At 70.1% G+C, this 55,946-nt stretch carries 51 protein-coding genes, 3 tRNA genes and 1 pseudogene (1 of these 55 only partly in view); 19 read left to right on the forward strand and 36 right to left on the reverse strand.

All coding sequences use genetic code 11. From position 1 onward, the window contains the following. Window positions 1–767, reverse strand: the 5' portion of a protein-coding gene (locus tag ACIBK5_RS24145; protein ID WP_399022463.1) for a PP2C family protein-serine/threonine phosphatase. The gene continues 748 nt to the left of window position 1, outside the view; 767 of the gene's 1,515 nt are visible here — the first part of the coding sequence; the start codon lies at window positions 765–767; its stop codon lies off the left edge, out of view. 503 nt (window positions 768–1,270) lie between these two features. Here ACIBK5_RS24145 and ACIBK5_RS24150 point away from each other — a divergent pair. Both ACIBK5_RS24150 and ACIBK5_RS24155 read left to right on the forward strand, forming a co-directional pair. After that, window positions 1,271–1,936 (forward strand): bifunctional DNA primase/polymerase, encoded by a 666-nt coding sequence (locus ACIBK5_RS24150; protein WP_399022295.1) that lies wholly within the window; start codon window positions 1,271–1,273, stop codon window positions 1,934–1,936. 55 nt (window positions 1,937–1,991) lie between these two features. Then, a complete protein-coding gene (locus tag ACIBK5_RS24155) occupies window positions 1,992–2,651 on the forward strand; it encodes a hypothetical protein (protein ID WP_399022297.1) in 660 nt (219 codons plus the stop codon). Between the two features lie 246 nt (window positions 2,652–2,897). Here ACIBK5_RS24155 and ACIBK5_RS24160 read toward each other — a convergent pair whose 3' ends face one another. The 3 genes from ACIBK5_RS24160 to ACIBK5_RS24170 all read right to left on the reverse strand — a co-directional run bounded on the left by ACIBK5_RS24160 (window position 2,898) and on the right by ACIBK5_RS24170 (window position 5,675). Next, a complete protein-coding gene (locus ACIBK5_RS24160; RefSeq protein ID WP_399022299.1) occupies window positions 2,898–3,863 on the reverse strand; it encodes a DUF5926 family protein in 966 nt (321 codons plus the stop codon). A 192-nt stretch (window positions 3,864–4,055) separates the two neighbouring features. Next, on the reverse strand, window positions 4,056–4,694 hold the full coding sequence (locus ACIBK5_RS24165; RefSeq protein ID WP_399022301.1) for an ATP-binding protein: 639 nt from the start codon (window positions 4,692–4,694) through the stop codon (window positions 4,056–4,058). 153 nt (window positions 4,695–4,847) lie between these two features. Further along, window positions 4,848–5,675, reverse strand: a complete 828-nt coding sequence (locus ACIBK5_RS24170) for a glycerophosphodiester phosphodiesterase (protein WP_399022303.1) — start codon at window positions 5,673–5,675, stop codon at window positions 4,848–4,850. Window positions 5,676–5,963: 288 nt separating this feature from the next. Here ACIBK5_RS24170 and ACIBK5_RS24175 point away from each other — a divergent pair, with 288 nt between their 5' ends. The 3 genes from ACIBK5_RS24175 to ACIBK5_RS24185 all read left to right on the forward strand — a co-directional run bounded on the left by ACIBK5_RS24175 (window position 5,964) and on the right by ACIBK5_RS24185 (window position 8,439). Next, on the forward strand, window positions 5,964–7,406 hold the full coding sequence (locus ACIBK5_RS24175) for a S1C family serine protease (protein WP_399022305.1): 1,443 nt from the start codon (window positions 5,964–5,966) through the stop codon (window positions 7,404–7,406). 64 nt (window positions 7,407–7,470) lie between these two features. Then, a tRNA-Ser gene (locus tag ACIBK5_RS24180) sits at window positions 7,471–7,557 on the forward strand. A 114-nt stretch (window positions 7,558–7,671) separates the two neighbouring features. Next, on the forward strand, window positions 7,672–8,439 hold the full coding sequence (locus ACIBK5_RS24185; RefSeq protein WP_399022307.1) for a glycosyltransferase family 2 protein: 768 nt from the start codon (window positions 7,672–7,674) through the stop codon (window positions 8,437–8,439). Here ACIBK5_RS24185 and ACIBK5_RS24190 read toward each other — a convergent pair. The 3 genes from ACIBK5_RS24190 to ACIBK5_RS24200 all read right to left on the reverse strand — a co-directional run bounded on the left by ACIBK5_RS24190 (window position 8,436) and on the right by ACIBK5_RS24200 (window position 9,993). Continuing rightward, window positions 8,436–9,191: a PIG-L deacetylase family protein gene (locus ACIBK5_RS24190; RefSeq protein WP_399022309.1), complete on the reverse strand. Its 756-nt coding sequence runs from the start codon at window positions 9,189–9,191 to the stop codon at window positions 8,436–8,438. The two genes, ACIBK5_RS24185 and ACIBK5_RS24190, sit on opposite strands and share 4 nt — an antisense overlap. An 81-nt stretch (window positions 9,192–9,272) precedes the next feature. After that, window positions 9,273–9,482 carry a ferredoxin gene (locus tag ACIBK5_RS24195; RefSeq protein ID WP_399022311.1) on the reverse strand — a complete coding sequence of 70 codons (210 nt, stop codon included), beginning with the start codon at window positions 9,480–9,482 and terminating at the stop codon, window positions 9,273–9,275. A gap of 43 nt (window positions 9,483–9,525) precedes the next feature. Next, the gene (locus ACIBK5_RS24200) at window positions 9,526–9,993 is read right to left on the reverse strand and encodes a hypothetical protein (protein WP_399022313.1); all 468 of its coding nucleotides are present in this window, start codon (window positions 9,991–9,993) and stop codon (window positions 9,526–9,528) included. A 392-nt stretch (window positions 9,994–10,385) separates the two neighbouring features. On the opposite strand from ACIBK5_RS24200, the gene ACIBK5_RS24205 reads away from it, so the two are divergent. Continuing rightward, window positions 10,386–14,564, forward strand: coding sequence for a hypothetical protein (locus ACIBK5_RS24205; protein WP_399022315.1), 4,179 nt, complete (start codon window positions 10,386–10,388; stop codon window positions 14,562–14,564). A 176-nt stretch (window positions 14,565–14,740) separates the two neighbouring features. Here the strand turns inward: ACIBK5_RS24205 and ACIBK5_RS24210 are convergent, their stop codons facing one another. The 4 genes from ACIBK5_RS24210 to ACIBK5_RS24225 all read right to left on the reverse strand — a co-directional run bounded on the left by ACIBK5_RS24210 (window position 14,741) and on the right by ACIBK5_RS24225 (window position 17,290). Further along, window positions 14,741–15,313 carry a GNAT family N-acetyltransferase gene (locus ACIBK5_RS24210; RefSeq protein WP_399022317.1) on the reverse strand — a complete coding sequence of 191 codons (573 nt, stop codon included), beginning with the start codon at window positions 15,311–15,313 and terminating at the stop codon, window positions 14,741–14,743. A 41-nt stretch (window positions 15,314–15,354) separates the two neighbouring features. After that, a complete protein-coding gene (locus ACIBK5_RS24215) occupies window positions 15,355–15,894 on the reverse strand; it encodes a DinB family protein (protein WP_399022319.1) in 540 nt (179 codons plus the stop codon). Between the two features lie 9 nt (window positions 15,895–15,903). Further along, entirely contained in the window at window positions 15,904–16,362 is a 459-nt protein-coding gene (locus tag ACIBK5_RS24220) for a hypothetical protein (RefSeq protein ID WP_399022321.1), read from the reverse strand. 61 nt (window positions 16,363–16,423) lie between these two features. After that, window positions 16,424–17,290, reverse strand: a complete 867-nt coding sequence (locus ACIBK5_RS24225) for a bifunctional DNA primase/polymerase (RefSeq protein ID WP_399022322.1) — start codon at window positions 17,288–17,290, stop codon at window positions 16,424–16,426. Between the two features lie 369 nt (window positions 17,291–17,659). On the opposite strand from ACIBK5_RS24225, the gene ACIBK5_RS24230 reads away from it, so the two are divergent. The 6 genes from ACIBK5_RS24230 (at window position 17,660) to ACIBK5_RS24255 (ending at window position 23,404) form a co-directional block, all read left to right on the forward strand. After that, window positions 17,660–17,986, forward strand: coding sequence for a hypothetical protein (locus ACIBK5_RS24230; RefSeq protein ID WP_399022324.1), 327 nt, complete (start codon window positions 17,660–17,662; stop codon window positions 17,984–17,986). Window positions 17,987–18,154: 168 nt separating this feature from the next. After that, window positions 18,155–19,111 carry a bifunctional MaoC family dehydratase N-terminal/OB-fold nucleic acid binding domain-containing protein gene (locus ACIBK5_RS24235; RefSeq protein WP_399022326.1) on the forward strand — a complete coding sequence of 319 codons (957 nt, stop codon included), beginning with the start codon at window positions 18,155–18,157 and terminating at the stop codon, window positions 19,109–19,111. After that, on the forward strand, window positions 19,108–19,527 hold the full coding sequence (locus ACIBK5_RS24240; protein ID WP_399022328.1) for a MaoC family dehydratase: 420 nt from the start codon (window positions 19,108–19,110) through the stop codon (window positions 19,525–19,527). The genes ACIBK5_RS24235 and ACIBK5_RS24240 overlap by 4 nt, the downstream gene beginning before the upstream one ends. A gap of 181 nt (window positions 19,528–19,708) precedes the next feature. Beyond that, window positions 19,709–20,917 carry a lipid-transfer protein gene (locus ACIBK5_RS24245; protein ID WP_399022330.1) on the forward strand — a complete coding sequence of 403 codons (1,209 nt, stop codon included), beginning with the start codon at window positions 19,709–19,711 and terminating at the stop codon, window positions 20,915–20,917. 97 nt (window positions 20,918–21,014) lie between these two features. Next, entirely contained in the window at window positions 21,015–21,575 is a 561-nt protein-coding gene (locus ACIBK5_RS24250) for a SigE family RNA polymerase sigma factor (RefSeq protein WP_399022332.1), read from the forward strand. Window positions 21,576–21,724: 149 nt separating this feature from the next. Beyond that, complete coding sequence (locus ACIBK5_RS24255) at window positions 21,725–23,404, forward strand: long-chain fatty acid--CoA ligase (RefSeq protein ID WP_399022334.1); 1,680 nt, start codon at window positions 21,725–21,727, stop codon at window positions 23,402–23,404. 41 nt (window positions 23,405–23,445) lie between these two features. On the opposite strand, the gene ACIBK5_RS24260 is transcribed toward ACIBK5_RS24255, so the two are convergent. Both ACIBK5_RS24260 and ACIBK5_RS24265 read right to left on the reverse strand, forming a co-directional pair. Continuing rightward, a complete protein-coding gene (locus ACIBK5_RS24260) occupies window positions 23,446–23,970 on the reverse strand; it encodes a GNAT family N-acetyltransferase (protein WP_399022336.1) in 525 nt (174 codons plus the stop codon). Window positions 23,971–24,066: 96 nt separating this feature from the next. Continuing rightward, window positions 24,067–25,272 carry an MFS transporter gene (locus ACIBK5_RS24265; protein WP_399022338.1) on the reverse strand — a complete coding sequence of 402 codons (1,206 nt, stop codon included), beginning with the start codon at window positions 25,270–25,272 and terminating at the stop codon, window positions 24,067–24,069. A 130-nt stretch (window positions 25,273–25,402) separates the two neighbouring features. On the opposite strand from ACIBK5_RS24265, the gene ACIBK5_RS24270 reads away from it, so the two are divergent. Next, window positions 25,403–25,981, forward strand: a complete 579-nt coding sequence (locus ACIBK5_RS24270) for a TetR family transcriptional regulator (RefSeq protein WP_399022340.1) — start codon at window positions 25,403–25,405, stop codon at window positions 25,979–25,981. A 102-nt stretch (window positions 25,982–26,083) separates the two neighbouring features. Here the strand turns inward: ACIBK5_RS24270 and ACIBK5_RS24275 are convergent, their stop codons facing one another. Together ACIBK5_RS24275 and ACIBK5_RS24280 are read right to left on the reverse strand one after the other, a co-directional pair. After that, window positions 26,084–30,772: a PAS domain-containing protein gene (locus ACIBK5_RS24275; RefSeq protein ID WP_399022342.1), complete on the reverse strand. Its 4,689-nt coding sequence runs from the start codon at window positions 30,770–30,772 to the stop codon at window positions 26,084–26,086. Window positions 30,773–31,153: 381 nt separating this feature from the next. Continuing rightward, window positions 31,154–31,669, reverse strand: coding sequence for an SSI family serine proteinase inhibitor (locus ACIBK5_RS24280; RefSeq protein WP_399022344.1), 516 nt, complete (start codon window positions 31,667–31,669; stop codon window positions 31,154–31,156). Between the two features lie 163 nt (window positions 31,670–31,832). On the opposite strand from ACIBK5_RS24280, the gene ACIBK5_RS24285 reads away from it, so the two are divergent. Next, window positions 31,833–31,923, forward strand: a tRNA-Ser gene (locus ACIBK5_RS24285). 184 nt (window positions 31,924–32,107) lie between these two features. Then, window positions 32,108–32,180 (forward strand) — tRNA-Arg (locus ACIBK5_RS24290). An 80-nt stretch (window positions 32,181–32,260) separates the two neighbouring features. On the opposite strand, the gene ACIBK5_RS24295 is transcribed toward ACIBK5_RS24290, so the two are convergent. The 12 genes from ACIBK5_RS24295 to ACIBK5_RS24350 form a co-directional block, all read right to left on the reverse strand. After that, window positions 32,261–33,541: a tyrosine-type recombinase/integrase gene (locus ACIBK5_RS24295; protein WP_399022346.1), complete on the reverse strand. Its 1,281-nt coding sequence runs from the start codon at window positions 33,539–33,541 to the stop codon at window positions 32,261–32,263. Further along, window positions 33,542–33,739, reverse strand: a complete 198-nt coding sequence (locus tag ACIBK5_RS24300; protein WP_329051791.1) for a helix-turn-helix domain-containing protein — start codon at window positions 33,737–33,739, stop codon at window positions 33,542–33,544. It abuts the gene before it with no gap. Window positions 33,740–34,180: 441 nt separating this feature from the next. Then, window positions 34,181–35,659, reverse strand: a complete 1,479-nt coding sequence (locus tag ACIBK5_RS24305; RefSeq protein ID WP_399022348.1) for an ATP-binding protein — start codon at window positions 35,657–35,659, stop codon at window positions 34,181–34,183. A gap of 2 nt (window positions 35,660–35,661) precedes the next feature. Further along, complete coding sequence (locus ACIBK5_RS24310) at window positions 35,662–36,519, reverse strand: bifunctional DNA primase/polymerase (protein ID WP_399022350.1); 858 nt, start codon at window positions 36,517–36,519, stop codon at window positions 35,662–35,664. 89 nt (window positions 36,520–36,608) lie between these two features. Then, window positions 36,609–36,866 carry a hypothetical protein gene (locus ACIBK5_RS24315; RefSeq protein WP_399022352.1) on the reverse strand — a complete coding sequence of 86 codons (258 nt, stop codon included), beginning with the start codon at window positions 36,864–36,866 and terminating at the stop codon, window positions 36,609–36,611. 17 nt (window positions 36,867–36,883) lie between these two features. Beyond that, window positions 36,884–37,345 carry a hypothetical protein gene (locus ACIBK5_RS24320; RefSeq protein WP_399022354.1) on the reverse strand — a complete coding sequence of 154 codons (462 nt, stop codon included), beginning with the start codon at window positions 37,343–37,345 and terminating at the stop codon, window positions 36,884–36,886. Window positions 37,346–37,549: 204 nt separating this feature from the next. Beyond that, window positions 37,550–39,667, reverse strand: a complete 2,118-nt coding sequence (locus tag ACIBK5_RS24325) for an FtsK/SpoIIIE domain-containing protein (protein ID WP_399022356.1) — start codon at window positions 39,665–39,667, stop codon at window positions 37,550–37,552. A gap of 111 nt (window positions 39,668–39,778) precedes the next feature. Then, window positions 39,779–40,336 (reverse strand): hypothetical protein, encoded by a 558-nt coding sequence (locus tag ACIBK5_RS24330; protein ID WP_399022358.1) that lies wholly within the window; start codon window positions 40,334–40,336, stop codon window positions 39,779–39,781. Window positions 40,337–40,367: 31 nt separating this feature from the next. Next, a complete protein-coding gene (locus ACIBK5_RS24335; RefSeq protein WP_399022360.1) occupies window positions 40,368–40,703 on the reverse strand; it encodes an RRQRL motif-containing zinc-binding protein in 336 nt (111 codons plus the stop codon). After that, on the reverse strand, window positions 40,703–41,527 hold the full coding sequence (locus tag ACIBK5_RS24340; protein WP_399022465.1) for a protein spdB: 825 nt from the start codon (window positions 41,525–41,527) through the stop codon (window positions 40,703–40,705). The genes ACIBK5_RS24335 and ACIBK5_RS24340 overlap by 1 nt, the downstream gene beginning before the upstream one ends. A gap of 56 nt (window positions 41,528–41,583) precedes the next feature. Continuing rightward, the gene (locus tag ACIBK5_RS24345) at window positions 41,584–42,030 is read right to left on the reverse strand and encodes a Pycsar system effector family protein (protein WP_399022362.1); all 447 of its coding nucleotides are present in this window, start codon (window positions 42,028–42,030) and stop codon (window positions 41,584–41,586) included. After that, window positions 42,027–42,296: a DUF6284 family protein gene (locus tag ACIBK5_RS24350; protein WP_399022363.1), complete on the reverse strand. Its 270-nt coding sequence runs from the start codon at window positions 42,294–42,296 to the stop codon at window positions 42,027–42,029. The genes ACIBK5_RS24345 and ACIBK5_RS24350 overlap by 4 nt, the downstream gene beginning before the upstream one ends. 426 nt (window positions 42,297–42,722) lie before the next feature. On the opposite strand from ACIBK5_RS24350, the gene ACIBK5_RS24355 reads away from it, so the two are divergent. Both ACIBK5_RS24355 and ACIBK5_RS24360 read left to right on the forward strand, forming a co-directional pair. Beyond that, window positions 42,723–43,481 (forward strand): GntR family transcriptional regulator, encoded by a 759-nt coding sequence (locus ACIBK5_RS24355; protein ID WP_399022364.1) that lies wholly within the window; start codon window positions 42,723–42,725, stop codon window positions 43,479–43,481. Between the two features lie 40 nt (window positions 43,482–43,521). Further along, a complete protein-coding gene (locus ACIBK5_RS24360; RefSeq protein WP_399022365.1) occupies window positions 43,522–44,115 on the forward strand; it encodes a GNAT family N-acetyltransferase in 594 nt (197 codons plus the stop codon). 237 nt (window positions 44,116–44,352) lie between these two features. Here the strand turns inward: ACIBK5_RS24360 and ACIBK5_RS24365 are convergent, their stop codons facing one another. Next, entirely contained in the window at window positions 44,353–44,565 is a 213-nt protein-coding gene (locus ACIBK5_RS24365) for a hypothetical protein (RefSeq protein WP_399022367.1), read from the reverse strand. A 386-nt stretch (window positions 44,566–44,951) separates the two neighbouring features. Here ACIBK5_RS24365 and ACIBK5_RS24370 point away from each other — a divergent pair, with 386 nt between their 5' ends. Beyond that, window positions 44,952–45,461 (forward strand): hypothetical protein, encoded by a 510-nt coding sequence (locus ACIBK5_RS24370; protein WP_399022369.1) that lies wholly within the window; start codon window positions 44,952–44,954, stop codon window positions 45,459–45,461. Window positions 45,462–46,122: 661 nt separating this feature from the next. Here ACIBK5_RS24370 and ACIBK5_RS24375 read toward each other — a convergent pair. The 7 genes from ACIBK5_RS24375 to ACIBK5_RS24405 all read right to left on the reverse strand — a co-directional run bounded on the left by ACIBK5_RS24375 (window position 46,123) and on the right by ACIBK5_RS24405 (window position 53,297). Beyond that, entirely contained in the window at window positions 46,123–47,493 is a 1,371-nt protein-coding gene (locus ACIBK5_RS24375; RefSeq protein ID WP_399022371.1) for a hypothetical protein, read from the reverse strand. Window positions 47,494–47,667: 174 nt separating this feature from the next. Beyond that, window positions 47,668–48,921 carry a tyrosine recombinase XerC gene (gene xerC / locus ACIBK5_RS24380; RefSeq protein WP_399022373.1) on the reverse strand — a complete coding sequence of 418 codons (1,254 nt, stop codon included), beginning with the start codon at window positions 48,919–48,921 and terminating at the stop codon, window positions 47,668–47,670. Then, window positions 48,921–49,103, reverse strand: a complete 183-nt coding sequence (locus ACIBK5_RS24385; protein ID WP_019324615.1) for a helix-turn-helix domain-containing protein — start codon at window positions 49,101–49,103, stop codon at window positions 48,921–48,923. Before ACIBK5_RS24385 ends, xerC begins: the two co-directional genes overlap by 1 nt. Continuing rightward, on the reverse strand, window positions 49,100–50,554 hold the full coding sequence (locus ACIBK5_RS24390) for a replication initiator (protein WP_399022375.1): 1,455 nt from the start codon (window positions 50,552–50,554) through the stop codon (window positions 49,100–49,102). The genes ACIBK5_RS24385 and ACIBK5_RS24390 overlap by 4 nt, the downstream gene beginning before the upstream one ends. A 146-nt stretch (window positions 50,555–50,700) precedes the next feature. After that, window positions 50,701–51,234, reverse strand: coding sequence for a hypothetical protein (locus ACIBK5_RS24395; protein ID WP_399022377.1), 534 nt, complete (start codon window positions 51,232–51,234; stop codon window positions 50,701–50,703). Continuing rightward, complete coding sequence (locus tag ACIBK5_RS24400; protein WP_399022379.1) at window positions 51,186–51,464, reverse strand: competence protein CoiA family protein; 279 nt, start codon at window positions 51,462–51,464, stop codon at window positions 51,186–51,188. The genes ACIBK5_RS24395 and ACIBK5_RS24400 overlap by 49 nt, the downstream gene beginning before the upstream one ends. 39 nt (window positions 51,465–51,503) lie before the next feature. After that, window positions 51,504–53,297 carry a hypothetical protein gene (locus tag ACIBK5_RS24405; protein ID WP_399022381.1) on the reverse strand — a complete coding sequence of 598 codons (1,794 nt, stop codon included), beginning with the start codon at window positions 53,295–53,297 and terminating at the stop codon, window positions 51,504–51,506. Window positions 53,298–53,420: 123 nt separating this feature from the next. On the opposite strand from ACIBK5_RS24405, the pseudogene ACIBK5_RS24410 reads away from it, so the two are divergent. Then, window positions 53,421–53,610, forward strand: a pseudogene (locus tag ACIBK5_RS24410) (helix-turn-helix domain-containing protein); the annotation flags it as partial. Window positions 53,611–54,356: 746 nt separating this feature from the next. Here the strand turns inward: ACIBK5_RS24410 and ACIBK5_RS24415 are convergent. After that, a complete protein-coding gene (locus ACIBK5_RS24415) occupies window positions 54,357–55,067 on the reverse strand; it encodes a hypothetical protein (protein WP_399022383.1) in 711 nt (236 codons plus the stop codon). Window positions 55,068–55,946: the final 879 nt, after the last annotated feature.

A 55,946-nucleotide genomic window follows, 5' to 3' on the forward strand; every position in this document is an offset into this window, starting at 1 on the left:
AGGTGTTCGGCGGCGTACCGGGCGTACAGGCCGATGAGGTGGCGCTGTCGCTCGCCCGGCTCGGCGGGTTCGTCGTAGAGCCAGACGGCGGCCCCGAGGCGGCCTGCGGTCCCGGTGGACAGGGGGAGGGCGTAGCTGGCGGCGTAGCCGAGCCGGGCCGCGACCTCGCGGTGGCGGGGATCGAGCCCCTCAGCGGCGAACAGGTCGGGCTCGGCGATCCCGTCCTCGCCGCCCGGCGGCCCGTCGAGGATCCGGCCGTAGGACAGGGCGCTGCGCGGCACGGTCTCGATGTGGCCGAGGTCGGCGCGGGCCAGGCCCAGGCCGATGGTGGTGTCCGGTCCGAGGCCGTCGCCGGGTTCCAGCACGACGAGGCCGCGCCGGGCGCCCACGAGGGCGGCACCGGCCCGCAGCACTTCCTGGAGCGCTTCGTCGAGCGCGGCCGTACGGGCCAGACGCTCGGTGAGCTCGTGGAGGGTGGTGAGGTCGGAGACCCAGCCGGCGAGACGGTCCTGCAGCACCGCGCCGGGCGGAGCCGGGGGGTTTGCGGGGACAGCCGGGGAGGTACCCGGCGCGCCGGGCGCGACAGTGTGGGCGGGTGCCGGAACCGTTGAATCGATTCCGGCCACTTTCGGAGGGTGCGGGGCGTTCATGGCGTCCGGCCTTCCGACCGGCGCGTACTGCTCAAAAGCATCGCAAACCCCCATGTCATTCTGCGCCGCCAGCAGTGTCTCCACATGTACACGCACTCGTGAGGAGATGTCCAGCATTGTCCTGCCGGGATTCCTGGTGTCCGTGAGGTCGGAGGGAGTCACTCTCCTTCCTCTTACAGAAATGTAAAGTTGGCCTAAAACTGCCGCAGGGGACGGCTTATTGCGGTCGACTGGGCTTGCTCGACGGAGCGTCACGACGGTCGTGATGGGTACGTACTCGGTGAAGGCCAGGGGTGGTTGGGAATCACCCGGAACCTGGCGACGGACCCGGGCGTCCTATCCACCGACGACCGTGCCCCATCCTCCCGTGGCGGAGGCGGAGAGAAATACGCGCGACGGCAAACGCCATACTTCGCCACCCCTACGCCAGGCCCGTGCTTTTGATACACGCAGTATGGGCGGGACGGCCGCGGAGGCAGTCAAAGCTCGACCCATAGGGGTTCCCCCTGCTCACGGCAGGGGTGTGATGCGCCAACAGGTACGCACAGTGAAGTGATCGACACATGTTGTGATGTGGACCACGGTGTTGCCAGGCGTGCAACGGAAAGGAACGAGCGCTCATGCGCGAGATCCTCGGAAGGCGACGCAGGCTCCTGTCCAAGCGCGGTGACGGGACGCCTGAGCTGATCGGCGCGGCCCTGACCTACGCGACGGAATGGCAGTGGCCCGTACTCCCGGGCGTGGCGGCGGACCCGCAGGGGCTGGGCCGCTGCGGCTGCCCCGACCCCGAATGCACGGTGCCCGGCGCGCACCCCTTCGACCCCGGCCTCCTCGCGGCCACCACCGACGGGCGCATGGTCCGCTGGTGGTGGGGCAACCGGCCCACGGCGCCGATCGTCATGGCCACCGGCGGCAAGGCGCCCTGCGCGGTGTCACTGCCCGCCCTGCCGGCGGCCCGTGCCCTCGAGGCGCTCGACCGCATGGGCATGCGGCTCGGCCCGGTCGTCGCCTCCCCCGCCCGCTGGGCGATCCTTGTGAAGCCGTACTCCATGGAGCAACTCGGCGAACTGCTCTACGCCAAGGACTTCGTGCCCGGCTCCCTCCGATTCCACAGCGAGGGCGGCTATCTGGCCCTGCCCCCGTCCGAGACGGGCCAGGGCGAGATCCGCTGGGAGCGGGCGCCACTGCCCGGCTCCGCCTCGCCGTGGGTGCCCGATGTCGAGGCCGTCGTGGACGCCGTGGTCGAAGCCCTCACTCGTACGGGTGTGAGCGCGCCCGAGTTCTAGGACCGTCGGGCGCGCCGGGCCCGGCGTCGGCCTCGGGGCGTTAAGTTCCGGGGTCATGCCGCGTCATGCCCGGGGCCGCTCCCGGGACCCCCGAAAGGCCAGACTGCTCGCCCTCGCGGGCGTCGTGGCGGTGTGCGCGGTCGCGCTGCCGCTGGCGGTGGCGTCCGCGGGATCCGTACATTCCGTTCGACAGCCCGGAGGTTCGGAGGGCGCCGCCGAACGCGGTGGCCCCGCTTCCGATTCCGTGCAGGACGAGGTACGTCCCTCCCCGGGCGGTTCCTCCCCAGGCGCCGACGGCAAGGCGCTCGGGGCGTCCAGGGGCGCGCCCTCCGCCGTTCCCGACCTGCCCACACTCGGCCAGGGCCTGGCGACCGCCGTGCGCTGCGGTCCCGAAGTCTCCTCCCCCGACGGCATCGAGGCGCAGACCTGTGTCGTGACGCAGGGTGCGCGTACCTGGGCGCGGACCTACTACCGCAACGCGACCGGCGAGGCGCTGGACGCCGTACTGACCCTGATGGAGCCCGGCGCCCGGACCGTGCGGATGACGTGTGCGGTGAGCGCCGAGGACGAGCCGCGGACGTGTGAGACGCCCCGGGAGCCGGTGCGCGGGAACCTGGCGGCGTACACGGCGGTCGCGGAGTTCGCCCGGCGGGCGGGACAGGGGCCGCTGCTGTTGCGCTCGGGAAGCAACTCACCCGCGTGGACGGGTAGTTGACGAGCGGCTGCGTTCCGTGAACGGTCGCGGAGACGAAAGGACCCGGTTGCTGGCGACGGGGGATGCACCAGCAACCGGGCTACAGGAACGGTAACAAGAGATCGGCTGTTCGCAAATTCGATCTCGCCCTTTCCAGTCACCGACTGGCTTGTCTCCAGCGGGAGTTGTGAGGGGAGAGCCGTCCGTCCCGAGGCGCGCGGGTCCGGCCGGCCGGGGCGGGCGCCCGGCCGGACCGGGTGGCACACGTCAGCTGAGCGTGACCTGCCGGTTGGTGAGGCCACCGCGGGCGCGGCGCTCGTCCGCGGTGAGCGGCGCGTCCGTGGCCAGAGCGGCGGCGAGGCGCTCGGCGAACTCCGCCGCCGGCTTCTCCACGTCCTCGGCCGTGACCCCGCTCGGCAGGTCCCACACCGGCACCGTGAGCCCGTGAGCGCGGAAGGAGCCCACCAGGCGGGTGCCCTCGCCGAGGCTGGAACGGCCCGCGGCGTGCAGCCGCGCGAGAGCGTCCAGAAGCTGCTCCTCGGCGTGCGGCATGACCCACCGCAGATGGTTCTTCTCCGGCGTCTCGCACCAGTAAGCGGCGTCGACGCTCTGGAGCTTGACGGTCGGGATGGCCGCGGCGTTGGCCCGCTCCAGGGAGGCGGTCACCTCCGGAGTGGCGTTCTCCGTGTCCGGGACCCAGAACTCGAAGCCGCTGTGCACTTCTGGCTCGAAGGTGCCCTCCGGGTCGAGCAGATCCTGCAGCCGCGGACCGTCGGCCGGGGCGCGGCGGCCCTGCACGGGCGTACCGGGCTGGGCCTCGAGGGCGCGCTGGAGGGTGTCGGCGAGGTCGCGGCTGATGTCGCCGGACGAGGTGTCGTTCTGCAGGCCGAGCAGGACCGAGCCGTCGTCGCGGCGCAGGGCGGGCCAGGCCATCGGCAGGACCGTCGCCAGAGTGACCGCGGGGACGCCCTCGGGCAGGCCGTCCTTGAGGGGCAGTTCGACCGTGGCCGCCGGGACCAGCTCGCGCAGGGCCACCCAGTCGCACTCGCCGGGCAGGCCCTCGAAGGGGCGGTGCACCAGCTCGGTGGCGGCGTGGGAGGCGGCCCGGCCGTGACAGGCCTTGTAGCGGCGGCCGCTGCCGCAGGGGCAGGGCTCGCGGGCGCCTACGACGGGGACCTCGCCATCCGTGATCTGCGGGCGCTTGGCCTTCGTCTGGGGTCGCTTCTTGGCCATCGATGGGTCTCCCGGTTACGGCTCGTCTCGTACGTTCGCGAGCCTAGCCGTTCGGGCCTCGGGCGACGGGACCCTGTGGACAACACTCGGTCCGGTGCGGCGTACGGGCGCCCGGTCCATGTCGTCGAGCACGAACGCTCAGTCCTTGCCGTCGAGCACGAACGCCCAGTCCATGCCGTCGAGCACGAACGCTCAGTCCATGTCGTCGAAGGCGTCCGCGAAGTCGAGCCCGGGTATCTGGGACACCGCGGGGGCCGCGACGCGCGTCACGAAGTCGTCGCGGCGGTGGCCCGCGTCCGGGTCGTACACGTCGTCGTGGACGATGACCCACACCGTGACCTCGCCGCGGATGTCGTCGCGGACGCCCCAGTCGTCTGCCAGCGCGGTGATGATGTTCAGCCCGCGGCCGCCGTGCGCCGTGACCGACGGGGTCGCCGGGGCGGGGCGGGTCGGGCCGCCGCCGTCCGTGACCTCGACGATGAGCCGGCCGGCCGGGTCCACACGCCACGCGGCACGGACGTCTCCGTCACCGGACAGGGCGTCGCCGAGCGGCCTGCCGTGTTTGCACGCGTTGCTCAAGAGTTCGGAAAGGATCAGTACGGCGTCGTCGATGACCGAATCCGCTACGCCACCGCTGCGCAGCTGCGCACGCATACGGTGCCTTGCATTCCCCACGCCCGCAGGGCCATGGGGTACGGCCATGCTCGACGACGTGGGCACCTCCTGTGCCACCACCAACGCCACCCCCGAGACCTCCTTTGCCCCACGCCACGGTGTGGATGCCCCATTGGCCTGTACCGGAAACCGGCCAATCAACGTCCTGTGACGCATTCACCACGATCGAATACGGACCGAACGCGCCGGAGCACTCCCCGTAATCGATTGGCTTGATTTCTTCGGTGTGGCCGAGACGGGAGGATCCCGCCCGTCAAGGTGTGGGGTCAAGAGGTGTGCGTGGGTCCGGTGGGATTTGTGGGGTCGGACTCAGCGGCCGAGGCGGTCCAGCACGGCGCGCGGACGGTTGGTGATGATGGCGTCGATGCCGAGGTCGATGCAGAGATCCACGTCCTCCGGCTCGTTCACGGTCCATACGTGCACCTGGTGGCCGGCGCGCTTCAGGCGCTCCACATAGACGGGGTGGTTGCGCACGATCCGGATCGAGGGTCCCGCGATCCCCACGCCCAGGGGCAGCCGCCCGTCGCGCAGCCGGGGCGAGACGAACTGCGTCAGATAGACCGTCGGCAGGGTCGGGGAGGCCGCCCGCACCCGGTGCAGCGAGCGGGCGGAGAAGCTCATCACCCGCACCTGGGACTCCTCGGCGGCGGCCGGGGCGTCGAGACCGAAGCGCTTCAGCAGGGCCAGCAGCCGTTCCTCGACCTGTCCCGCCCAACGCGTGGGGTGCTTGGTCTCGATGGCCAGTTCCACCCGGCGCCCGGCGTCGGCGACGAGTCCGAGCAGCCGTTCAAGGGTGAGTACGGAGGTCGCCTCGCGGTCCTCCGGGGGGTGCTCCCAGTCGGGCTCCTCGTCGCGCCCCTTCCAGGCCTCGCGCGTCTTCCAGGAGCCGAAGTCCAGGGCGGCGAGGTCGGCGAGCTCCAGGGCGGAGACCGCGCCCCGGCCGTTGGACGTACGGTTGATCCGGCGGTCGTGCACGCACACGAGGTGGCCGTCGGCGGTGAGGCGCACATCGCACTCGAGAGCGTCCGCACCGTCCTCGATCGCCTTGGTGTAGGCGGCCAGGGTGTGCTCCGGGGCGTCCTCGGAGGCTCCGCGGTGGGCGACGACTTGAATCACATGCCGGCGTGCGTGGGTCACCGCGTCATGGTGCCACCGAGTCCGGGTACGCGTCCGGTCGTACGGACCCGACGGATGCGCAGGCCCGTACGGAGGTGCTGGAATTGCATACTTTTCACCAGTAATGACCTATATAAAGAATGGCCGCGGACCCACAGCCACCGCTTATGGTGCTCTGACGTCCCGTGGGAAAAGCTGACGGCATACAAAGGGACAAGCACAGCTGTATCGCGCCGGACCGTCGCCAGCGTGAAAAGGCGTGACCGAGTGCGTCCCAGGAAAAGCAGCCGTGGATCGAGGAGAGAAGCTGTGAGCACCGAGAACGAGGGCACCGCGGTACCCCCCGCCCCGTCCGCACCCCCCGTGCCGGTGGATGCTCCCGCTGCTCCGGCGCCCCAGGGGCCGTACGGGCAGGACGCCCAGGGGCAGGCCGCCCGTGGAGAGGGCGCTTCCGGCGGTGCCGGTCATCCCGGCGGTTCCTCCTCCGCCCCCGACCCCTCCTGGCCGCCGCCCCCGCCCCCGGCCACCCCGTCGTACGGCGACGGCGGTGCCGGTTCGTCGTACGGCGACGGCGGTGCCGGCTACGGAGCGGGTGGCTGGGGTTCCTCCTACCAGCAGCCGGCGCCGAAGCCCGGCCGCGGCCGCAGCGGCCTGGTCGTCGCGATCCTGGCGGCCGCGCTGGTCGCGGGCGGTCTGGGCGGCGGCCTCGGCTACACCCTGGCGAAGAACAACGACGAGAACTCCGGCTCCACGACGGTCTCCGCCTCCACCAGCGGCGGCGACCTCAAGCGCGACCCGGGCACGGTCGCGGGCGTGGCCGCCAAGGCGCTGCCGAGCACCGTCACGATCGAGGCCGAGAGCAACAGCGGCGAGGGCGGCACCGGCACGGGCTTCGTCTTCGACAAGCAGGGCCACATCGTCACCAACAACCACGTGGTGGCGGGCGCGGTGGACGGCGGCAAGCTCACCGCGACCTTCCCGAGCGGCAAGAAGTACGACGCCGAGGTGGTCGGCCACGCGCAGGGCTACGACGTGGCGGTCGTGAAGCTCAAGAACGCCCCCTCCGACCTGAAGCCCCTCACCCTCGGCGACTCGGAGAAGGTGGCCGTCGGCGACGCGACCATCGCGATCGGCGCCCCCTTCGGACTGTCCGACACGGTGACGACGGGCATCATCAGCGCCAAGAACCGCCCGGTGGCCTCCAGCGACGGCAGCGGCAGCCAGGCGTCGTACATGAGCGCCCTGCAGACCGACGCCTCGATCAACCCGGGCAACTCCGGCGGCCCGCTGCTGGACGCGCAGGGCAATGTCATCGGCATCAACTCCGCGATCCAGTCCACCGGCAACGGCGGCTTCGGCACCGGCCAGTCCGGCTCGATCGGCCTGGGCTTCGCCATCCCGATCAACCAGGCCGAGTACGTCGCCCAGGAGCTGATCAAGACCGGCAAGCCGGTGTACGCGAAGATCGGCGCCTCCGTCTCCCTTGACGACAGCTCGGACGGCGCGCAGATCACCGACCAGGGCGCGGGCGGCGCCGCACCGGTCGAGCCCGGCGGCCCGGCCGCCAAGGCGGGTCTCAAGCCCGGCGACGTCATCACCAAGCTCGACGACCGGGTGATCGACTCCGGCCCCACCCTGATCGGCGAGATCTGGACCCACAAGCCCGGTGACAAGGTCACCATCACCTACGAGCGCGGCGGCAAGCAGCAGACCGTCGACGTGACCCTGGGGTCGCGCACCGGCGACAACTGATCCCCACCCGCGCGCACCGACCCGTTACCCTTGTCCCCGCGCCGCCGATCACCGGCCGGCGCGGGGAGGCGTGCCCGAGCGGCCGAAGGGAACGGTCTTGAAAACCGTCGTGGCAGCGATGTCACCGTGGGTTCAAATCCCACCGCCTCCGCGTGGCTGAAGTGTTGCGGGTGAGAGGGGCTGCCGAGCGTGCTCGGTGGCCCCTCTCGCGTGTTCGTCGCGCATGCGTCGTGTGTGTCGTGTGTTTCGTCGTGAGAGGGGGCGCGTGAGCCGGCGCATCGTCGTCGTCACCGCTGTGCACGGCCCGTCGGCCCGGTTTCTGCCGGAGGCCCACAGATCCCTGTGCGAGCAGCGGCTGCCGGAGGGCTGGGAGTGGCACTGGGTGATCCAGGAGGACGGGGCGGGCCGGGACGTGGCGCTGTATGTGCCCGAGGACGCCCGGGTGACGTTCCGGCAGGGCCGGGCCGGTGGGCCCGGAGTGGCTCGGACCATCGCGCTGGCGCATGCCGAGGGCGCGTATGTGAAGGTCCTGGACGCCGACGACCAGTTGCCGACGGGCGCGCTCGCGCGGGACCTGGCGGTGCTGGAGGGCGACCGCACCCTGGGGTGGGCGACGTCGCGCGTGCTGGATCTCCTGCCCGACGGGTCGACGGCCGGGTTTCCGGGCGACCCCGACCAGGGGCCGATCGAGCGCGGGGCGGTGCTCGAGCACTGGAAGGCGAACGGCTTCCTCGCGCAGGTCCATCCGGCGTCGCTGTGCGTGCGGCGGGAGTTGCTGCTGGCCCTGGGCGGGTGGATGGCCCTGCCCGCTTCGGAGGACACGGGGCTGCTGCTCGCGCTGAACGCCGTGAGCCGCGGGTGGTTCACGGGGGAGGTGGGGCTGCTGTACCGGAAGTGGGAGGGCCAGGTGACCGGGCAGGCGGCCCATGTGGACCGTGCCGAGCGAGATGCCCGGATGGCCGTCGTGGAGGCCCGGGCCCGGGCGCTCTCGGGGCTGCGGTGGAGCACTGACCCCGGCGGGGCGCCGGCCTAGGGCCGGAGTTCCGTCTGTGGCGGTGCCGTGCTCACCGGGTCGTGGCGGATGTACCACTCGGTGCCGAGCAACCGCTCGCGCTCGGGTGCCGGGAGGGCGGCGATCAGGCCCGGGGCGGCTCCTCGTGCCACCTCCGTGCGGTGGGCAAGGACGGCGGCGGTCTTCTGATCCAGCCACGGCGTGACGTCGACGGTCGCCGTGATCCGGTCGTCGGGGACCGTGCGCATCGTCTTGCCGGTGGGGGCCAGATGCCCGCCCCACGTCCGGACGGCGGAGTGCGGATGCGTGGCCAGGTACAGGGCGCTCGGCTGCCAGGGCTCACCGGCGTCCGGGCAGAGGCGTTCGAGTCCCGCGGCGTGTACCGCGAGCAGGGTCGCGCGGTGGGTGTGCACATGGTCCTCGTGCCCGGTCAGACCGCCGTAGCCGTCGTGGGTGACGACGATCTCCGGGCGGAAGTCGCGGATCACCGCGACCAGTTCCCCCACCGCCTCGTCGAGCGGGGCGTCGCACCAGCGGGGTCTGCCGGGCGCCGAGTGGGGCACGCGAGAGTCGGCGTGACCGAGCATGCGTGGCTTGCCGGCGCCGAGGATGCGGCACGCCTCGGCCAGTTCCGTGGCGCGTGGGGTGTCCGCCGCCCAGGTCGCGGTGACGACCGCCGTGCGAGCGCCCGCGGACGCGTGCCGGGCGAGGACGCCGCCCGCCACCAGGGACTCGTCGTCGGGGTGGGCGAAGACCGCGAGCAGGCCCGGCAATTGCGATGGCGATGGCGATGGCGATGGGGACGGGGACGGGGGCGGCGCTGGCGACGGCAGTGGCATCGGCAGCGGCCCTCGCTACGGGCGGGCCGGCGACGAGGGCGTGTCAGTGATCGTGATGGCCTGGCTGGGGCACTTCTCCGCCGCTTCCAGGACCGCCGGGTCGTCCGTATGGTCCCGGCCCGGGCGGACGACGCCGAATCCGTCGGCGAACTCGAAGACCGCCGGGGCCCGGTGGGCGCATTCGGCGGAGCCGTAACAGAGGTCGCGGTCGACAGAGACCTTCATGACCCTTCCTCTGCCCAGCGCGCCGCCGGCTGAACCGGCCCGGCTAGCGGGTGCCGGCGGCGGCGAGCCAGTGGGCGACCCGGCGGACGGCGGGCTCGTCGAGCCGTTCGACGAGGGCCTGGACGGTCGTCTCGTCCTCGGGGGTGAGGTCGTAGAGGCCCGCCTTGCTCAGCCCGGCCATGAGGACCTGGTGGCGGCGGCCGGTCATCCGCTCGGCGAGCACGGCCGGTTCGCCGGGGGACTCCGCGCCCGGGCTCGGCTGAGGTGAGGCCGACTGAGTCAGCGGGGTGTCGAACAGGTGCCACGCGCCGTCCTTCGGCCCCCAGAGCGCGACGGTCACCTCGTCGCCCCGCGCGCGCATGGTCTGGGTCATCTCGCCGAGCGCGTACAGCACGGGCGGGCGGTGGGGCGACTCCGCGGCGGCCCGCCAGGACCTCGCGGCCGGCCGGTAGAGCATCGCCACCCAGCGTGGATCGCCCTGCGGCTCCGGGCTCTCGGGACGTGTCTCCATCGCGCTCACCCCTGTACGTCGCTCCGGAAGCGGTAGGTACGGCAGGCGCGACCTTAGCTGACGTATCGTCAGTTATCCAGGGTTGCAAGGCGCGTGACGGCGGGGAGGATCATCGGAGGCGGACCACGTCGTCCGACACCGGTCCCTCCCCTCGTGGGGACCGGTGTCGAACGGTGGAGCTACCGCCGTCCGGCGCGGATGGCAGCGGACGGAAGCGGATGGCAGCGGATGGAAGCTGACCGGAATGGTCCGTTGCTGCTCCCGGATCCTGCCATTTCCGGCTGCCCGCGAGGAGAATCCGGTGCCGGACGGACGGTATTACCGCAGGTCAGCCGTATAGAGTGAGTTTTCCGGTCCGGACGTCCAGGTGTGACAAGTAAGGAGTGGAGACCTTGAGTTCCGACTCGGGGGCACGCACCGCCTTCGCGGAACGCCTCTCACTGCTGTACAAGGAAGCCGGGAACCCTCCCCTCAAGCGTGTGTCCGAAGCGGTCGTCCGGCTCCAGCGGGTCGACGAGCGCGGGCGGCCGGTGAGGGTGTCCGCCCAGCGCATCAGTGACTGGCGGCGGGCCCGGAACGTACCCGCCCAGTTCGCCGCTCTCGCGGCCGTGTTGCTCGTGCTGATACCCGAGGCGCGGCGCTCGCGGCCCACTCCGGTGTCCCCGGGCCTGTACGACCTCGGCCAGTGGCAGCGGTTGTGGGAACGGGCGGTGGCCGACCCGGTCGCGGAGCGTCCCGCGGGGTCTCCGGAGCAGGAGGGGACTCCGGCCGAGGCCTCGCCCGCGCCCGGCGGCGTGTGCCCGTACCGCGGACTGGCCTCCTACCGCCGGGAGGACGCCCGTTGGTTCTTCGGCCGGGAGCGCAGCACGGACGCGATCGTCGCGCAGCTCGGGGCCGTGGCGGAGGCGGGCGGCCTGGTCATGCTGGTGGGCGCGTCGGGAGCGGGCAAGTCCTCGCTGCTGAACGCCGGTCTGGTGCCCGCCCTGCGGGACGGCGCGCTGGGCGGCGACGACGGCGCGGAGCAGGGCCGGGCGCGGACGGTCGTGCAACTCCTCCCGGGCGGTGACCCGCTGGCGGAGCTGACCCGCCGCATACCCGAACTGCGGCCCGTCCTCCTGCCCGAGGCGGGAGAGCCGTCCGAGGCGGGAGAGCCGTCCGAGGCGGGAGACCCGCCTGGCGTCCCGTCTGCCACGGAAACGGAAACGGGACCGGGCACGGGCACGAGACCGGGACCGGGCACAGGAACGGAACCGGAAGCGGGACCTGAGCCGAGGGCACAGCACCCCGACGTCGGCGCCGCGGAACAGGGCGGACCCGGCGTTCCCCCCTCCGCGGACGCCGTCCGTGCCGCCGTAGCCGCCTGGGCGCGGCGCGAGGCGCCCTCCGGTGCGCGTCCCGTCTTCATCGTGGACCAGTTCGAGGAGACGTTCACCCTCTGCCCCGACGAGGCGGACCGGCGTGCGTTCATCGAGGCCCTGCACGCCGCGTGCTCACCCGGCGGTCGGGACGAACCGGCCCCGGCCGTCGTGGTCCTGGGCATCCGCGCCGACTTCTACGAGCGCTGCCTCAGGTATCCCGAACTGGCCGACGCGCTCCAGCACCGGCACATGGTGCTCGGGCCGCTGACCACCGCGGAGCTGCGCGAGGCGGTGACCGGACCGGCCAAGGCCGTCGGCCTGGAGCTGGAACCGGGCCTGGCGGAGCTGATCGTGCGGGAGGTCAGCGCCGACGGCCCGCGCGGGGCCCATGACGCGGGTGTGCTCCCCCTCCTCTCGCACGCCCTGCTCGCCACCTGGCAGCGCAGGAAGGCGGGCCGGCTGACGCTCGCCGGCTATCGCGCGGCCGGCGGCATCCAGGGCGCCGTCGCTGCGACCGCCGAGCGGGCCTGGTCCGGCCTCGACCCGGCGGCCCGCACGGCGGCGCGGCTGCTCCTGCTCCGGCTGGTCCGCCTCGGTGAGGACACCCAGGCCACCCGCAGACGAGGGACCCGGCGGAAGCTGGCCGAGGAGTCGACCGACCCGGGCAAGACCGAGGAGTCCCTGGAGGCGCTGGTCCGCGCCCGGCTGGTGACCCTCGACGCGGAGACGGTGGAGATCACCCATGAGGCGCTGCTGCACGCCTGGCCGCGCCTGCGCGACTGGATCGACGACGACCGGCAGGGCAATCTGCTGCGCCAGCGCCTGGAGGAGGACGGCCGGGCCTGGGAGGAGTCGAGCCGCGACACGTCACTGCTGTACCGGGGCTCCCGGCTGGAACAGGCCCACGGCTGGGCGAGATCCGCCGGGGACAGGTTCCTGACCCGGAGCGCCGTGGAGTTCCTGGCCGCCTCGGTCAGGCTGCGCCGGCGCGTGACCTGGATCAGCCGGGGCGCGGTGGCGACGCTGGTCGTCCTGGCGATGCTGGCCGTGGGGTCGGCCGTCATCGCCTCGAAGCAGCGGGACGAGGCCGTGTTCGAGCAGGTCCTCGCCCAGGCCGACCGCGTCCAGGACACGGATCCGTCGCTGTCCGCGCAGCTCGACCTGGTGGCGCACCGGCTGCGGCCGGACGACAAGGGCGCGAACAGCCGGCTGATCTCCATCGTGAACGCCCCGCTGGCCACGCCGCTGGTCGGCCACACGGGCGCCGTCTACCTCACGACGTTCAGCCCGGACGGGCGGACCCTGGCCACGGCCAGCTACGACCGGACCGTACGGCTGTGGGACGTGGCCGACCCGAAGCGCCCGAAGCCCCTGGGCGAGCCTCTCACCGGCCACACCAGCTGGGTGAGCAGCGCGGTCTTCAGTCCGGACGGCCGTACCCTCGCCAGCGCGTCCGACGACGGCACGATCCGGCTGTGGGACGTGACGGACCCCGGCCGGCCGAAGCGGCTCGGCAAGCCGCTGACCGGCCATGACGGCACGATCTACCTGGTCGCCTTCAGCCCGGACGGCAAGACGCTGGCCTCCGTCGGCGACGATCACACCGTCCGGCTGTGGGATGTGGCTGATCCGCGCCGGCCGCGGGCCCTGGGCAAGCCCCTGACCGGGCACAAGGCCGCCGTGCGCTCGGTGGCGTTCAGCCCGGACGGCAAGACGCTGGCGGCCGGTGGCGACGACGGGGCGATCCGGCTGTGGGACGTGACCGACCCCCGGCGTCCGGAGCGGGCCGGGGAGCAGCTGACCGGCCACACCGCCACCGTGCACTCGGTGGCCTTCAGCCCGGACGGCCGTACGCTCGCCAGCGGCAGCTCCGACAACACCGTGCGGCTGTGGAACATGGCCGATTCACGTCGCCCGGCACCGATCGGTACGCCACTCACCGGCCATACCGGGGCGGTGTGGTCCGTGGCCTTCAGCCCTGACGGGAACATGCTCGCCGCCGCCAGCGCGGACAGCACCGCGAGCCTGTGGAAGGTGAGTGATCCGGCGTACCCGTCGCAGGTCGGCGGGCCCCTGGCGGGCAGCAGCGGCGAGATGTACGCGCTCGGCTTCAGCCCCGACGGGCGCACCCTCGCCACCGGGGCGGGCGACAACAAGGTCCGTCTGTGGTCGCTGCCGAAGTCGGACATGATCGGCCGGACCGGAGTGTTCCGCCCGGACGGGCGGGTGCTCGCGACGGCGGCGCTCGACGGGCGGGTGCGGCTGTGGGACGTGCGGACGCCCGGCAGGCCGGTGCGGATGGGCCGGCCGTTCCGGCCGGACGGCGGTGTCCGCTCCCTGGAGTTCTCCCCGGACGGCCGCACCCTCGCGGTGGTGACGGGCAGCCGGGCGCTGCAGCTGTGGAACCTCAGCGATCCGGAACATCCTGTTCCGCACGGGTCCGCCATCCCCCTGCGCATCAAGTTCGCCGACCCGCTGGCCTTCAGCCCGGACGGGCAGGTCCTGGTGACCGCCTCCGACGACCGCACCATCCAGCTGTGGGACATCCGCGATCCGTCCCGTCCCCGCCGGCTGGGAGCGCCCCTCACCGGTCACAAGGGGTACGTCAACGCCGTCGTCTTCAGCCCGGACGGCCGTACGCTCGCCAGCGGCAGCGCGGACGGCACGATCAGGTTGTGGAACGCGGCCGGTCCCGGTCGGCCGACCCTGCTGCGCGCGCCTCTCAGGGGGCATCTCGGAGCCGTCAACGTCCTCGCCTACAGCCCCGACGGCCGGACGCTGGCCAGTGCCGGGGACGACAACTCGGTGCGCCTCTGGGACATCGAGGACCCCGCCGACGCCTCAGAGCCGGCACGCCTCAGGGGTCATACGGAAGCGGTCGTGTCCCTGACGTTCAGCCGGAGCGGCCGCACCCTGGCCAGCGGCGGCAACGACAGCACGGTCCGGCTGTGGAACGTCTCCGACCCCGCCGGGGCCACCGCGATCGGCCAGTCGATGAGCCCCAACGCCAAGACCGGCAACTTCCTGGCGTTCAGCCCGAACAGCCACATGCTCGGGGTGTCGAGCGGCGCCGACAGCATCCGGCTCTGGAACCTGGACACCGACGAGGCCGTACGCCGTATCTGTTCGATGACCCGGGGAGTTCTGACGCCGGACACCTGGCGTGAGTACCTGCCCCGGCTCTCCTATGACGCGCCGTGCGCCGGCCGGTGAGGCCGGTGTGCGGCAACAGGGCGGACCCGCCCGGCAGTTGAGTGATACGAGTCACAACCCGGCTTTCCTGACGGTCAGTCGGCTCTTCCCGCGCAAGCGCTTGTTACCCTTGGCCATAGCCCGACCGCTGGTGCATCCCCCGTCGCCAGCGGTCGGGCATTCGTATGCCCGTCCGCTCAGCGCAGGTCGAGGCGCATCAGGATGCGGGGATGGCCCGCCAGCACCGATGTGGTCGGTGCCGCGTAGATGAAGCCGGCTCGCTCGAAGTTCTTCCTCAGACCGGCGTAGGCCATCGTCAGGTCGACCTTGGCGTCGCCGTTGTCGAGGGGGTACGCCTCGATCGCCGGTGCGCCCCGGGCGCGGGCGAAGTCGACCGCTCCGGCGATGAGCGCGTGCGAGATGCCCTGCTTGCGGTGGCCGGGGCGGACCCGGACGCACCAGAGCGACCAGACGGGCAGATCGTCGACGTGCGGGATCTTGCGGTTGCGGGCGAAGGAGGTGTCCGAGCGCGGTGCGACGGCGGCCCAGCCGACCGGTTCGTCACCGTCGTAGGCGAGCACACCCGGGGGAGGGTCCGCATCGCACAGCTCCGCGACGTGGTCACCGCGGGCCGGGCCGCGCAGTTCCTTGTTGAGCTTGGACGGGATCCGGTAGCTCAGGCACCAGCAGACATTCGCCCCGGGCGACTTCGGCCCGAGCACGGCCCGGACGTCCTCGAAATTCGCGGCCGGGCGGACGTCGATGCTCATGCCACCACGATGTCACGCCCCTGGCACCTTCGCCGCCCCCACTACACAGCGGACTGAGCAGCCGACGCCGCCCGCAGCATCCGCAGCTGGCCGATCTCGCTCGCGTTCTTCATCAACTCGGCGTTCACCCAGGCCACCATGTGCGCGACGGTGTACTGGGGGTCGTCCTGCTGCGGGAACGAGGCGGTGGCGTCCAGGTCGGTGTCGGTGAGGCCGTCCAGGACCTCCAGCCACTGAGTGCGCAGGTCGCGCAGCCACTCGACGGTCGGGGCGCCCTCGCCGGGCCAGGCGATGTCCGTGCGGTCGCGGGGCGGCCGGCCCCGCACGTGGTCCAGGGTGACGCTCCACCACCAGCCGATGTGCCAGCTCACCCAGGCGATCGTCGGGACGGGCACGGGGTCGGGCTCGGTGTCCGCCCAGTCCGGTGCCCAGGTGCCGTCGGCCGCCCGGCGCATCGTCCAGCAGAGGGGCGCGGGCTCCCAGAGGAAGTCCCCGGGCTCCAGCCGCTCCAGGTGGTACTCGAACAGCGACCAGGTCAACTCGAACTGCCAGCGCGGCAGTTCCGTACGGGAAGCGCTCATCGGGCGACCCTACGCAGGCGCCCGCGCGTCCCGGGCCAGTCCCGGCCAGTCGATGTCCCGCAGCGCCCGCTCCGTGTCGCAGCCCGAGGGCAGGTGCGGGGCCGACTGGAACCAGAGCACGGCCAGGCGCGAGCGGTACAGGACCGGGTCGCGGGCCGGATCGAGGGCGACGGAGTGGAACGTACCGAGGCAGGCCACGGCGGGCAGCACCTCGACGGGACCGAGTCCGCCCGCGTACTGGTCGGGGCGCTCCCGCGGGGGCGGGACGAGGTGGACGGGCGTGCCGGGGTGGGACCGCTCGGCGGCGCGCAGCAGCTCGCGGATCCGCAGATCGTTGACCGGCTTGCAGGGATAGCCCTCCAGCGCGTCGCCGCAGGCCGAGAGCAGGTCGCCGTAGGTCGACGAGAACCGCAGTTCGGCGAGGTCCACCGAGCGGCCGGAGGCGAGAGTGAGGCGTGCGAGCGCCATGGCCGGCGGTCTGGCGTACTGGTGCATGGAGGTCTTTCGGTGCTGGTGGACGAGGCCCTGCTCATGGCCGGTGCCCCGTCATCCGGGCCGCCGACGCGATCGTCGCCCGGGCCTCACGCTCGGACAGTCCGGTGCTCCGGGCCGCTTCGGCCAGGGGATCCACGAGCGCCGGGCCGATGCCGTCCTCGTACGCCCGGCAGGCCGCCCAGAACAGCCGTGTGTTGCGCTGGCCCTCGTGCGCGGCGAGGACGAACTGGACCAGGCCCTGGCCGTGCCCGCCGGCCGACGGGGGCGTGGGGTGGTGGGAGCGGGGTGGCGGGAGCAGCAGCCGCAGCAGGGAGCGGGGGCAGGGGGCGGGCGCCAGGTGCGCGGTACCGGGGGCGGCGGCGTACACCCCCTGGCCCGTGCGGGAGCCGGGGCCGACGAGGTAGCCGCCGGCGCCCCGGATGTCGATGCCGGGGGCGAGACGGCCCGCCGAGTTGGGGACCACCACGTCGGGTGGACCGCTCAGCCAGAGGTGACGCCCGCCGGACGGGGTCAGGACCACCACCGTCGGGGGGATGGTGAACAGATGCCGCAGGGCCAGCTCGCGCAGGGCGGCCGAGGAGTCCGTGCCGGTCTTCACGTCGAGGTCGACGCCGATCAGCTGGTGCGGGGGCAGGCCGCAGGCGATGCCGTAGCCGGTCGCCCAGGGCGCGGCGGCGAAGAGTTCGCGGATGCGGGCCGGGTCGCTGGAGGCGTCGTACACGCCGTGGCCGAGTCGGCCGCACGCGCCGTGGCAGAGGGAGGGGGCGGGGTCGTCGTGGTGCGGGGAGCGCAGCGCCGGGAGCTTGGTGCGGGACAGGGGGATGACGGCCAGTCCGCGTTCGGCGGCTGACAGGGCGTGTGCGAGGGCCAGCGTCGTGGCCTGCCGGTCGGTGGTGGCCATGCTTCTAGTTTCGTACGTACGTTCGAAAAAGGAAAGAGGGAGCGGGTGCGACGCGCCGGGGTCGAGGCCTGTGTGCGAAAAGTGCTGGAACGCTTCCGCCCTTGCGGCACCAGGGTTCGAACCGCCTCTTCCAACCCCAGTCCGGTACTGAAGTGACGCAAAGGGGTTTATCGACATGTCATCACGCTTGAGTGCGAATAGGGGCTTCCGGTGTGGTTCGCCGGGGATTCGGTGGGCAACTCTGGACTCGCGACGTCGAGCAACGGACCAGGGCGGTCGGCCAACTTCCCTGGAAGCAGCAGTACTTCTCCACGCAGTCCTTGGTTCTGAAGTCTCCGAAGTCTCTGAAGTCCTTGGAGGGACAACAACATGGCAAGCATCCGTACCGCCCGCGTCATCGCCGCCGTCTCCGCCCTTCCGCTCGCGGCCGTCCTCTTCAGCGGCATCGCGACGGCGGACAACGGCTCCTTCGCGGACAACGGATCGATCGCGTCCGTCACGGAGGCCGAGGCGGGTGTCCTCGGCAGTGGTGTCGGCGGCGACAACTTCGGCACCTCGTCCACCACGAACCAGCAGGCCGTCGGCGAGGGCGCCTCGAACCAGAGCAACACCGCCCAGGTCAACGGCTCGGCCTTCACGGCCGTCAACCAGGGCAACGACAACACCGCCGTCAGCTTCACCCCGCTGTGGTGGTGAGCTGAGCGGGCCGGTGTACCGGCATCGGCCCGCCGTTCGTGTGGGTGTGCATCGTGGGGTGACAAGCGTCTGAGCGGCGGTACTTCGGTGCCGCCGCGCAGGCGTTTTGGCGTCCGTGGGGGTGCGATGTCTTGACGCCGCAGCTGATCTGACGGACAGTCAGAAACCGTGAGCGGTGAGACGGAGGTCCACGAGGAGTTCGAGGCGCGCCTGAAGGCCTACGAGGGCCGCCCGGCCGCCGTCACCGGGGTCGGCCGGGACCCCGTCAACGAGCCGATGATCAGGCACTGGTGCGAGGCCATGGGCGACACCAGCCCCGCCTACACCGGACCGGACGCCATCGCTCCCCCCACCATGCTCCAGGCGTGGACCATGGCCGGCCTGACCCGCCGCCCGGAACGCACGGCGGCCTACGACGAACTCCTCCGCCTGCTCGACGAGTCGGGCTACGACGCGGTCGTCGCCACCGACTGCGAGCAGGAGTATCCGCGCCCCCTGCGCCCCGGCGACGAGATCACCTTCGACTCGGTGATCGAGTCGGTCTCGGACCTGAAGACCACGAAGCTGGGCGCGGGCTACTTCGTCACGACCCGTACGGACATCCGGGCCGGCGGCGAACTCGCCGGCACCCACCGCTTCCGCATCCTCAAGTACGCCCCGGCACGCCGGCCGAAGAAGCAGGAGCCCGAACCGCCCGGTCAACGCCGCCCCCGCCCGGTCGTCAACCGCGACAACTCCGGCTTCTGGGAGGGCGTGGCCCGCCACGAGCTGCTCATCCAGCGCTGCACCGGCTGCGGTGACCTGCGTTTCCCCTGGCTGCCGGGCTGCAACAGCTGCGGCTCCCCGGAGTGGGACACCGTCGAGGCGAGCGGCGAGGGCACGGTCTACTCGTACGTCGTCATGCACCACCCGCCCTTCCCGGCCTTCACCGCATCCGATCATGCCGCTGACGCGGCGGGTCCCTACGCGGTCGGGCTGATCGAGCTCGCGGAGGGCGTGCGGATCGTCAGCAACGTGGTCGGGGTGCCGTACGACAAGGTGCGGATCGGCATGCCGGTCCGGCTCGAGTTCCGGCGCTACGACGACGAACTGGTCCTGCCCGTGTTCCAGGGGGTGACGAGGTGAAGGCCGGCGACCGTCTGCCGCCCCTGGAGATCCCGGTCACCCGCACCCTGATCGTCGCCGGGGCGATCGCGTCCCGCGACTACCAGGACGTGCACCACGACCCGGACCTGGCCCGGGAGAAGGGCTCCCCGGACATCTTCATGAACATCCTGACGACCAACGGCCTGGTCGGCCGGTACATCACGGACCACTTCGGCCCGCGGGCCGTGCTGCGCCGGGTGGCCATCCGGCTCGGCGCGCCCAACCACCCCGGCGACACGATGGTGCTGACGGGCACGGTCGAGGAGGTCGACGGCGACATGGTGACGGTCCGGATCGTCGGCGCGAACGGCCTCGGCAAGCACGTCACCGGCACGGTGACGGTCATGGTCCCGCCGGGAGCCGGGACGACGACGGACCCCGGCGGACCGTCATGACCGGCGACATCATCTCCGCGACCGCCGTGTGCCGTGTCTCCGCGACCGCCGTGTGCTGCGTCTCCCCGGGCGCCCGAGCCGCCCCGGGCGCTCGAGGGACCCCAGTTGCCTGGCCCGGCGTGAGCAGAGGAGGCCCGGGAATGCACCCAAGAAGCCCGGCAACGCCCCCGGGAGGCCCGGCATGAGCCCCCGTCGGCACGACACCCTCGGCGGGCGGGCGGCCATCGTCGGTATCGGGGCCACCGAGTTCTCCAAGGACTCGGGGCGCAGCGAGCTGCGGCTGGCCGTCGAGGCGGTGCGGGCGGCGCTGGCGGACGCCGGGCTCGTCCCGGCCGACGTCGACGGGATGGTCACGTTCACCATGGACACCAGCCCCGAGATCACCGTGGCCCAGGCGGCGGGCATCGGCGAGCTCTCCTTCTTCTCCCGCATCCACTACGGCGGCGGCGCGGCCTGCGCCACCGTCCAGCAGGCCGCCCTCGCGATCGCCGCGGGCGTGGCGGACGTGGTCGTCTGCTACCGGGCGTTCAACGAGCGCTCGGGACGCCGCTTCGGCTCCGGGGTCCGGCACCGCGAGCCGTCGGCAGAGGGCGCCGCGCTCGGCTGGTCGCTGCCGTTCGGCCTGCTCACCCCGGCCTCCTGGGTGGCGATGGCGGCCCAGCGGTACCTCCACACCTACGGGCTGACGCCGGAGGTGTTCGGGCACGTGGCCGTGGTCGACCGCGCGTACGCGGCGACCAACCCGGCGGCCTACTTCCACGGCCGGCCCATCACCCTGGCCGACCACGCCGCGTCCCGCTGGATCGTCGAGCCGCTGCGGCTGCTGGACTGCTGCCAGGAGACCGACGGCGGCCAGGCCCTCGTGGTCACCTCGGTGCAGCGGGCCCGCGACCTGCCCCACCCGCCCGCCGTGATCGCGGCGGCGGCTCAGGGCGCGGGACGCGCGCAGGAGCAGATGACCAGCTTCTACCGCGACGACCTGACCGGCCTGCCCGAGTCGGCGGTGGTGGCCCGGCAGCTGTGGCGGACCTCCGGACTCGCGCCCGCCGACATCGACGTGGGGATCCTCTACGACCACTTCACACCGTTCGTGCTGACGCAGCTGGAGGAGTTCGGCTTCTGCGGCCCCGGCGAGGCACCGGACTTCGTCGCCGAGAGGCGCCTGCCGCTCAACACGCACGGGGGACAGCTGGGGGAGGCGTACCTGCACGGGATGAACGGGGTGGCGGAGGCCGTCCGGCAGATCAGGGGGACCGCGGTGAACCGGATACCCGGAGCGGAGCGGGTCCTGGTGACGGCGGGGACGGGTGTGCCTACGTCGGGACTCGTACTCACCGCCGACCCGGAGGGGACAACCCGCAGTACCCCCGTCCCTCCGCTCCACCTCTAGGAGGTGCAGCCGGCCCTACCCCTACAACCTGAGGGGGATCCCGCTTCGGGACCTGCGGCCGATCCGCCGGACCCGCCCCCGCTCATAGCGTTGAGCCATGACCACACTCGTCTGCACCAGCGCGTCGAAGGCCGCCTCACCAGCGGCGCAGACTCTTCCGTACCCGTCGTTCTCGTCGTACGTCAGGGCCCGCCAGCCGGTGCTGCTGCGTACCGCCCGCTCGCTCACCGGCAACCCGAGCGACGCGGAGGACCTGTTGCAGACCGCGCTCACCAAGACGTACGTCGCCTGGGAGCGTATCGAGGACCACCGCGCCCTCGACGGCTATGTGCGCCGGGCGCTGCTGAACACGCGGACGTCGCAGTGGCGCAAGCGCAAGGTCGACGAGTTCGCCTGCGACGAGCTGCCCGAGCCGGAGCCGGTGACCGGCCGCGACGACCCGGCCGAGCAGCAGGCGCTGCGCGACGCGATGTGGCGGGCGATCATGCGGCTGCCCGCCCGGCAGCGGGCGATGGTAGTCCTCAGGTACTACGAGGACCTGAGCGAGGTCCAGACGGCCGAAGTGCTCGGCGTCTCGGTGGGCACGGTGAAGTCGGCCGTCTCGCGCGCGCTGGGAAAGCTCCGCGAGGACGCTGAGCTGGGACTTGTCCGCCAGTGAGCCCCGCATCGCAGGCCGCTCGCACGCCGCCTCGGCCGCCGCTGAACCCATCATTCCGCTTGGCGTGATGTGATCGATCGCCCGGTCCTAGTGACATACCGCGCGGTATGTGCGCAGAATCAGCGCAAACCTTTACCACCGCGTTGGCAATGTCGCCCCGGGAGGACGCCGTGCTGAGCACGATGCAGGACGTACCGCTGCTGATCTCGAGGATCCTGACCCACGGGTCCACGATCCACGGGTCATCGCAGGTGACCACGTGGACAGGTGAGGACGAGCCGCACCGCCGCTCCTTCGCGGAGATCGGCGCCCGCGCCGCCCAGCTGGCCCACGCGCTCCGGGAGGACCTCGGCGTCACCGGCGACGAGCGGGTCGCGACTCTGGCCTGGAACAACGCGGAGCATGTGGAGGCCTACTTCGCGATCCCGTCCATGGGCGCGGTCCTGCACACCCTGAACCTCCGCCTCCCGCCCGAGCAGCTGGCCTGGATCGTCAACCACGCCGCCGACCGCGTGATCATCGCCAACGGTTCGCTGCTCCCCCTGCTCGCCCCGCTGCTCCCGCACCTGAAGACGGTCGAGCACGTGGTCGTCACCGGCCCCGGGGACCGCTCCCTCCTCGCGGACGCGACCGCAGGTGTCCACGAGTACGAGGATCTGATCGCCGGGAAACCGACGTCGTACGACTGGCCCGAGCTGGACGAACGCCAGGCCGCCGCCATGTGCTACACCTCCGGCACCACCGGCGACCCCAAGGGCGTGGTCTACAGCCACCGCTCCATCTATCTGCACTCCATGCAGGTCAACATGGCCCAGTCGATGGGGCTGACCGACGCGGACACCTCGCTGGTCGTCGTGCCCCAGTTCCATGTGAACGCGTGGGGTCTGCCGCACGCGACCTTCATGACCGGCGTGAACATGCTGATGCCGGACCGCTTCCTCCAGCCGGCCCCGCTGGCCGCGATGATCGAGAGCGAGAAGCCCACCCACGCGGCCGCCGTCCCCACCATCTGGCAGGGCCTGCTCGCCGAGCTGACCGCCAACCCGCGTGACGTCTCCTTCCTCGGCCAGGTCACCATCGGCGGCGCGGCCTGTCCGCCCTCCCTCATGGAGGCCTTCGACAAGCTGGGCATGCGGGTCTGCCACGCCTGGGGCATGACGGAGACGTCCCCGCTCGGCACGATCGCGCGTCCCCCGGCCAGTGCGGTCGGTACGGCGGAGGAGCTCGCCTACCGCCTCACCCAGGGCCGTTTCCCGGCCGGCGTCGAGGGCCGCCTGACCGGCCCCGGCGGCGAACGCCTCCCCTGGGACGGCGAGTCGGCCGGTGAGCTGGAGGTGCGTGGCCCGTGGATCGCCGGCGCCTACTACAACGGCCCGGACGCCGACCCGCTCCGCCCCGCGGACAAGTTCAGCGAGGACGGCTGGCTCAAGACGGGCGATGTGGGGACCATCTCCCCCGACGGCTACCTCACCCTCACCGACCGGGCCAAGGACGTCATCAAGTCCGGCGGCGAGTGGATCTCGTCGGTGGATCTGGAGAACGCGCTCATGGCCCACCCGGACGTCGCCGAGGCGGCCGTGGTCGCCGTCCCCGACGACAAGTGGGGCGAGCGCCCCCTGGCCACGGTCGTTCTCAAGGAGGGCGCCAACGCCACCTTCGAGACCCTGCGGGCCTTCCTCGCCGACGAGGGCCACATCGCCAAGTGGCAGCTCCCGGAGCGCTGGACGATCATCGAGGCGGTCCCGAAGACGAGCGTCGGCAAGTTCGACAAGAAGGTGCTGCGCAGGCAGTACGCGGAGGGCGACCTGGACGTCACCCGCCTCGGCTGACCCGGTCGGCCGCTGTGGAGCCCCTGGTCACGGCCAGGGGCTCAGCTGTGCCATTCCTCCTCGAGTACGCCGAAGACCAGCGAGTCCCGCCAGCCGTCACGAATGAGCTGAGTGTGCCGCAGGCGTCCCTCCAGCGTCATGCCGAGCTTGGCCAGCACCCGCGCGGAGCCGAGGTTCCGCGGATCGCAGGTGGCGTGGACGCGGTGGAGCCGCAGTTCGCCGAAGGCGTGCGCGAGCAGCAGCCGCCCGATCTCCGTCCCGACGCCCCGCCCCCAGACACGCGGATGCACGACGTAGGAGATCTCGCCCTGGCGCCGGGGTGCGCTGCGCACCCGCAGCTCCCCCATCCCCACGACCTCCTGCCCGAGGCGGGCCACGTAGGGGAAGCGGCGCTGAGGGCTGTCCGACCAGGCGGCGACCGCGCCCGCCACGAACTCCCGCGTCTCGTCCGGCGTGTTCGGGCCCCACGGCTGATAACGGCAGGCCTCGGCCAGAGACGCCCAGGTGTGGACGGCGGCCCAGTCCTCCGAAACGATCCTGCTCAGGGTCACGGTTTCCTCGCGCACAAGACGATCATGTCCCCCTCGGCATACGGCTACCCGCGGCCTTTCACACAGGAGTCCATCCGCCCGGCGCCCGCCTTCCCGCCCCGCGGCATCGCCTCACCGCCGCGCCGAGGTCAGCCCCCATCCCAGCACCAGCCACAGCCCCGCCACCGCGCACACCCCGCCCCAGCCGAAGTGGCTGAAGGCGGCCCCGCCGAGAGCCGAGGCGGCGGCGCCGCCCGCGAAGCCGGCGACCACATAGGCGGTGTTGGCGGTGGCCGGGGTGGACGTGGAGGTCAGGGCGAGGGTCTGGTTGGCGACATGGGAGGCGACGAGCGCCGCGTGGATCGCGATCGCGGCGGCGAACAGCGCGGCCAGAGCCTGCCCGCCCAGCCAGAACAGCGGCACGGACACGGCCGCGAGCAGATACGCGGACCGTACGACACGCGCCGCGCCGAACCGGTCCACGAACCCGCCGGCCAGCGGAGCCACCGCACTCGCCGTCAGCCCGAAGAGCCCGAACAGCCCGGCGGTCGCGGGGGACAGCCCGTACTCGGGCCCGGTCAGCAGAAGGGAGAGCGCCGTCCACAGCGCGCTCCACGCGCCGAACATCCCGGCCTGCCGCAGGCACGCCCGCCACAGGTCGGGCGAGTGGCGCAGCACCGAGGGCAGCGCGGCGAGTCCGGCGAACAGCGGGCCTTCCCGCCGCCGCCGCGACGGCAGGACCAACGCGGTCGCGAGCCCCAGGACGAGGGTGAGCAGGGCCGCGCCCGCGAACACCCAGCGCCAGCCGAAGGCCTGCCCGGCAAGACCGCCCAGGACCCGGGCCGCGACGATGCCGGTGAACAGGCCCGCGATGACGGCCGCGACATGACGGGCACGCCGGTCGGCGGGGGCGCGTTCGGCGACCAGCGGGACGAGCAGCTGGGGGATGACGGTCGCGGCCGAGGCGACGAACATGGCGACCGCGAGGGCGGTGACCCCCGGGGCGGCCGCACTGGCACTCAGCGCGACGGCGGTGACGACCGTCAGCCCCGCGACCAGCCGGCGCCGGTTCGCGCTGTCGCCGAGCGGGGCGAAGAACAGCAGGCCGACCGCGTAGCCGAGCTGGGCGACCGAGGCGATCCAGGCGACGGCGGAGGGGGCCGAGCCGAAGTCGCGGGCCATGAGCGAGAGCAGCGGTGCGGCGAGGTAGATGTTGGCGGCGGTGACCGCGCTGCACACGGCGATCAGGGTGAGGAAGAGACCGGGGGCGGGCGTACGCGCCTGCCGCGGCGGGGCATGGTCGGCCCTGCGGGACGTGGTGGTGGTCGCTGACGGCATCGAGGGGGGACTCCTTGGAGTCGGCTCTAACAACTAACTGGTTGGTTGGATAATGGGGCAACAGTGTGAGCCGCCCTGCGATTCCCTGTCAACCAAACAGTTGGTTACCCGGCGCGCTACCCTCTCCCCCATGGCACCAAGGGACCCCGAGGCCACCAAGGCCCGGATCTTCGAGGCGGCGGTCGCCGAGTTCGCCCGGCACGGCATCGCCGGCGCCCGCATCGACCGCATCGCCGCCGAGGCGAAGGCCAACAAGCAGCTCATCTACGCCTACTTCGGCAACAAGGCGGAGCTGTTCGCGATCGTCCTCGAGAAGAAGATGCTCCACCTCGCCGAGGACGTCCCCGTCGTCCCGGACGACATCGAGAGCTGGATCGACCGCGTCATGGACTACCACGCCGCCCACCCGGAGCTGCTGCGTCTGCTCTTCTGGGAGGGCCTGGAGTACGGCAGCGCCGAACTGCCCCACGAGTCCGCCCGCCAGGAGCACTACGTCCGCAAGGTCGCCGCCCTCAGGGAGGGCCAGGACCGGGGCGTCATCACGGACGCCGTTCCCGCGGCCGACCTGCTCTTCCTGCTGACCGCCCTCGCCAACTGGACCGCCGTCGTCCCGCAGATGCGGCGCATCCTGGTCGGCGACGGGGAGGACGCCCAGGACCGCCTGCGCGCCTCGGTCAAGGAGGCGGCGCGCAGGCTGACGGCCCGGTAGGGCGCCGCCCCCGGCCGCCGACTCAGCCGGTCCCGGCCGGCTCAGCAGCTCCCGACCTGCTCTCAGCCGGTCCCGATCCTGCTCAGCCGGTCCCGGCCGGGCTCAGTTGGTCCCGATCCTGCTCAGCAGCTCGACGATCCGGGTCTGCACATCGCCGCTCGTGGACCGCTCCGCGAGGAACAGCACCGTCTCCCCGGACGCGAGCCGCGGCAGGTCGGCCTGGTCGACGGCGGCGGTGTAGACGACGAGCGGGGTGCGGTTCAGCTGCCCGTTCGCGCGCAGCCAGTCCACGATCCCGGCGAACCCGGCCTGCCGCTGCTGCACCTGCATCAGGTCCATCACGACCAGGTTCGGCCGGAAGTCGCTCGCCAGCGTCACCGCGTCCGCGTCGCTCGCGGCCCGCGCGACCTGCATCCCGCGCCGCTCCAGCGTCGCCGTCAGCGCCAGCGCGATCTCCGCGTGCTCCTCGATCAGCAGCACCCTCGGCGGGTGCTGCTCACTGTCGCGCGGCGCCAGCGCCTTCAGCAGCACGGCCGGATCGGCACCGTAGGCCGCGTCCCGCGAGGCCTGCCCGAGCCCGGCCGTGACGAGGACGGGCACCTCGGCGGCCACGGCGGCCTGCCGCAGCGACTGCAGCGCGGTACGGGTGATCGGCCCGGTCAGCGGGTCGACGAACAGTGCGGCGGGGAACGCCGCGATCTGCGCGTCGACTTCCTCACGCGAGTTCACGATCACCGGCCGGTAACCGCGGTCGCTCAGCGCCTGCTGCGTGCTGACGTCCGGCGCGGGCCAGACCAGCAGCCGCCGCGGGTTGTCCAGCGGCTCCGGCGGCAACTCGTCGTCCATCGGCTGCGGCCGCGGTGGATCGGCCACCTCGACGGCACCCCCGGGCCCGTCCAGCGGCTCGGGCCCCTCGGCGGCGTTCTCGTCCGGGGCACCTATGGCGTACGACCGGCCGCCGCCCTCGGTCAGCTGCGTGAGCCGGGACTGACCGGCGAGGGACGGCTGAGCCGGGGCGGGAGCGGACGCCTGGGCGGGCACCTGTGCGGCGACCGGCGCGGGCGTCGCCTCGGCCGTCGGATGCGGACGCGCGGCCTGCTCCGGACGTGCCGCCTGCTCGGGGCGCGCCGCCTGGTCGGGGCGCTGTCCCTGGTCCGGGCGGGACGCCGGTTCCGTACGGGTGGCCTGATCGGTACGCGTGGCCGGGTCGGGCGGTGTGCCGAGCTTGCGGCGCCGGCCCGATCCGCCCGGCTGGTGCGGGGGAGGCGTCGCCGTCGGCAGAGGGACGGACAGGGCCGCCGGCTGCTGGACCTGGGCCGCCTGCCGGTTGAACGGCACGCCCTGTCCCAGCGTCCGCACGCTGATCGCCCGCCCCTGCGTCGAGTTCGGATCGACCGGCGCCGAGGCCTCAGCGGGCAACGGCTGAGCCGCCCGCTGTGCCTGTGCCTGTGCCTGTGCCGCGCCCTCCGGCGGCAACGGGGCGCCCGGGGCCGGGGTGTTCGCGGCCTGGGCGTTCGGAGCCGGGGTGTTCGGCTGCGGTGCCTGAGGGGGTGCGCCGTTCGGGGGTACGGCGGCGACACCGGCCCCCGTGCTGTCGTCGGCGGCGGGCCAGGGCCGGGGGGCGGGGGTGCCGCCCTGAGCCGGGCTGCCGTGGGCCGGGCTGCCGTGGGCCGGGGAGCCGTGGGCGGGGGTGCCCTGCCCGGGGGCGGCCTCGGCGGGGAGCGGCTGCCCGGCGGAGGGCTGCTGCGCCGGTGCGGCGACGCCCTGCTGCGGCAGGGGCTGCGCGCCCTGGGCCGGCGGCTGCAGCGCCTGGCCCGGGAGGGCCGCCTGCACGCTGTGCCCGAGCCCGCCCTGCGCGGGGACGGACACGCCCTGCGGCTGGGGGATGCCGCCCTGCGGAGCGTTCCCCTGGGGCTGAACGGCGTTGCCCTGCGGCGGCACGGCCGCCCTCGGCGCGACCTGCGCGGCGGCCGCCCCGACCTGGACGGGCGCGCCCTGCCCCGGCGGGACCTGCCCCGCGGCGTCCTGCTGCGCGGGAACGCCCTGCCCGGGCCCCGCGGGCACGGAACCATGCGGCACGGCAGCACCCGGCACGGCAGCACCCGGCACGGCAGCACCCGGTACGGAACCTGCCGGCGCGGCACCCGCCGCACCACCGGGCGCCTGCCCCGGGGCCCCCTCGCCCTGCTGCGGCACCACGGCCCGCCGCCGACGGCCCGTAGGCGCACTCGTGGGATGCGGCTGCGGCGGGGTGTGATCGGCGGACTGGTCGTGCGGTACGGCGTCGTGCCGCCCCTCCGCGGCCACCCCGTCACCGGCGGCGGCCGAAGCGGCGACCGCCTCGGTCCCCTGCCCGTGGCCGGACTGGCCGGACTGGCCCGACTGCCCGGCCTGAACGCCTTGGTGGGCCTGGGCCTGGGCCTGGGCCGGTTCGTCCGGGGTCGTCTGATCGGCCTCGGCCGGCGGCAGGGCGAACACCGGACGCGGCCCCGCGGCCTGCTGCGCGGCCGCCCGCTCGTTGGCGGCGGCCAGCGCACGCCGGCGACGCCCGGTCGGCTGCTGGGCCTGTCCCGGTGCCGCACCGTCCGCACCGGAGCCGGCGTCACCGGACGGCGCGGGCAGCGCCGGCCGCAGCGCGCGCTGCTCACCGGGTTCACGCCGGGCCCGCTGTCCGGAGGCGTCGGGCACGCCCTGCGGCGGAACGGTCCCGCCCAGCCCCGTACCCGAGGCGGCGGTCCCGGCCGCATGCTCGGCGGCCGTGACGACGGCCCCCTCGGCGACACCCTGGACGGCACTTCCGACGGCCTCGAGAGCGAGGGCCTCCGGGGCGGCGGCCTCGGCAGGACGCCCGCGCCGCCGCCCGGTACCGCCCGATCCGGCGCCCTCACCGGAAGCCAGCGCCGGAAGAGCGGCCGGTTCCCCGGCGGCCCGCCTCCTGCGCCGCCCGGACCCACCGGACCCACCGGAACCGTCAGCCTCGTCGCCCTCAGCGGGAACATCCCCGTCCAGGAAGGCATCGGTGGTGGCACGCCGCGCCCGGCGCCGCCCCCCACCGGAGGTCTGCTCACCCGAGGCCGCGGCGAGGCCCTCGTCGACCGCCTCGGCGGCGGCATCCGCGGCAACGGCCCCGGCCCCGCCCCCGATCGGCACTTCGAGGACGTACGCGCTCCCGCTCATCCCCGGCACGTCATGCGTCTGCAGCACACCGCCGTGAGCCCGGACGATGCCCCGCACGATCGGCTCGTGCACGGTGTCGCCCCCGGCGTACGGCCCGCGCACCTCGATGCGTACGACCTCGCCGCGCTGCGCCGCCGCCACCACGACGGTGTTGTCCAGATAGCCGCCCGCCGACAGGGGCGTGTTGCCGGTCGCGTCGACCCCCGCCACGTCCGCGACGAGATGCGCGAGGGCGGTGGCGAGCAGCCGGGGATCGACCTCGGCCTCGATGGGCGGCGCGTGCACGGCGAACTGCACCCGCCCGGGCCCGATGAGCTCGACGGCCCCGTCGACCCCGGCGGCGACGACGGCGTCCAGCATCACCTTCGTACGGGCGACGCTCTCGCTGCCCGTGTCGAGCCGCTGGTAGCCGAGGACGTTGTCGATGAGCGTCGTGATCCGCGAATAGCCCGCGGACAGGTGGTGCAGCACCTGGTTGGCCTCGGGCCACAGCTGCCCGGCGTCGTCGGAGGCAAGGGCGGCCAGCTCGCGGCGCAGTTCCTCGAGCGGCCCGCGAAGCGACCGCCCCAGCAGGGTCAGCAACTGCTCGTGCCGGGCGGCGAGCGCCTCGTACCGGTCCTTTTCCCGCTCCCCGAGCGCGGCGTACCGATCCTCGTTCGCGCCGATCTCCTCGGCGTGCCGCTCGTTCAGCTCCTCCAGCTCGGTGACGTGCCGCTGGCGCAGCGCTGTCAGCTCGGAGGCGTGCTCCTCGGCGGCCTTCTCCAGCTCTTCCTCGTGACGCTTCTCGGCCGCTGCCTTCTCCTCGACGACGGCGTCGTACGGCCGCCGGTCGGTGAAGGTCATCACGGCGCCGACGAGCTGGTCGCCGTCCCGCACGGGCGCGGTCGTCAGATCGACCGGAACCTTGCCGCCGTCCTTGGCGTACAGCACCTGCCCGCGCACCCGGTGCTTGCGCCCCGAGCGCAGGGTGTCGGCGAGCGGCGACTCCTCGTACGGGAAGTCCGATCCGTCGGCACGTGAGTGCAGCACGAGTTCGTGCAGTTCACGCCCGCCGAGATCGCTGGCCCGGAAACCCAGTATCTGAGCGGCGGCCGGATTGACGAGCACGATCCGCCCGTCGGTGTCGGTCCCGACGACCCCTTCGGACGCGGCCCGCAGGATCATCTCGGTCTGCCGCTGCGACCGCGCGAGCTCCGCCTCGGTGTCGACGGTCCCGGTCAGGTCCCGCACGACGAGCATGAGCAGCTCGTCACCGCTGTAGCCGTAACCGTCGTAGGCCTGCTGCCCGTTCTCCAGATTCGCACTGGTGACCTCGACGGGGAACTCGGTCCCGTCCGTCCTGCGCGCGATCATCCGGGTCGGCTTGGTCCGGGCCTGCGGATCGAGGTGCTCCGGCCGTCGCATGGAGCCGGGGATGAGCTTGGAGTCGAACTGCGGCAGCAGATCGAGCAGCCCGCGCCCCACCAGAGCGGTGCCCGGGGTCTCGAAGGCCTCCAGGGCGATGGTGTTGGCGTTGACGACCGTCCCGTTGGCATTGACCAGCACCAACGCGTCGGGGAGCGCATCCAGTATGGCTGCGAGGCGAGCAGCGCCTCGGGATGGCCTGCTGCTCACGAGACGCTTCCTCCCTGTTACCGCACCTTGCCGACCGCTCGGGCCATCTTGCCAACCGTCCCGCAGCGTGTCACGCGAGGGAGTCTAAGGGCTGCGGTTGCGCTCGCGACGCCGGATGAGAGGGAGGTCGCACGAGCAAGTGACCCCGAACTGACGACCGAGTAACCGTGAAACGCCCGCCCTCCTGCGACGACGTCGCGGGACCTTCGCGGGACCTTTACGACGACGGTGTTTCTGTACCTTTTGGCCGGACCGGCGAGATGGAGGACAGGGAGGGGCGAAATCCGGACGAGGTGGGGAGGGACGTGACGGAGCCGACCCGGGGAGAGCCGCCGCCGGAGCCGACGCGGGGAGAGCCGGCGCCGGAGCCGACTCGGGGACTCAGGCGCTCCGCCCGGCCCCCATGTCCGGCAGGAGCGGCACGAGCCGGTCCCAGCGGGAGATCTGGCAGCCGTCGCGGCGGTCGTACGTGGCGTCGACGGGGCGCCCGGCCCAGGTGCCGGTGACGTGCGCGGTGGCCGGCCCGCCGTACTGCATGGTGCAGAAGCCGCCCTTCGGAGCGGGAGCGAAGGCCTCCTGCCCCCACCGCGTGTCCCGCTCCAGGGCGGCACAGGCGCCGCGCGGGTCGGGATGGCTGCCGCCGTCGGGTCCGCAGTACAACTCGAAGGTCCCGTCGACCCCGTTACCGGCGTTGCGCACGGTGACGGTGAGGTGATCCCGTTCCTTGCTCTTGCCCTCGCCCGGCCCGGCCTGGGCATACGCGGCCGGGGACACCGCGGCCAGTGACCCGAGGGCGGCGACGGAGGCGGCGGCACCGAGGGCGAGGCGCCGCAGGCCGGGGCGGGGGGTGGTCCGGGGCGCGGTTCGGGCGGCGGCCCGTGAAATGGCAGTCGACATGCCCTGACTAACGCGGCGCGCCCCGGGACGTTGCGCGACAGCCCGAGAAGGCTTTTGCCCTGCGACCTTCCTGCCTAGTACCGTGGGGGGCGATTGGTGACACGGCGCTCGACTGTGTCATCATCGGCAAGCACCGACTCGCGCTCGCGCGAGGATGTTGCGTGGAGGCGTCGCCTAGTCCGGTCTATGGCGCCGCACTGCTAATGCGGTTTGGGACTTAAATCCCATCGAGGGTTCAAATCCCTCCGCCTCCGCACCTGATCACGAAGCCCCGGTCACCCGACCGGGGCTTCGCTGTCGTACTGGCCGGAACAGCCGTTTCCCCAGCTCACAAGCGGTACGGCAAACGGATTTCACATGGCGGCGGCAGTCATGTAATGTTCTTCCTGTCGCCGCGAGCGAGCCGGAAGGCCCGAGAGCGGCGATAAAACAGAACAAGCACTCGTAGCTTAACGGATAGAGCATCTGACTACGGATCAGAAGGTTGCAGGTTCGAATCCTGCCGAGTGCACACAGGTCAAAGGCCCCCTGGGATCATCCCAGGGGGCCTTTGACATCAACCGCTGACATCAACGCGGCCGGAAACGCCGATCACTCCTCAGCGGTCGACTCCTGCCCGCCGTCTGATTCCTCTTCCGACTCGTCCAGTCCAAGGGCGTCGTCCATCCGATCGGCGGCGGCCTTGAGCGTCGTGTTCATGACGTGCGCGTATGTGTCGAGCGTCATCGTGATCGTGCTGTGGCCCAGCGTCTCCATGATCGTGCGAGCATCCACGCCCTGAGCGAGCAGGAGAGAGGCGCAGGTGTGCCGGAGGTCGTGCACTCGCACGCGTCGCACGCCGGCGTCCCGGCAGAGGATGGTGAGCATCCGGTTCAGGCTGCGCGGGTCCGTGACGCGACCGGTGATCGTGGTGAAGATCAGCCCGTCGGGTTGCCCTGGTGCAGGCTGCCACTTCTTCCCCGCGACCTTGCGTTCCCGCTCCTGCTGGGCCCGGTGCTGGGCGAGCGCACGCACGCAGTGCTTCGGGAGGGACACCGTACGAATGGATCGTGTGGTCTTGGGGCTGCCGAAGATCAGCTCTCGCCGGATGCGCTGTACGTTCCGGCGGACACGGAGCTGGCCATTCGCGAGGTCGACATCCGACCACGTGAGTGCGAGCGCCTCACCCCGCCGCAGGCCCGTCGATACCAGCAGCAGCCACAGGGCGTAGAGGCGGTGGGAACGGGCGGTCTTGAGCATGAGGCGGGCTTCGGCGGCGTCCAGCGGACGCACCTCCTTGCGAGTGACGGTGGGGGTCTCCACGATTCGGGCGACGTTCCGGGCGATCAGTTCCTCTCGGATCGCCTGCTGGAGGGAGGACCGGAGGACGGCGTGGATGTACTGGACCGTCCGGGCCGCCGGGCGGCGCTCGCAGCAGCGGCCCACGGCGCAGCACGAGCGCTTCTCCTCTGGGCGCTCCCTGTCCGCACCCCGCAGGCAGCAGAGGCACGAGTCCTTGAACTCCGCGAGGAACCGGCGCACGTCCGCCGGCGACAACCGGTTCAGCCGCTTCTTGCCGAGGGCGGGGCGGATGTACAGGCGGGTCAGGCCCTCATAGCTGTTGAGGGTGGACGGCTTGAGTCGCTGCGGGGCGATGGTGGCGAGCCAGTACGTGAGGTAGTCGCCGAACGCCATGGTGGACTCTGCGGCCGGGATGCCCTGGCGGGTCTTCTCCTGCAACTCCGTGAGTTTGTCGGCGACTTCCTTGCGGGTCTTGCCGTAGACGAACTTCCGGGTGCGGGTTCCGTCGGGGCGGTAGACGTAGGCGGCGGCGTGATACCGGCCGTCCGCACGCTTGCTGATCGTTCCTTCACCGTTGGCGCGCTTGGCCATTCAGTCGCTCTCTTCAAGTCGGTTCTGCATGTACTCGCTGACGGCCTCCGCCGGGATGCGGCGGGCACGGCCGGACGTGTAGCTCGGGAGCTCCTTGGAGCGGATGAGGTCATAGACCTTGCTGCGGCTGAGGCGCAGCGCGGTCATGACCTCGGGGACCTTGAGCGCTTGGGGGGCCGGGGGCACGGCGATGCTCACGCGAGATCTCCTCGGGGGCGGGGTGGTCCGTGCTGTCCGAAGCTGGGATTTCTGCGTCATTGCGTCACCTGCGTCAATCAGGCTTCTGACCTGCGGGTTCCGGTGACGCAGCGGGGCGGGCCCTGCGTCACCGATGACACGGGCGCTCGTCACGGGGTGACGCTGATGACGCGGGATGACGCAGGATTCGCCGTCTGCGTCACCGCTGTCGCCGCAGGTCAGCGGCCGTCTGTCGGGCCCGTGGTGACGCAGTGACGCAGCTCTTCCCTACTTAGGAAAGAGAAAGGGGTGGTGTCTGTGGTCTTACGTCACCGCTCAGGGCTTGAAGAACGGGCCGCTTCGCGGCGCGACCCGTGCAGGGCGGCGCCGCCGCCGAACAGCAAGAGGAGCACCCCCGGCGTGGCGTGCTCCTCTTGCTTGTCCGCCTGTCTGACCGGGCGGTCAGAACGCGGTCTGCTGCTCGGGCGGCGGGGGCGGGGCCTGGCGGCTGAGTTCGATGTAGCGGGCAGCGCTGGTGCGCCCCCAGTCGACCAGGACGCCCCGCGCGGCCAGGGTGGGCTGGATGCGCCTCAGCCGGTCGGACAGCACCTTGCCGGTGGTGGGCCAACCCTTGGGCAGGGGGCGGCATTCCTCGCCGCTGTAGAGGGCAGTCAGGGCGTGCAGCCACTCCGCCGACGTCATCCGCTCTTCCTCGCCCGGGGTGAGTTCGGCGGCGTGCTTGAGGACCGTCTGCGCCAGGAGATCACCCTCGATCACGTCGTCGTTCAAGTCGTCCAGACTGGCCCGGTATGCCTCCAGCGTCCCGAAGCCGGTGGCGGTGTCGAGCTGGGCGCACAGGTGGGCGAAGTCGGCCATGCGCAGATCGGTCGGGGTCTCGGCCTGTACTGCGCGGACCTTGACGGTCAGGTCGAGCAGGGAGCCGAGGACGACGGGCAGGATCTCGGCGTACTCCGCCCACAGCTCCGCTTCGGTGCGCCGCACCCGGGGGCGTTCCAGGCGCAGGGTGAGGAGTCGCTCGGCGAGGTCGGGGCGGATGACGCCGACGTCGATGCCGGTCAGCAGCATGGGCCGCCGGTAGCGAGAGCGGACGACGTCGCCGTCGGTGAACAGCGCGCGCTTGATGCTCTCGGCTCCGGTGATGACGCAGCACATGAGGTCGGACAGGTCCGGGGGCAGGTGAGAGAGGTTGTCCAAGGCGGTGATCCACCCGGCCGCGACCGCCGTGATCATGTTCTCTTCGTCCTTGGGCGCCCTGCGTAGGTCGCCGGTCATGCCCTCGATGATCCGCACGAGCATCCGGCCGCCGGTGGACTTGCCGGCGCCCTGGGGGCCGGTGAGGAACGGCGCGGGGACGGGTACGGACGGCCCGAGGCAGCCGATGAGCCACGCGATGGCCAGGGCCTCGGTCTTGGCGTCGGCGAAGTTGCACAGCCGCATCAGCAGGTCGATGCCCTTGCCGTTGGTGTCCTTGGCGGGCAGGGGCAGTTCCCCGGTGAGCTGGGTGCGCCGCCAGCACACCTCCTCGGGGTCGGGGACGCGGATGTCCCAGCCGGTGGGGTGGATGCGGACGGACCGGCCGTCGTCGCGGCCGAGGTCGAGCCAGGTGGCTCCGTCGAATCCGGGAGCGACGCGGATGTGGGTGGGCTGTACCTGCTCGGTGAGGGCGAGAGCCTCGATCAAGTCCAACGCCTCCTTGAGGGCGGTTCCGTTGAAGACGCCGACCCCGTCGCGGAAGAGGCCGACCATGAGTTCCTGCCGGTGGCTGCCGGTCGTGCCCTGGGAGCGGATCGGGCGGGCCACGGGGTGGCCGGTGCGCTGCGCGTACACGGTCCCGTCCACGGTGCGGAAGTACCGGAAGTGCGCCTGTGCGTAGTCGGTGATGACCTTGCGGGCAGGAGTCTTGTCGTCGTCGTCGGACATGGTCACAGTCCCAACCTGGTGCGGGCGTTGGTCCACGCATCGGTGCAGTGCCGGACGGTTTCGCCCTTGGCCTGCGCAGCGTTGAACAGCCGCGTGACGTGGGCGTCGGTGAGGCAGCCGCACCGGCCGTGCGTGGACAGCACGGCGAGGAACGTCCGGTACACGGTGGCGTGGACCGCACTCCGGGCTTCGGTGATGCGCTGCTCCGCCATGGCGATGCCACGGTCCAGATAGGCGGGCGTGCGGTGACGGCACTCCCGGCCCACGGCCCCGGCGGGCACGCCGACCGCATGCGGCGCCGGGCGGACCGGGGAGGGTTCCTTGACGGCCAGCGCGCGGACGTTGTCCGGCAGGGCGGTCATCGTCCCGGTGCCGGGCCCGAGCCACCGTGCGTAGGACATGGTCGACTTGATGTCGACGCCGGGACGCACCGCGTTGGAAGAACCCATGGTGCCCCGGTAGATCCAGTGCTCACCACGGGTGGTGACCACGGTCTGGGTGGACGGCAGGGTTCGACCGGCCCAGGCGACGGCGGCCGGGTCGTCGAGGTCGACGACGGTGAGGCCGGCGCCGCCGGGGTGGTAGGCGACCGCAGTCGCACGCACCCACGCGCGGCGCCAGACGCCAGACTGGATGACGTCCGGGTCGGTGGTTGCGGCGGCCCATGCGTGGCAGGTGCCGGGGCAGGTGCAGGGCCCAGCGTTCTTCATGTTGGGGCGGCCGCCGCAGGCGTTGTCGGCGCAGCGGCGGCAGTTGCCGAACGGCACCTTGGCTCGTAACGGCAGTACCGGCATGCCGGAGGCTGCCAGGGAGAGAGCGGTCCGCAGGTGCTCTCCCCGAATGTCGGTCGGTTGGGTCATGCTGGGAGACCTCCAACAGGTCTGTTGAGGACGGTTGGACAAGGGCGGCCCCGGTCTTTGGCGAGATGTGGGGGCCGCCCTTGGCGTAGCTAGAAGGGCGGTTCGTCGCTGTAGCCGGTCGGCGTGCGGCGCGGCCAGCGCGGCAGGGGCAGAAGGATCACGGCCCACTGCGTCCAGCACAGGCAGGGCTGCCAGTGGGTGCCGGCGTACTCGCCGGTCTCGGGGTCGCCATAGTCGTGCGCGATGCCGCCCACGCCCTGGCAGTCGGGGCAGTCAGGGCGTGGGGTGTCGGACAGGGCCAGGGCCCGGCGGGGGCAGCCGAGGACCTTAAGGCGGAGTCGGAGCATGGGTGGTTGGTCTCCTGTCAGCCGTTGAAGTGGTTGCGCTTGAAGACGGCCTTGCGGATGTTGAAGGTGTTGCCGCCCGAGCCGCCCGCGCTGAAGACCTGCACGGCGATCCAGCCGCCGAAGATGACGGCGGCGAGGGTGATGAGTTGGGTGATGAGTGCGGTCAGGGCGGTGATGAAGGTGGTGAGCAGCAGCAGGCCGCCGCACACGGCGAGGAACCCGACGCCCCCGAGGGCGACGTTCACCGCCGCGCGGGAGACCGGCGGCTTGGCCGCGACCGGCTCGGGCTGGACGGGGTTCATGGCGTAGCCGGTGACGACGCGGCCGTCGGGCAGGACCACGCTCGCCACGGCCGGAACGCTGCCGGGCTGCACGGGAACGAGCGGTGCCGGCGTCACGGCGGTGGGGGTGATGGGGGTGGGCTGGTGGACTTCCACGGCCCTCTCTACGGGCACGTGGCCGGAGTGTTCGGGGTACATACGGAATCCCTTCCGGCGATGGTTCAGGGAGGCGGAGACACCCCCTTCGGGGTGCCGTGTGGAGGGGGTTTCAGGGGCCTGGCCTGCGGCGCCTCCCTGACTCCCTGACTGATCATTCGTGCAGGTCAGGAACAGGGAGGCGGGTCAGGGAGGCGGTTAGGGAGTTCTCCCTGCCTCCCTGCCCCGTCGGGGGTCGGCTCCCTGTCATCCGTCGACGGAAGCGGAACCGTCTGCGTCGCGGTTGGCGAGGGCGCGGGCGACCCGGTCGCGGGCGACGACCATGACGCCGTCAGACTTGTAGGGCTCGGCGCCGGCGTCGTCCAGGACGCGCTTGAGGTCGATGAACGACCAGCCGCCGTAGGCGTCCTGGTTCAGGTTCGCCAGACGGGTGAGTACGTCCTTCGTCCGCACCCGCGAGGACTCCCCGAGCACGCTCGCGATGTCGGCGAGCGAGTCACGCTCCTCGCCCCGCTCGATGGCGTGCAGGGTGGTGACGCCGTCGCGGATCGCCTTGGCGCGGTCGGTGATGGCCTCGGCGTTGTCGTCGTCGATGTAGTGCGTGCGCACCGTGATGGACGACTGTCCGGCCGGGATGTCGATGCCGGAGGAGGCGAGGACCAGGGTTCCCTGGTCCAGGCCCGGACGCAGCAGGTTCGGCGCCGCTCCGCCGTCGACGGCCTTGTCTCCCAGCGCCATGCGGGCCTGCGACTCGGTGCCCAGCGCGAGGGAGGCCCGGGTGTGGGCGCCCTCGCGGACCAGCTTGGGCAGGTTCTGGTCGGTGGGGTCCTGGGTGCCCTGCCACATCAGCACGTTGACTGCACGCCCCTGGTTGTGGATCTTGCGGACGGCCATGAAGTACCGGGAGTTGGCCTTCGCCCCGCCATACGGCCGCTTCTCGGCGTCCTTGAGCGGGCACATGAACGCCACCTGCGCCTCGTCGACCAGCACGATCAGCGGCGGGAACGTCGTCCCGGGCGGAGCCTGGATACGCCGGTTCATCTCATCCACGGCGCCCTCGACCATCTCAACCACCTGGATCACGTGCTCATCCGTCGGGCCCTGGATGAGGGTGGTGGCCAGGCCGTCGAACATGGCCCAGTCGCCCACGCCCTTGAGGTCGCCCATGAGGAACTGCACCGACTTGTCCAGCGACAGCCACAAGGCGAGCGACCTGAGGGCGACGGTCTTGCCCTGGTTGGACAGGCCGGTGATGAGCAGGTGGCGCTGGTACAGGCTCAGCGCGGCGGCGTCGCCCCGGAGGTCCTGGCCCCAGGGGGCGCGGCCCTTGGTGTAGTCGGCGGTCATGGTCTCGTCGGTGACCAGCGGGGACGGGCCGATCGGCTCGTCCAGCGCCCCGGAGTCGGCGACCCAAAGGCGGACCGTGCGGGCGGCCTGGGGGATGGTGATGAACACTTCGTGCTCGTGCCGGGTGAGGTTCTCGGCGAGCTTGCGGCGCCGCTGCTGCACTTCCACCGTCGACACACCCGAGGGGAGCGTGACGTCGACCTCGACGCCGCATCCTGCGATCCGGATCGGGCCGAGCATGGAGGCGCCGGCGTCGCCCATCTCCTTGATGGCGTTGCGCATCGCCGGGATCCCCAGGTCGCGCAGGGCCTTGACGACGATGGACGGGGTAATCGGTTCACCCTCGCCGTTGCGGACGTTCTCCGGGAGGGCCCAGTTCGGGGCGGCCTGCTGCTTGCGGCCGACCGACCACAAGGCGAGCAGGGCGAACAGCGGCCCGAGGGTGACGGCGTAGGGCCACACGACCTGAACGATGGTGATGAGCAGGCCGATGAACTCGATCACCGCAGTCAGCGGCGTGATGACGTCGGCCACGTCCTTGGTGTTCAGCGCCATCACAATGCCGAGGGCGACCAGGGTTCCGATGCTCATCCCGGTGCCGATGGCCGCGCCCTTGGCCACGTCGACGGGCGAGGTGAGCAGGTCCATGCGGCGCCGGTGCCGGGCCTCCCGGAAGCGCTGGAGACGCTCTTCCCACTCTTCCGCGAGCTCGTGGTTCCCCGCGGCTTCAGCAGCACGGATCATGCGCTCGTAGCGGGAGCCGGTACGGCCGTCCCAGGTACGGCGGGCCACGATCCGGCCCCCGTTGAACGTGTACATCCCATGGCGGGCCACGCCGCGCAGGGCGGTCGTGGTGCGCTCGTCGGTGGCGACGCGCTTGACGGCCCGCCCGGAGCGCACCCACAACGGCACCGGGGCCGGGGCGGGAGCGTCGGACACCACGGTGAGCGTGGTCACCGGCGCGTCCTGAGCAGGGGGTTCGGGGTCTTTGTGGAGGCGTACGACGTTGTCGGACATGCTGGGGGGTCTCCTGACTGCCCCGATGCGGGGCGGGAGTTGAGGGAGGCACCGGGGGCGGCCTGGTCCTGGCAGATAAGGGGCCGCCCCCGGACAGCAGTGCGGGGTGCGTCAGGCGGCGCGGGCGCCGGGAACGAGCTTGTCGGCGAGGTACTCGCGGCTGTGCGCCTCGTTCTCGTCCAGCTCCACCAGCTGCTCGTGTTCGCGGGCCTGGCGGCGGGACTGGCGCTCGATGCCGAGTTCGGCGCGGGTGTTGCGCACGATCCGTTCCAGGACGCCCTTGCGGCTGAACTGCATGGCGTGGACCAGCTCGTGCACGAGCGTCACCGCGAAGTCCGCCGGAGTGGGGTGCTTGTCGGCGTTGATCAGAATCAGCGCCGAGCCGTCCGGACGCGGGATCGCCGCTCCCTGAATCTCGCGGGCGGTCCGCTTGGCCTCCCGTGTGGCGCGGTTGAGGGCGCGGCGGTCAGGGTTGCCGGCCAGGGCGATGTCAGCGGCGACCATCAACTCGGCCATGCCGCGCTCGTTGGTCAGGACGACTTCCACGTCCGGCATACGGCCGGACACCGATCGGCTCACGAGCTTGACGGCCTGCTCGGTCAGCCGCTTGGAGGTGCGCAGAGTGGAGCCATAGCCGGGCAGCTTGTGCGTGCCCACAGTGGTCTTCACGAACTGTCTCCGTCTCAGGAATTCACGCAGGTCAGGCGGCACACTCGTCGGGGTAGGCGCAGGAAACGCACATGCCGAGCGAGGGCGGGATGACGTAGCCCGCATCGAGCTGGCAGGACGGGCAGGTGCGGCGGGCGGTGTTGGCCTTGGCCAGGGCCGCCCACCGCGCCGGCGTCATCGGGCGCACGGGCTTGGCGTCGTCGACGCGGTAGAGGTAGGCGACCAGCGGCCCTCGGCGGCGGCGTGGACGTTCGAGTTGAGCGGCCACGTCCTGTCCGCCGGGCCGCAAGCCGCGTGCCCGGAGTTGTCGGCGGGTGGCGTAGCCGTCCGGGGCCAGGCGCCACCGGAACACTGGCAGCGCCCCCATCACGCCACGCGCTTCCACGCGGCCCGCAACCGGACCTCAGAGGCCGAGTGCCCGGCCGTGCGGAAACGGGCAGCCATCTCCCGGTAGGACAGGGACGGGACCTCACTGTGACGGATCTCGTCGACCAGAACGTCAAGCGCCTCGTCGGTCAGGGCGGGTCCCGACTCCAGCGCGGGAACCGCCTCCGAGGGCCCCCAGACGGGCAGTTCCCAGCGGGGTGTGACGTCGGGCGTGACGCGGCTCGTCACGCTGGTCAGCGCCCTGGACGTGTCCTCACCCTGGCGTGCCTTCTCCAGCGTCGACCACGCCTCGGCGAGCGCCTCAGCGGTCTTGGCCTGTACGTGCGCGACGCGGGCTCCGGCCTGCGTCACGGCCGTCAACCGGGTCTCCTCCGTGGCAGCGTCGGACCGCAGCCGGGCACGGGCCACGGCCGCCTCGTCACGCGCCTCCTGCTGAATGCCCTGGATTGCATCCAGCGCATCCGGGGTGAGCGCGGTCCGCTCCCACAGGCCATGGACCAGCCACAGCGCTTTCGCCGCAAGCGGCAGCCAGGACACGGCGAGCCAGGCCCCGATGGAGTCCTTCTCCGCCATGAGCCCGTGGGCGACCAGGACACCGGTCGCGGCGGCGCCGAACACCCAACCGACCACCGTTACTGGTGTGCTGTGGTCGCCCTGGGCGGCAAGGCGACGCTCGTAGGCGAGGGTGGCCAGCCACCCACCGTCCAGGCCGAGACCGACAACCAGGGCGACACTCTTCGGCATGGCCTGGCCGAGCCACATGACGACCACGGCGAGGGTGAGCACCATGGACACAGCCGTCATCGCCACGGCGGGCAGCACCGTCTTGGCCCGCGTGATGCGCAGCAGGTTCGCGGCCTTCACAGCGCACCCCCCGCCGTGAGCAGGGCGGCCAGGATGAGCAGCGCCCCACCGGCACAGGTCAGGTCGACCGCGCGGCGCAGGCACGTGAACTTAGCGACCGCCAGCCGGGACAGCCCGGCGATGTCGGCAGCCAGGTCGGTCGCGACGGCGTCGGTGATCTCCTCGGCGGTGAGCGTGGCCCACAGCGGGAAACCGTGCCGGCCCCGCAGGTTCGGCCGGGTCGAGCGCAGCAGCAGACCGGCCGCCGCGACCAGCAGCACCATCCCGAGACCGCCGGCGATGAAGGCGGGGAGGGGCAGCGGCAGGTCGCGGGCGACCGACCACGCGCCGGCGAGCACCGCGCCGACGAACGCCAGCAGGAGACCGGTCTTGGTGTCGGTCCGCGTGATCTCCGCCTTCACCTCGGCGTGCACGTCCTTCAGACTCCGAGTGGTGGTGCTCATGCGGCACCCCCGGAAACCGTCGCGGCGGCGGTGCGGTTGGCCAGGGCGATACGCGCGGTCAGCGCCCGCAGGCGGGCCCGGCAGATGCGCCGGTTGTCCAACTCGGTCGGGATGCGGTCCAGCGTGATGATCTGCGCGTCGAGCAGCTCGACGTCCGCCAGGATGACGGGCATCTCCTGCTCGATCGCGTCCAGCTCCGCATCCGTCGGCTCCATGAAGTCGCCGAACGCGGTAACAGCGTCCTGAACAGTAACGATGTTGCTCATTGGGTCTGGTTCCTCTCAGACAGGAACGGCCCGAACAGCGGCCCCGGTGTTCCAGCACCGGGGCCGCGCGCCGTTGTTGGTTGGTCTGCTCTGCCGAGCAGACACGGCCCCCGGCGCCCCAAGAGAGGCGTCAAGGACCGTGAGCACTCGGGCTCACTTCGACTCATCGACCGCCCGTGTACAGGCGGCTGAGTCGGCACGCTGTTCAGTTCTCAAGGAACGGCCGCTTCCTTCGTACTCACCCCTGCGGGCTTTCCTCCGGGCGTACCTGTACGGCAGAGCCGTACGTGACACCCCGTCCGCCTTGTCTGGAGGAGTGCCGCTGAGCAAGAGATTGCACGAGTCCTGCTTGGAGAGTCAAGCCCCCTGGTCTAACTTGTACGGAGGAGTCGGAGCAGAGGAGATGCATCGCCAGTGCGACGCGGTATGACGAAGGCGCAGGAAATCGCCTATGACCTGCGCGAACAGATCCAGTCCGGCCAACTGGCGGGGGGTGAGGCACTCCCCAGCGAATCGAAGATGATGAGCCAGTACGGGTACAGCCGCGAGACCATCCGCGCCGGCGTCCGCGTCTTGATCGAGGAAGGCCTAGTCGTCACCGGACAGGGTCAGGGGAAGTACGTCCGCGAGGACTATCCGCCGGTCGTATGGAACTGGACGACGTTGGAAAGCCGGAGCCGCCACGCCACGGCGGTAGAGGGGCGAACCGCCGGTGACCAGTGGGCCAGCGCCGTTTCCGAGGACGGCAACGCCCCCCGCCAAGACATCACGGTGTCGATTGTGGAGCCGCCGGCCCACGTCCGCGAGTGCCTGGAACTCCCCCCGGACGGTCTCGCCGTTGCGCGCAAGCGCGTCCGGTACATAGACAACCGGCCCTATGCCCTCGCCGACTCGTACTTTCCTCAAGATCTTGTGAGCGGCACGCCGTTGATGGAGCCGCGCGACGTCTCCGCACCCGGCGGCGTGCTGGCCTCCGTCGGGCTTGTGCAGGCCAAGTACCGGGATGAGATTTCCGTCCGCATGCCGACTCGCCAGGAGGCCGAACTACTTGCTCTTCCTGCGGCAACACCCATCGCAGAGCACACCCGAACCGGCTACGACGCGGACGGCCGTCCCCTCCGCTGCATGGTCACCATCCTTCCCGGAGACAGGCACAAGATCCTTTATGAAGTCAGCACGGACTGAGTACCTCCGCCCTGCCGCAGCGGAGGACGTACCCGCCCTCATGGCCCTGCGCGCTGAGGCCGAAGGGTGGCTGCGGACCAAGGGCACTGACCAGTGGAGCGACCCGGAGACCGGCGAACGTGCCATCTCCAAATGGCGCGCGAGCATAGATGAGGGGCGCGCATGGGTCGTTGTTGGCGAGCGCGACGAAGTGCTCGCCACTGTCAGCCGTGGTCCCGTCGACCGGGACTTCTGGACCGATGCCGACCGCCCCGAAACAGCGCTCTACCTCTACAAGCTGATCGTTGCCCGTGCAGCGTCGGGACGACAGCTCGGTACGCGGCTCATCGACTGGATGTCCCGCCTTGCTGCCCTTGAAGGACGAACCTGGGTGCGCATCGACACTTGGCGGACGAACACCGGGCTGCACGACTACTACGAACGGCTGGGGTTCCAGCACGTCCGCACTGAGGCCCCGTCCCACAGGCGCTCCGGGTGGCTCGCCCAACGTCGGGCCGGTGAGGTGGCGTTGCCCGATGATCTCTTGCCGGTGGGACCCGACGGTGATGCGACGGCGGTTGTCGAAGTGCCACACCAGCGGATGGACGCAGCCTCTACTGGCGGTCTGACCAGCGGGGACGGAACGGCTCCCTGACATCAACAGCCACGCAGGGATAAGACTGCGATCCGCGCTAGGCACATGTACGACGGTGACCGCCTGGTCCAACTTGCCGACTTGTAGGTCACCGTCCACCGGCCCAGCCGCGGTTGGTTTCTGCGCTACAGCCCGTCCATCAGTTGATCGCTTGGGCATACCGATGACCTGCACGGAGGAGTGCGGGTCATCGTAGTCTCCTGCGACGATTTCGCTTTCGCTGGCTTCCACCATCGGTCACGGCATGCTTAGCACAGTGATCATGGCGATCGACAGCGTCATGAAGGCAACGAAGACCCCGCCACCGTAGAGAATGGCGTCCACAACCGACTTGCCAGTGAAGCAGACCAGGATGCCTGCCACGAGCGCGATAACCATCGATACTGACGCAGCAATGATCAGGTACAGCGCCCTGAGGCTGGTACTCGATGGCGTCGACTGGCTGTTCAACGATCGGTCCCCTTCCAGGTTAGGGAAGGGTGGTTGGACCGAAAAAGACAAAACTCAGCCCAACCACCCATGTATGGGTGTTTGGCCTGAGATCTGTGACGCTCAGTCTCGAAGCAGTGGTCTAGCGACGGTGGGGGCGTTGGCCGCCTAAGGGGCCCCGCTTCTTCCGGTCCGTACAGCGCCCGTCGCGTCGTCGGGCATCTGATGAGGCGATGTTAGCAGGCGGCACTGACACCCAACGAGCATGCCGCATGCGATGGCTGGGGCCGGCTGTCATGGTCGACACTCGGCCGTGCAATGCACCGCGTTGACGCCTTCAGACTCCCGCCAGATCTTCCCGGCCATGGCGCTAGACTCGGCCGCGCAGAGTCTGAGGGGAGGTGACCGTGAGTCACGAAGAGCTGCCTGAAAGACGACACGCGCTGATCATTGCGCCGGGCTCTTACAGGCACGCAACTAAGTTCGTCCGGGCCCTAGAGGCTGGGACTGAAGACCTCGACTTCCTGATCAACATGTCTGCGGGGTCCGGCAAGTCCTTTAACTACGCTCTTCTGGACTTCGCCCAATACAAAGTTCGCAACAGGCTCCTCGCTGCTGGTGAAGAGCTAAGGAATGCTGCCACGCAAGGCGAAAAACGCGCTGCGGTGCGCGAATATCTCGCCGCTTTGGCAGACCTAATCTTGTGTCTGCTGCGCTTTTTGGTGAGCGCTGTGTGGCTTCTGCTTTCGCTCTTGATGAGTCATGCTGATGCAGGCTTGGCGGTCTTTTGGAAGCCCCCGCCAATCGATGCAGCACCGCAGATTGCACCGCGTGGCCCCAACTCCCCCTTCCCCGTGCTTACTTACCGGGGCGGGCATCACCGCAGCGCGCTAGGGAGCGCCGTACTAGCTGCCTGATCTACCCGCCGACCGCTTCCAGGTCGGAAGGTTCAACATCGTGTTCCAGCTTCCGGACGGTACCCCGTGGGGTGCCGTACTGCTTCTCGGCTTTTTTGGGCTGCTCGTCTTCGGGATCCGGACTGTTGCGCGGGCTGTGTGGCCTCAGAAGTCCGAGCACAGGAAAGAGCTGCTGCAAGAATGGCAGCGGCAACGTGCTCGCCGTCGGCGCGAGATCGACAGGCGGAGGCGACAGCGTCGTGACCAGTGACGACGGACGACAGCCTGACATCAACGCCTGACATCAACAGCCGCGTACACGGGCACACAGCGATGGACCAACATCGGCTTAGGGCTGTGGATTGACGCCGCTGTTCGGCTGGTTGGCGCCTCGCGGTTCATGGGTGAACGCGCCTACGGATCAGAAGGTTGCAGGTTCGAATCCTGCCGAGTGCACAGCAGACCAGAGGCCCTGTGGAGTGATACACAGGGCCTCTGACGTATGTCTTGACGGCGGCGGTTGACGGCAACCGCTGCGAAGGACGGACACAAGGCCGGCGGTCAGGGTCGGCGATGCGTGTTTCAGCTCAACTGCCATGGTGCCGTGCCGCTGCGTCGGGAGGGTGAAGGAGGCAGCCAGGAAGACTGCCTCGAAGGCAGACGGCGTCGGCGTGCTGGCCAGCTAGCCGACGGCATTCAGGATGGTAGCCAAAGACATGGCGACGGTTCCGGTAGGGACGGTCTCCACCCCGTAGTCCTCATCGGGCACGAACTTGGCAGATACTTTGCCCCGGGCATTGAGCGGGGCAACGAACGCGTACATGTCCGGCTCCTCGCCAAGGTTGCGGATGGCGAAGACGTAGCGCTTTTTGCGCGTCACGTTGATGATGTTGTTGTTGTGAGTCAGCTCTCCCAGGTGCAAGACGTAGTCACCACAGTCCTTCGGCGGACACTCGATGATGTCGGTCTCCCCCTTCACCCAGGAGTACCAGGGGTAGCCGAACATGTCGTCTACCTCGCCCCGGTCCTTCCTGAGCACCGTGACGGCCCCGTAGATCTCCAGGCTCTCGTGGTCGGTCCCCTTGGGTACTTGCACCACCACGTCCTTGGCCTGTCCTGTCCCTGGGTAGAAGTAGTCTCCCGCATCGATGATCAGCCCAGTCGTGATCAAGCGTTTTTCAGGCGAACTGGCATATAGCTCACTATCCGCGTACCCCTCCACGTCCTCCCTGACCCCAACCAGCCCCTTCTCGCCGGTCTCGGGATCCGAGCTCACACCGTGCACCCGGAACACGCTGCCGAGGATCGTGACGGGCACTTTTCCGGTGTTCTGCAGGGAGAACGTCACCGGAACGTGGATCACCTGATCCGCGAGGTCCATCTGCGGCTTGCCGAACTTGGCGCTGAGTGTGATTTGTGGGCTCGTCGCGTACGGCTGATACGCAGCCGAGTATGCGAAGTTCGCGCCGGCGATCAGTGAGGTCGCCAGCACGCCCGCAGTGACCTGTCTGGGGTGCGGGGTGCCCCGCCAGGCCTTCTCCCGGACGACGATCCAGGTCGCCCACAGGGACCACAACGTCAGCGACACGTAATTGAAGGCCCAGCGCGTGAACTCCCTCTCTTGGAGCCAAAGGGCCACGAGCATGGAGTGGACGAGCAGTGCGATGAGAACGCCGACCAGGATCATCAGTCCGGAGTACCGTGCCGTCCGCTTGCCCCAATAGTCCTGCACAGCACCGGTCGCCAAGAGCTGGGCAACACCCGCAAGGAAGAGAAGAAAGCCGCTTACTTGTGACGCGAAGGTCAGGGCTCCGAAGGCATCCTCGCTGCCGATGAAAACGAGGAAGATCGCCGACCAGGCCAATCCCGCAGCCATAAATACGGCGGTCGCGTGTCTCTTGCGCGTCTTGTCCGGCCAGCTGTCGCTACCCACCTTGCGCCACGAGATGAGCGCACGATCCGTGAGGTCCACGTCCCCCGGGAAGCCCTTGCGGATAAGGACCTTCCGAAGATCGTGCAGCGACCAGGCCGCCCCGACCACTTCGCCATCCACACGGACCTGCCGCAGACCACGGCTGTCTGGGGGTTCTACGATCACCCTGGACCTGTGCATGGCTCCAGACTCCGGCGCGCCGGACAGGCCCGCCTGCCCGGATACGCCGACCGGCGGGTGCCAGCCGTGTGCCCTTAAGTATTCATCATCCGACGTTCGACTGCCGCAGCATTATCAATGCCCGTCCGGATGGTTGCTGTCATCCCGCAAAGCGTCCCCGACGCGGTTGAAGGCGGACCGCTGGGAGTCGAGCCGTACGAAGGTGTAGATGTCCATGGTCACGCGGATGGAGCTGTGGCCGAGGACTTCCATGATCATGCGGGCGTCGGCACCCTGTTCGTGGAGCAGCGAGGCGCAGGTGTGGCGCAGGTCATGGAAGCGGACCCTGCGGACGCCGGCGCGAAAACACAGGGCCTCGAAGGAGCGGTTCAGGTTGCGGGGCTCGATGGGCGTCCCGTTCTTCGTGGTGAAGACGAGGCCGTGGCCCGTCCCCTTCCAGTTGGCACCTGCTGCCTTCCGGTCGGCGATTTGCTGGGCACGCTGAGCGCGGAGCGCCGTCACGCACTCGGATGGCAGGGCCACGCGACGGGCCGAGCGCTGCGTCTTCGGCGCCACGATCAGCAGTTCGCCGCCGACCCGCTGTAGGGCCTGCCGGACCGTGAGGACGCCTTCGTGAAGGTCGACGTCTGACCAGCGCAGTCCGAGCAGCTCACCGCGCCGCAGGCCGATGCGGACCGCCAGCTCGTACGCGGCCCGCAGTCGGTTGTCTCGGGCCGCCGTCAGGAGCTGACGCCCTTCTTTGACCGTGAGCGGTTCTATCTCTCGCTTCGTTCCCATGCTCAGCTCCACGTTCCGGGCCACGTTGCGGGGCAGCTCGTCCTCACGTACGGCGTGCTGGAGGGCGGCCCGCAGGATCACCAGCAGGAAGCGCACGGTCCGGTCCGAGGGGAGCTTCGTGCAGCACTTGCCGAGGGCGCAGCAACGTCGCTTGTGCTCGGGCCGGTTCTTGTCCTTGCCCTGCGCGCAGCACTGGCAGGTCGCCGCCGTCTTTGTCAGGAAGGCCCGGATGTCGCGGGCGGTAAGCCGGGCCAGCTTCTTCCTGCCGAACTCGGACGTGACGTAGTTGCGGACGAGCGATTCGTAGTTGACGTACGTGGTCCTGCGGACCTTGCCCTGGGCGACGTTAGTGAGCCAGTACGTCAGGTACTCGGCGATGGTCATCTTGCTGGTGGAGACCGGCAGACCGTTGTGGGAGTCGGCCTTGAGCTTGGTCAGCTTCTCGTGCGCCTCGTCCCAGGTCTTGCCGTAGACGCTCCGCCGCTTGTATGTGCCGTCCGTCGTCAGGACGTAGGCACTGCCCTCCCAGCGGCCGTCCTTGCGCTGGTAGATGGTGCCCTCGTTGTTGGCGTTCTTCTTCGGCTTGGCCATCAGGCGGCTTCCTGCTCGGTTCGGAGGGATACGTAGGCGTCCAAGGCGGCTTCGCTGATGCGGCGGCAACGGCCGATCTTGAAGGAGGCGAGTTCGCGGGAGCGGATTAGGTCGTGGACCTTCCAGCGGCTGATCCCGAGACGCTCGGCGACTTGGTCCACGGTGAGTACGGCCGTCGTCATGCGGGCAGCAGTCCTTCCTGCTTGAGGCGTTGGGTGTGGGCTATGTCTTGGCGTACCTGGGCGGCTAGGAGTTCCTCGCCGGGGCGGTAGCCGCTACTGAGGTAGGTCCACGAGGAGGCGGTGACGAGGGTGGTCTCGTCGGTGGTGGGGAGGCCGGCGCGGGCGGCTCCGGCCTGGGCGAGGCGCCAGGCGCGGCGTACGTCGCGGAGGGCGCCGAGGGTGGTGGAGTAGGCGCGGGACTTGCTGGAGAAGTGGCCTCGGAAGCCGAGCATGTGGGCCCACTTCCAGAGCTTGAGGTCGGCGAACTCAGGTAGGTTCCCGAGGTCCCAGGCGGTGCGGATCATCTGCCGTACGTGCCGTTGCACCGGCAGGGCCTTGATGGGTTCGGCCTGCCCGGTGCCTTCGCAGTCGTCGCACAGGTCGCGGAAGCCATCGGGACCTCGTACGTAGCCGCGTCCCTGGCAAGGACGGCACATGAGGGTGCGGTCTACGGTGCCCGCGCCTTCGGCGTTCTTGGTGGCGTACTTGGCGACGTATCCGGCGACCTTGGCGTCGGTGAGCTCGCCGTCGCCCAAGGCGGAGATCTGGTCGACCTTGAACCGGTCGCCCCACTTGATCACGCGCTCACCGATGGCGTCGGACTCGACGGTGAGCCGAGCCCGCTCGACCGCCAGGTCCACCGCGACCTGGAGGGCGTCGAAGGTGGCCCAGGACGGAGGCGGTGTGGTGTGGCCGTCGGGTCCGTCGAAGCGGATCACGGCGTGGAAGTGGACCAGGCCGCGCTTCTGGTACTCGGCGACTTTGGCGAAGGAGACGCGGAGAGCGGAGCTCAGTGCCTTCTGCGTCATGCCGAGGTGTTCGGCCAGGGCGCGGCGCAGGTACGTAGTGAAGCGCCCCCACAGCTGCCCGGCGTGGGCGTTCCAGAGCACGGCGCCGGAGTAGTCGTAGGTGGCTGGGTCGAGCGGTGTGCCCAACGCCGGGTCGTCCTCGGCATGGTGGGCGCCGCAGCCGCAGGGGCGGGTCTTGCCCGCGCTGTCGGTCTTGCGGTTGTGGACGGGGCCGAAGGAGGGGGCGGTGAGGGTGACGAAGGCGCGGGGGTGGTCGCGGACGGTCTCAGCGACGTTCTTGCCGCCGGACAGTCCGGCCTTGATCAGGTGGTAGGTGTCGGCGGCGTAGACGCGGGAGCAGGCGGGGCAGCGGGAGGCGCGGCGGTTGCCGCAGGTGGTCAGGAGGCGCCCGGAGGGCTCGTCTTCGGAGCGGTAGGAGCGGACTACTTCCTTGGTCGTCGAGTCGGTGGTGACCGTCCAGCCGTGGAGGTTGACGGGGCTGGTGCAGCCGCGCAGGTTGCGAACCTGTTCGGTGACGCGGTCGAAGTTGTGAGTGTTGGCCAGCTCGATCAGGTCCCGCAGGCCGGGGCTGACGACGTGCCGCAGGTCGAGGGGGCGGTGCATGAGTGCCGGGGGTCCTTTCTGGCGCGAGAGTGGGGCCTGCGGGCAGCAGCGATGAACGCTCGGGCGGCTGCCCGCAGACATGACGGGTCGGGCCCAGGGGCGGGCGACGGTGGGAGGTGCCGGAAAGGCCGGCGGGGGGCGCGGCCCTACAGGGCGGCGTGGAGGGCGGTGGCCATGGGCAGGCCGATGCCGAGTCGCGTCTTCAGCTGGGCCGGAGTAATCGCTGTTCCGTGCTCGGCGAGGTGGGACGCGGCAATGGAGCGCGCTTCGGTCAGCAGCGGCTCAGGCACCTTGAGCGCGGGCAGGGTGGGAGCCGGGGTGACGCGCGGAGCTACCGGGGCCGGGGTCGGGACTGAGTCCGGCGCGACGGGCGGGGCCGGATCGGTGAGCTGTGCGGCAGCGGGGGCATGGGGCAGGGTCGTTTCGGGCGCCGGTTTGGTCTCTTCTGCTTCGGGGGCCGGGTCGGCGGGGCGGGTGACGGTGTGGAAGGCGCGCAGGAGTTGCGGGCCGACCGCGCCCCAGCCGAGCAGGAGCAGGGGAGCCACGGCGTCCACGGCTGCCCGGCTGTAGTGTCCGGCGGCGATGGGTTCGGCGACGTTGAGGGCCAGCGTCAGCAGCCCGGAGAAGTGCATCAGCCGGGTGGCGCTGCCGGGTGGGGCACTTCGATGCGGGCGCCCCATCCCAGCACCTTGAACTGCTCGGCCAGGACCTGCTTGGCCAGGAGGTGCCTCCAGCTCTCCGGTTCTGCTCCGGGGCAGTCGGAGTTCGGGGCGTGAGCGAAGTGGGCGGCGACCTTGCGCCCGCGTTTCAGGATGACCTGTGACTCGCACATCGGGCACAGGTAGGTTGCTGTGGGCAAGTCGCGTGAGGCCTCGATATGTGATCCGTCATCATGAGCTGCGATCAGCATCTTTTCTCCAGGGAATGTGAAGCGACGTCTGACCAGCGGTTACTTGACCCTCGCTGCCGCAACCTCATAGGCGGCGCGCAGCATGTCCTGCTGCTCCGCGTCCAAGCTGCGTGGCCGTCGGTTGCTGTGCCCAATGCCGAAGAAGGCGAGAGGGCCGTAGAAGGGCCCGTCGAAGCACTCCATCAGCCTGAGCATCTGATCAGCGACTGGATTGGCGTTCTCCTCGGAGGCGGGCACCAGCTCGGCGATGTAGGCGTGGACGCGGGCCTGATCGGGGAGCACAACGCGGTCGACGTAGCCCGAGCCGGCGAGGCTGACCTTGTCTCGCATCTTGTCGGGCGGTTCGGTGTGGAACTCCAGACTTCCGTCAGGAGTGACCAGGCCGTAGGTGATGGGCAGGTCTGTGCTTTCCCGCGCGGCGCCAGAACGCAGCCTCTGTAGGAAGTCGGCCGCATCAAGGGCTTCATCGCTGCCGGAGGCTGGGATGTCCTCCTGGTCGTAGTCGAGATCCTCGATGTCCTGGCTGACGACCTGCTGCCGCAGGGCACGGAACCGGCTCAGCGCACCCAGTTCGGCTTCCTGCTGCTGGAGCAGTCGTAGGGCCGTGGAGTGGATGGCGGGCCGCAGCACCCAGTTGGGCAGCTCGTATTCGTCGATGCGGCGGTCCCTGGCGTAGCCGATACGGCGTTCCAGGTTTGTGACGGACGCGGCGGACACGCTGCCCGGCTTCAAGCCTGGGGTTCGCTGCCCCCATGCGACGGAGCCAGCGGCGGAGCTCCATGCGACAGCGACGAGCTGTCCGAGCGTGAAGCCTTCCTCGCGGGCGCTCAGGAACGTCTCGTAGGCGTCGGGGAGCCGGTGCTCGGGGATGGGTTCCTCGTTGTACTTCCGGGTGAGGAGGCCCTCGAGGTAGTCGACGGCCATGCCAGCCTCGAGCTTGTAGATCTGCTTATGCAGATCATCAGGCCGGTCCCACAGCATGTCGTGCAGGAGCGCGATCAGTTCACGACGCCCTGCCGGGTCGCTCAAGGGAGGGGCCAGCTTCCAGGGAACCTGGGTGATGTACACCCCGCGGGCGGTGTCGTCCTCGTTGAAGGTGAAGTTGCTGGTGGTGGCTGGCGTGGTGGGGCAGATCCACCGGTCCTGGTGGAGGGTCCGGATGACCTCATTGTCCGTGTCGGCGGACGCGGTGAGCGTGTAGTTCAGGTTGCTCAGCGGGCCGATCGACTCCGCCTGCTTGCGCTGCATGATGTCCACCATGGCCAGCAGGGTGAGGGCGCCGACCAGGTCTGGGAGGCTACTCGGGGCATCCCGGTCGGCCTGCTCTCGAAGCCAGACGCCAGCCGCTTCGACCTGCCGCGCAGTCCGTTCGCGCTCCTCCTCGGATGCGCGTTCGGCTTCCCTGGCTCGTTCTGCGGCTTCTGCGTCCCGGCACGTCTGGCACTTGACCGGCGACACGGTCTCCTCGTGAGGGAAGACGTCTGGGAACCACAGACGGGTCGCGGTCACGTCGGAGCGGCTGTACACGCTGCGCGGGCCAGCGCAGTCGGGGCAGATGACCGTGAGCAGGTCGGCGTGGCAGGAGGCTTTCACTGTGCGCAGGACTTGCGCGTTGGGGCCGATGTCGGAGACTTTACGTGTCCAGGTGCCGGGCTCGGTGAACGCCCAGTAGTCCAGGCAAATCTGCTTGTCCTGGCCGGAGACGTCCTCGTGGAAGACCACCTCGACGAGCGGCGTGGCCGCGCTCGGGATGAAATGGCGCTGCACGGTCGGTGTCTGCTGCTTGGTGGTCTTGTTCTGCTGGCGTTGGCGTCGCCGCTGACGCTTCCCCATGGCGTCCCCTCCCCGGTGAACTGCCAGAGTATCGGGGGCCGATGACAATCTAGGTGACACCAGCGGGCCCCGGATGTGGGCGTGGCGGGCCGAAGGGACGGGGCCCAGCTCTGCGCAGTGTCGACGAAGGACTTGCTCCCCCGTAGCGAGGACGCGACGCCGGAGATCACGTCGACTGCCATCATGGGCGCGAACGGCGGACTACTTCGGGCTGACCATCGAGGACCTGTGAGGCGGATCGCGCCCCCGCTAGCTCGTCACGGCCCGGCAGATCGCCATGTACCTGTGCCGTGAGCTGACGGACCTGTCGCTGCTGCCAGCACTTCTTTAGGCGAGCTGCCTGATCCCGAATTCTGATGGCAGAGTCCGCAATCGCAACCTGTTTCGCGCGCGTGCGGCTACAAGCCCATTAGCTTGTTCCGGTTGAAAGTGCAGTCATCTTGTCCGCATATCGCAGCATCGAACTGACTGTCCCCGTCGCTAGCGAGATAAATGCATTAGCGCCGGGGAACGAATAGGCCTCAACGTACACGAAGCCCCGAACGCCACCAGCGATGATCTCATGGGGCGCATATACGAAGAAGCTCTTCGAATCTCCTCGCGTATCGGAACTCTTGTACTGCTCGCGAAGCGCATTGAGTCTACGCTTCCCTTGTCGCGCAGCGTCTTCCGCATTTCTGTAAACTTCAATATGTGCACTCGGAGTAGGTGTGGGGCCGTACTCTTGCTCTCCAGGAACATACTGTAAATCGATTGCCACGGCGTCGATTCGAGGCGAGCTGTCCGCGATCTGAACGTCTTTGATTCCCTTTGCCTCAAGCGGCCTGGGTAGAGGCTCCAAGAATGGGCCTTTGCGTATAAGGTCGGCGAGATAGGAAATGTTTACTCGTGAGGTAGAGCTACTCTCGCTACGTGTCACATTCCCATTGTCGATATCCGTTCCGCAGATCGACCCAGTGCAATTACTGCTAGTGCAGCCACTCAGGAGTGCCGTTACCAGCGCCAGGGCTGTTACTGCACGACATGCAATCGACCTCGACCTCGACCGCCTGACGTAACTCATGTACCTACTCCCGGCGGTGAGCTCTTACTGGAGGCCTTCTCCAGTCGAGACACAATCTCGTGTGGTGTGCCATGACCTGGGAGCAAGGGGAATTGATCCGGGTCAAAAACTGGTGAAGCCTTTCCGTAAAGGTTGATGGTTTTCCCCGCGCGGAAGCGACTCAGCTCCCGCCACGGACTGACCGTAGGATTCGGTATGTCAGGGTAATAGCTTACTGCCGGCACACGTAAGTGCCCATCAGTACCATTCCAGTTGATCATTGGTTCTTCCCCGTTTCCGGCCCACTTGCTATTGCAAGCGGGCCCGACACCCCAGACCTCTCCCACGCCGTCATCAACTCCACCGGGTGTAGAGAACTCAATGAATTCGCCGGGATTCGAAGCGGGAATGTTGTAGCTGGCCCGTTTAGGTAGATCCTTGGACATCTCGGAAAAGCGAGTTGAGTTGAGTACTGCGGTTTCACCTTGGCGGGGTAAGGCCAGTCGCGCCTTTGGATCGCAGGACTGAATTATCATAACGACAACGGTCCCAGCCTTGTTCGCTCCCACTTGAACGTAGAAACTGCCAACTCTGTAGATCCTCGCTGTGAGCTCTCGAACCTTTCCGCCCTCTCCTGCGTAGAAGAAGTCCTCACTGTCGCCCGCGTAAGTAGAGACTCTATTCTCTCTGCCAAGAGTCCTCTCGAAAAGATCGACATCGAGTCCCACATCAAGATCTTTTATCCGTTCTGCAGCGGACTGTAAGGGTGAGGCGGATCCTGGCCTGTCGACGCTGTTATCTTTGTTGTGATCCCCGCAGATGGAATCATTGCAAGTATTGTCTGTGCAGCCAGTTACACTGAACGCAAAAGCAAGCAGGAACAACGAAGTGAGACGGCGCATCGTGCTTCACCTGCTGGGTTCCGTAGTGCCTACGGTATTGCCGACGTTCTTATCTCCGCAAACAGCCCCTTGGCAATTGTTGTTACTCCCGCCCACGTTCGCCGATACAGTGAAGATGCCGACAATTGCCAAGGCTACGGCCCCCACGACCCACAGCGTATAGATCCAGATCTTCCGGCGGTCCTCGCCGCTCATCATGCTCATGAGTACCCCCAGTCATCGCCAACTCGTGACTCATGGTGACATAACCGGCTGCGACTCGTAACCACCTTGGTTGCTCGAACCTTCTCAAGATCGAATATTTCGAGGCTTTATTCTGGTCAACGCGGATCTGCGTGCAACGTCGACAGGGACCCGGCTCACCTACTTCCTCGCATGCACCATCTATTACAAGCATCGGCGTGCACATGGGTCGCGCTTTTGTTCGCCGAGCACTTGTCCTAGGCTGCTTCGGAGTCGGCGGGCTCCCAGGGCTGGGCTGGGATTTGACGGCAGCGCTGACGGCAACGACGGCACACAGACTCACATGATCGCTAACCTGAGCGATGGCGGTCAGGGCCCGCTGGCTCCCCTTGCGGGGTGCTGCCCGATCCTACGGATCAGAAGGTTGCAGGTTCGAATCCTGCCGAGTGCACATAGATCAGCGGCCCCGGAGAGATCCGGGGCCGCTGGCGTTTCTGGGCGTCTGGTAGCAGCGCAGCCGCG

Origin of the sequence: Streptomyces sp. NPDC050546 (assembly GCF_044457425.1) — a bacterium.
Taxonomy (GTDB): domain Bacteria; phylum Actinomycetota; class Actinomycetes; order Streptomycetales; family Streptomycetaceae; genus Streptomyces.

Excerpts from the sequence above, each read along its gene's own strand:
- ACIBK5_RS24310 (WP_399022350.1), bottom strand. The coding sequence starts at position 36,519 with ATGACCCAACCGACCGACATTCGGGGAGAGCACCTGCGGACCGCTCTC.
- ACIBK5_RS24200 (WP_399022313.1), bottom strand. The coding sequence starts at position 9,993 with ATGGAGACACGTCCCGAGAGCCCGGAGCCGCAGGGCGATCCACGCTGG.
- ACIBK5_RS24215 (WP_399022319.1), bottom strand. The coding sequence starts at position 15,894 with ATGAGCGCTTCCCGTACGGAACTGCCGCGCTGGCAGTTCGAGTTGACC.
- ACIBK5_RS24340 (WP_399022465.1), bottom strand. The coding sequence starts at position 41,527 with ATGACGGCTGTGTCCATGGTGCTCACCCTCGCCGTGGTCGTCATGTGG.
- ACIBK5_RS24210 (WP_399022317.1), bottom strand. The coding sequence starts at position 15,313 with ATGAGCATCGACGTCCGCCCGGCCGCGAATTTCGAGGACGTCCGGGCC.
- ACIBK5_RS24270 (WP_399022340.1), top strand. The coding sequence starts at position 25,403 with ATGGCACCAAGGGACCCCGAGGCCACCAAGGCCCGGATCTTCGAGGCG.
- ACIBK5_RS24155 (WP_399022297.1), top strand. The coding sequence starts at position 1,992 with ATGCCGCGTCATGCCCGGGGCCGCTCCCGGGACCCCCGAAAGGCCAGA.
- ACIBK5_RS24325 (WP_399022356.1), bottom strand. The coding sequence starts at position 39,667 with ATGTCCGACAACGTCGTACGCCTCCACAAAGACCCCGAACCCCCTGCT.
- ACIBK5_RS24355 (WP_399022364.1), top strand. The coding sequence starts at position 42,723 with ATGACGAAGGCGCAGGAAATCGCCTATGACCTGCGCGAACAGATCCAG.
- ACIBK5_RS24400 (WP_399022379.1), bottom strand. The coding sequence starts at position 51,464 with ATGCTGATCGCAGCTCATGATGACGGATCACATATCGAGGCCTCACGC.
- xerC (WP_399022373.1), bottom strand. The coding sequence starts at position 48,921 with ATGGCCAAGCCGAAGAAGAACGCCAACAACGAGGGCACCATCTACCAG.
- ACIBK5_RS24320 (WP_399022354.1), bottom strand. The coding sequence starts at position 37,345 with ATGTACCCCGAACACTCCGGCCACGTGCCCGTAGAGAGGGCCGTGGAA.
- ACIBK5_RS24225 (WP_399022322.1), bottom strand. The coding sequence starts at position 17,290 with ATGGCCACCACCGACCGGCAGGCCACGACGCTGGCCCTCGCACACGCC.
- ACIBK5_RS24305 (WP_399022348.1), bottom strand. The coding sequence starts at position 35,659 with ATGTCCGACGACGACGACAAGACTCCTGCCCGCAAGGTCATCACCGAC.
- ACIBK5_RS24230 (WP_399022324.1), top strand. The coding sequence starts at position 17,660 with ATGGCAAGCATCCGTACCGCCCGCGTCATCGCCGCCGTCTCCGCCCTT.
- ACIBK5_RS24255 (WP_399022334.1), top strand. The coding sequence starts at position 21,725 with ATGTCGCCCCGGGAGGACGCCGTGCTGAGCACGATGCAGGACGTACCG.
- ACIBK5_RS24385 (WP_019324615.1), bottom strand. The coding sequence starts at position 49,103 with ATGACGACGGCCGTACTCACCGTGGACCAAGTCGCCGAGCGTCTCGGG.
- ACIBK5_RS24295 (WP_399022346.1), bottom strand. The coding sequence starts at position 33,541 with ATGGCCAAGCGCGCCAACGGTGAAGGAACGATCAGCAAGCGTGCGGAC.
- ACIBK5_RS24350 (WP_399022363.1), bottom strand. The coding sequence starts at position 42,296 with ATGAGCAACATCGTTACTGTTCAGGACGCTGTTACCGCGTTCGGCGAC.
- ACIBK5_RS24315 (WP_399022352.1), bottom strand. The coding sequence starts at position 36,866 with ATGCTCCGACTCCGCCTTAAGGTCCTCGGCTGCCCCCGCCGGGCCCTG.
- ACIBK5_RS24390 (WP_399022375.1), bottom strand. The coding sequence starts at position 50,554 with ATGCACCGCCCCCTCGACCTGCGGCACGTCGTCAGCCCCGGCCTGCGG.
- ACIBK5_RS24245 (WP_399022330.1), top strand. The coding sequence starts at position 19,709 with ATGAGCCCCCGTCGGCACGACACCCTCGGCGGGCGGGCGGCCATCGTC.
- ACIBK5_RS24150 (WP_399022295.1), top strand. The coding sequence starts at position 1,271 with ATGCGCGAGATCCTCGGAAGGCGACGCAGGCTCCTGTCCAAGCGCGGT.
- ACIBK5_RS24250 (WP_399022332.1), top strand. The coding sequence starts at position 21,015 with ATGACCACACTCGTCTGCACCAGCGCGTCGAAGGCCGCCTCACCAGCG.
- ACIBK5_RS24220 (WP_399022321.1), bottom strand. The coding sequence starts at position 16,362 with ATGGCGCTCGCACGCCTCACTCTCGCCTCCGGCCGCTCGGTGGACCTC.
- ACIBK5_RS24195 (WP_399022311.1), bottom strand. The coding sequence starts at position 9,482 with ATGAAGGTCTCTGTCGACCGCGACCTCTGTTACGGCTCCGCCGAATGC.
- ACIBK5_RS24265 (WP_399022338.1), bottom strand. The coding sequence starts at position 25,272 with ATGCCGTCAGCGACCACCACCACGTCCCGCAGGGCCGACCATGCCCCG.
- ACIBK5_RS24345 (WP_399022362.1), bottom strand. The coding sequence starts at position 42,030 with ATGAGCACCACCACTCGGAGTCTGAAGGACGTGCACGCCGAGGTGAAG.
- ACIBK5_RS24280 (WP_399022344.1), bottom strand. The coding sequence starts at position 31,669 with ATGTCGACTGCCATTTCACGGGCCGCCGCCCGAACCGCGCCCCGGACC.
- ACIBK5_RS24360 (WP_399022365.1), top strand. The coding sequence starts at position 43,522 with ATGGCCCTGCGCGCTGAGGCCGAAGGGTGGCTGCGGACCAAGGGCACT.
- ACIBK5_RS24395 (WP_399022377.1), bottom strand. The coding sequence starts at position 51,234 with ATGGGGCGCCCGCATCGAAGTGCCCCACCCGGCAGCGCCACCCGGCTG.
- ACIBK5_RS24160 (WP_399022299.1), bottom strand. The coding sequence starts at position 3,863 with ATGGCCAAGAAGCGACCCCAGACGAAGGCCAAGCGCCCGCAGATCACG.
- ACIBK5_RS24335 (WP_399022360.1), bottom strand. The coding sequence starts at position 40,703 with ATGGGGGCGCTGCCAGTGTTCCGGTGGCGCCTGGCCCCGGACGGCTAC.
- ACIBK5_RS24405 (WP_399022381.1), bottom strand. The coding sequence starts at position 53,297 with ATGGGGAAGCGTCAGCGGCGACGCCAACGCCAGCAGAACAAGACCACC.
- ACIBK5_RS24165 (WP_399022301.1), bottom strand. The coding sequence starts at position 4,694 with ATGCGTCACAGGACGTTGATTGGCCGGTTTCCGGTACAGGCCAATGGG.